Annotated in this window: 36 protein-coding genes, 3 tRNA genes and 2 pseudogenes (1 of these 41 running past the window's edge); 16 read left to right on the forward strand and 25 right to left on the reverse strand. The window is 36.8% G+C overall.

Translation table 11 applies throughout. The features are described 5' to 3' along the window. The 3 genes and pseudogenes from ACFILL_RS00005 to ACFILL_RS00015 all read right to left on the reverse strand — a co-directional run. Positions 1-2,138 (reverse strand): annotated as a pseudogene (locus ACFILL_RS00005) (hypothetical protein); the annotation flags it as partial. Between the two features lie 641 nt (positions 2,139-2,779). Next, complete coding sequence (locus ACFILL_RS00010; RefSeq protein ID WP_375642968.1) at positions 2,780-8,335, reverse strand: Vomp family autotransporter; 5,556 nt, start codon at positions 8,333-8,335, stop codon at positions 2,780-2,782. A 996-nt stretch (positions 8,336-9,331) separates the two neighbouring features. After that, positions 9,332-9,838 carry a helix-turn-helix domain-containing protein gene (locus tag ACFILL_RS00015; RefSeq protein ID WP_273790298.1) on the reverse strand — a complete coding sequence of 169 codons (507 nt, stop codon included), beginning with the start codon at positions 9,836-9,838 and terminating at the stop codon, positions 9,332-9,334. Positions 9,839-9,985: 147 nt separating this feature from the next. Here ACFILL_RS00015 and ACFILL_RS00020 point away from each other — a divergent pair, with 147 nt between their 5' ends. From ACFILL_RS00020 to ACFILL_RS00030, 3 genes are all read left to right on the forward strand, one after another. Continuing rightward, a complete protein-coding gene (locus ACFILL_RS00020) occupies positions 9,986-10,228 on the forward strand; it encodes a hypothetical protein (RefSeq protein ID WP_273790297.1) in 243 nt (80 codons plus the stop codon). Between the two features lie 104 nt (positions 10,229-10,332). Beyond that, positions 10,333-10,779 (forward strand): hypothetical protein, encoded by a 447-nt coding sequence (locus ACFILL_RS00025; protein WP_375642970.1) that lies wholly within the window; start codon positions 10,333-10,335, stop codon positions 10,777-10,779. 2 nt (positions 10,780-10,781) lie between these two features. After that, on the forward strand, positions 10,782-11,051 hold the full coding sequence (locus ACFILL_RS00030) for a hypothetical protein (protein ID WP_012754562.1): 270 nt from the start codon (positions 10,782-10,784) through the stop codon (positions 11,049-11,051). Between the two features lie 319 nt (positions 11,052-11,370). Here the strand turns inward: ACFILL_RS00030 and ACFILL_RS00035 are convergent, their stop codons facing one another. The 3 genes and pseudogenes from ACFILL_RS00035 to ACFILL_RS00045 all read right to left on the reverse strand — a co-directional run bounded on the left by ACFILL_RS00035 (position 11,371) and on the right by ACFILL_RS00045 (position 13,832). After that, complete coding sequence (locus ACFILL_RS00035) at positions 11,371-12,582, reverse strand: MFS transporter (RefSeq protein ID WP_273790295.1); 1,212 nt, start codon at positions 12,580-12,582, stop codon at positions 11,371-11,373. A 600-nt stretch (positions 12,583-13,182) separates the two neighbouring features. Next, positions 13,183-13,443: pseudogene (locus ACFILL_RS00040) on the reverse strand (hypothetical protein); the annotation flags it as partial. Further along, complete coding sequence (locus ACFILL_RS00045; RefSeq protein ID WP_375642971.1) at positions 13,443-13,832, reverse strand: dTMP kinase; 390 nt, start codon at positions 13,830-13,832, stop codon at positions 13,443-13,445. The pseudogene ACFILL_RS00040 and the gene ACFILL_RS00045, both read right to left, overlap by 1 nt. Positions 13,833-14,926: 1,094 nt before the next feature. Here ACFILL_RS00045 and ACFILL_RS00050 point away from each other — a divergent pair. The 5 genes from ACFILL_RS00050 to ACFILL_RS00070 all read left to right on the forward strand — a co-directional run bounded on the left by ACFILL_RS00050 (position 14,927) and on the right by ACFILL_RS00070 (position 20,471). Further along, on the forward strand, positions 14,927-16,117 hold the full coding sequence (locus tag ACFILL_RS00050) for a hypothetical protein (protein WP_375630723.1): 1,191 nt from the start codon (positions 14,927-14,929) through the stop codon (positions 16,115-16,117). Continuing rightward, positions 16,114-17,319 (forward strand): ATP-grasp domain-containing protein, encoded by a 1,206-nt coding sequence (locus tag ACFILL_RS00055; RefSeq protein ID WP_375642972.1) that lies wholly within the window; start codon positions 16,114-16,116, stop codon positions 17,317-17,319. Before ACFILL_RS00050 ends, ACFILL_RS00055 begins: the two co-directional genes overlap by 4 nt. Before the next feature lie 165 nt (positions 17,320-17,484). Continuing rightward, the gene (locus tag ACFILL_RS00060; protein WP_375630481.1) at positions 17,485-17,691 is read left to right on the forward strand and encodes a YqcI/YcgG family protein; all 207 of its coding nucleotides are present in this window, start codon (positions 17,485-17,487) and stop codon (positions 17,689-17,691) included. Positions 17,692-19,012: 1,321 nt separating this feature from the next. Further along, positions 19,013-19,258 carry a hypothetical protein gene (locus tag ACFILL_RS00065; protein WP_375671604.1) on the forward strand — a complete coding sequence of 82 codons (246 nt, stop codon included), beginning with the start codon at positions 19,013-19,015 and terminating at the stop codon, positions 19,256-19,258. Beyond that, positions 19,251-20,471: an MFS transporter gene (locus ACFILL_RS00070; RefSeq protein WP_375642973.1), complete on the forward strand. Its 1,221-nt coding sequence runs from the start codon at positions 19,251-19,253 to the stop codon at positions 20,469-20,471. Before ACFILL_RS00065 ends, ACFILL_RS00070 begins: the two co-directional genes overlap by 8 nt. Positions 20,472-20,944: 473 nt before the next feature. Here the strand turns inward: ACFILL_RS00070 and ACFILL_RS00075 are convergent. The 4 genes from ACFILL_RS00075 to rplU all read right to left on the reverse strand — a co-directional run bounded on the left by ACFILL_RS00075 (position 20,945) and on the right by rplU (position 27,270). Next, positions 20,945-21,034, reverse strand: a tRNA-Ser gene (locus tag ACFILL_RS00075). Positions 21,035-22,576: 1,542 nt separating this feature from the next. Then, the gene (gene ptsP / locus ACFILL_RS00080; RefSeq protein ID WP_375642975.1) at positions 22,577-25,108 is read right to left on the reverse strand and encodes a phosphoenolpyruvate--protein phosphotransferase; all 2,532 of its coding nucleotides are present in this window, start codon (positions 25,106-25,108) and stop codon (positions 22,577-22,579) included. Between the two features lie 1,406 nt (positions 25,109-26,514). Beyond that, positions 26,515-26,784, reverse strand: coding sequence for a 50S ribosomal protein L27 (rpmA, locus tag ACFILL_RS00085; RefSeq protein WP_100130483.1), 270 nt, complete (start codon positions 26,782-26,784; stop codon positions 26,515-26,517). A gap of 12 nt (positions 26,785-26,796) precedes the next feature. Continuing rightward, positions 26,797-27,270, reverse strand: a complete 474-nt coding sequence (gene rplU / locus ACFILL_RS00090) for a 50S ribosomal protein L21 (protein WP_375642976.1) — start codon at positions 27,268-27,270, stop codon at positions 26,797-26,799. Between the two features lie 285 nt (positions 27,271-27,555). Between rplU and ACFILL_RS00095 the strand changes: the two genes are divergently transcribed. Continuing rightward, positions 27,556-27,645, forward strand: a tRNA-Ser gene (locus ACFILL_RS00095). Between the two features lie 340 nt (positions 27,646-27,985). Here the strand turns inward: ACFILL_RS00095 and pgi are convergent. From pgi to ACFILL_RS00110, 3 genes are all read right to left on the reverse strand, one after another. Next, a complete protein-coding gene (gene pgi, locus ACFILL_RS00100; protein WP_273790288.1) occupies positions 27,986-29,650 on the reverse strand; it encodes a glucose-6-phosphate isomerase in 1,665 nt (554 codons plus the stop codon). A gap of 190 nt (positions 29,651-29,840) precedes the next feature. Continuing rightward, entirely contained in the window at positions 29,841-32,975 is a 3,135-nt protein-coding gene (locus ACFILL_RS00105) for an efflux RND transporter permease subunit (RefSeq protein ID WP_273790287.1), read from the reverse strand. Then, positions 32,972-34,111: an efflux RND transporter periplasmic adaptor subunit gene (locus ACFILL_RS00110; protein ID WP_375642977.1), complete on the reverse strand. Its 1,140-nt coding sequence runs from the start codon at positions 34,109-34,111 to the stop codon at positions 32,972-32,974. Before ACFILL_RS00110 ends, ACFILL_RS00105 begins: the two co-directional genes overlap by 4 nt. Before the next feature lie 355 nt (positions 34,112-34,466). Here ACFILL_RS00110 and ACFILL_RS00115 point away from each other — a divergent pair. The 4 genes from ACFILL_RS00115 (at position 34,467) to ACFILL_RS00130 (ending at position 39,576) form a co-directional block, all read left to right on the forward strand. Next, positions 34,467-34,543: transfer RNA gene (locus ACFILL_RS00115), tRNA-Arg, on the forward strand. Between the two features lie 757 nt (positions 34,544-35,300). Beyond that, on the forward strand, positions 35,301-36,974 hold the full coding sequence (locus ACFILL_RS00120; RefSeq protein WP_375642979.1) for a formate--tetrahydrofolate ligase: 1,674 nt from the start codon (positions 35,301-35,303) through the stop codon (positions 36,972-36,974). A gap of 187 nt (positions 36,975-37,161) precedes the next feature. Continuing rightward, complete coding sequence (rpsU, locus tag ACFILL_RS00125) at positions 37,162-37,395, forward strand: 30S ribosomal protein S21 (RefSeq protein WP_012754552.1); 234 nt, start codon at positions 37,162-37,164, stop codon at positions 37,393-37,395. Positions 37,396-39,015: 1,620 nt separating this feature from the next. After that, complete coding sequence (locus ACFILL_RS00130) at positions 39,016-39,576, forward strand: SH3 domain-containing protein (protein ID WP_026500127.1); 561 nt, start codon at positions 39,016-39,018, stop codon at positions 39,574-39,576. 45 nt (positions 39,577-39,621) lie between these two features. On the opposite strand, the gene irrA is transcribed toward ACFILL_RS00130, so the two are convergent. Beyond that, a complete protein-coding gene (gene irrA, locus ACFILL_RS00135) occupies positions 39,622-40,134 on the reverse strand; it encodes an iron response transcriptional regulator IrrA (RefSeq protein WP_273790284.1) in 513 nt (170 codons plus the stop codon). 232 nt (positions 40,135-40,366) lie between these two features. Between irrA and fabA the strand changes: the two genes are divergently transcribed. The 3 genes from fabA to fabI are packed head-to-tail and all read left to right on the forward strand — an operon-like array spanning position 40,367 to position 43,021. Next, on the forward strand, positions 40,367-40,876 hold the full coding sequence (gene fabA / locus ACFILL_RS00140; protein WP_273722474.1) for a 3-hydroxyacyl-[acyl-carrier-protein] dehydratase FabA: 510 nt from the start codon (positions 40,367-40,369) through the stop codon (positions 40,874-40,876). Positions 40,877-40,933: 57 nt separating this feature from the next. Then, the gene (gene fabB / locus ACFILL_RS00145) at positions 40,934-42,154 is read left to right on the forward strand and encodes a beta-ketoacyl-ACP synthase I (protein ID WP_375630494.1); all 1,221 of its coding nucleotides are present in this window, start codon (positions 40,934-40,936) and stop codon (positions 42,152-42,154) included. 48 nt (positions 42,155-42,202) lie between these two features. Beyond that, entirely contained in the window at positions 42,203-43,021 is an 819-nt protein-coding gene (gene fabI / locus ACFILL_RS00150; protein ID WP_273790282.1) for an enoyl-ACP reductase FabI, read from the forward strand. 1,938 nt (positions 43,022-44,959) lie between these two features. On the opposite strand, the gene gpsA is transcribed toward fabI, so the two are convergent. The 11 genes from gpsA to acnA all read right to left on the reverse strand — a co-directional run. Next, on the reverse strand, positions 44,960-45,967 hold the full coding sequence (gene gpsA, locus ACFILL_RS00155; RefSeq protein WP_375630496.1) for an NAD(P)H-dependent glycerol-3-phosphate dehydrogenase: 1,008 nt from the start codon (positions 45,965-45,967) through the stop codon (positions 44,960-44,962). Positions 45,968-46,365: 398 nt separating this feature from the next. After that, positions 46,366-47,274: a cytochrome o ubiquinol oxidase subunit IV gene (gene cyoD, locus ACFILL_RS00160; RefSeq protein ID WP_375642980.1), complete on the reverse strand. Its 909-nt coding sequence runs from the start codon at positions 47,272-47,274 to the stop codon at positions 46,366-46,368. Then, positions 47,274-47,942, reverse strand: coding sequence for a cytochrome (ubi)quinol oxidase subunit III (locus ACFILL_RS00165; RefSeq protein ID WP_375642981.1), 669 nt, complete (start codon positions 47,940-47,942; stop codon positions 47,274-47,276). Before ACFILL_RS00165 ends, cyoD begins: the two co-directional genes overlap by 1 nt. Continuing rightward, positions 47,939-49,957 (reverse strand): cytochrome o ubiquinol oxidase subunit I, encoded by a 2,019-nt coding sequence (gene cyoB, locus ACFILL_RS00170; RefSeq protein ID WP_273790278.1) that lies wholly within the window; start codon positions 49,955-49,957, stop codon positions 47,939-47,941. The genes ACFILL_RS00165 and cyoB overlap by 4 nt, the downstream gene beginning before the upstream one ends. A 76-nt stretch (positions 49,958-50,033) precedes the next feature. Further along, positions 50,034-51,005, reverse strand: coding sequence for a ubiquinol oxidase subunit II (cyoA, locus tag ACFILL_RS00175; protein WP_273790277.1), 972 nt, complete (start codon positions 51,003-51,005; stop codon positions 50,034-50,036). A gap of 130 nt (positions 51,006-51,135) precedes the next feature. Then, positions 51,136-51,588: a type II 3-dehydroquinate dehydratase gene (aroQ, locus tag ACFILL_RS00180; protein ID WP_273790276.1), complete on the reverse strand. Its 453-nt coding sequence runs from the start codon at positions 51,586-51,588 to the stop codon at positions 51,136-51,138. Between the two features lie 54 nt (positions 51,589-51,642). Continuing rightward, positions 51,643-52,773: a DNA replication/repair protein RecF gene (gene recF / locus ACFILL_RS00185; protein WP_273790275.1), complete on the reverse strand. Its 1,131-nt coding sequence runs from the start codon at positions 52,771-52,773 to the stop codon at positions 51,643-51,645. Positions 52,774-52,793: 20 nt separating this feature from the next. Then, complete coding sequence (gene dnaN / locus ACFILL_RS00190; protein WP_375642983.1) at positions 52,794-53,915, reverse strand: DNA polymerase III subunit beta; 1,122 nt, start codon at positions 53,913-53,915, stop codon at positions 52,794-52,796. 186 nt (positions 53,916-54,101) lie between these two features. After that, positions 54,102-55,673, reverse strand: a complete 1,572-nt coding sequence (dnaA, locus tag ACFILL_RS00195; protein WP_273790273.1) for a chromosomal replication initiator protein DnaA — start codon at positions 55,671-55,673, stop codon at positions 54,102-54,104. A gap of 700 nt (positions 55,674-56,373) precedes the next feature. After that, positions 56,374-56,640, reverse strand: coding sequence for a 30S ribosomal protein S20 (gene rpsT / locus ACFILL_RS00200; RefSeq protein WP_273790272.1), 267 nt, complete (start codon positions 56,638-56,640; stop codon positions 56,374-56,376). Positions 56,641-56,878: 238 nt separating this feature from the next. After that, a protein-coding gene (gene acnA / locus ACFILL_RS00205; RefSeq protein WP_375642984.1) for an aconitate hydratase AcnA crosses the window boundary here: on the reverse strand, positions 56,879-57,671 show its end. It continues 1,895 nt past the right edge of the window; only the last 793 of its 2,688 coding nucleotides appear in the window; its start codon lies off the right edge, out of view; the stop codon is at positions 56,879-56,881.

Raw genomic sequence — 57,671 nt, forward strand, 5'->3', positions numbered from 1 at the left:
ATATTGATTTCTGCGCCACCTACTTTTGCACCAATAGTGAGACGACTCGTTGTCTTATCTTGCTGAACAAAGCTCTCACTTTCTACTTTGGTAATCACATCGTTAACCTGTTCAGTCAATTTATTCTGAACATTCGTGATAGAACTTCCAACACCTGCAAGTGCATCCGCTACATTCGTATAGTTCTTGTCAAAAGAAGTACCATCCTCACCAAACTGCTTGATCTTGAAATCCGGTGCTTTCCATTTGCCCTCTTCATCATAACCAGCACCACCACCAAAATAGGATGCAAGCGTGTTACCCATTGTATAGAGCTGACCACCATTTACTGCATCTGTTGAGTTTTGGGTAATCTCACCACTTTCTAGAAACGTAATTCTACTGTTTTCTTGTGTTCTTACAGCTCTGCCTTTTTCTTCTTTTCTCTTTTCATGACGCGCTACAAAGGCATTGGCTTCATCATTCCATAACAAAGAATCCTGTGCTACTCCTTCAGAAACTTCTTTAATCCGTGCATTCACATTCTTGATATTTGTATCAAGACCAGTAAATGCACTCCCAACATCTTTAAAAGAGCCCTCTGTTATATTACCCTTTGTATCAATCTTGGATAAGTCATAAGTTGGTCCCGTCATGTCAGAACCAGCAACTCCTGCACCTCCACCAAAATATTTTGATGTATTCGCCATAGCCGTTTCCAGATTTTTCGCTGTGGACGAAAGACCCTCATTGGTTTTGCTTAACTGTGAAAAATTAACTGCATCGTTCGCTCCAGTGCCATCCGACACTCCTGTAATCTTTTTACCCCCAGCATCTATACCTCCGGTGGTTATTTTCGGACCATCAGTAATTACTAAGCCCGTAGCATCGAAGGTATTTTTACCTGCCTTTACGCTCTCCAGTGCAATGTCTTGAGCCAGATCAAACTTTACTTTATTGTCCTCTTTGCCCTTTGTAATATTTAGGTTGCTACTTCCAGCGGAAAAATCTACCGCGCTATCCATAAGAACAGTTGTAGCATTTTTATCTCCAACAGAGAATTTCCAACCGTTTTGTCTTACAACTTGTTCTAAGTCCTGCAACTGTTTAAGGTTCACTGCATCGGTAATATTAGAACCAGCAGCTACGCCTGTAATTTGTCTGGTTATACCCTTACTATAATCACCAACACTAACTGAGCCCCGCGTACTTTTCCATTGCGCCTCAACGTTTGTTGCAGGCCCCTGCAACAAAGAAGTGTAGCCAAGCTCACCAGCAGCCCTATCAGCTACAGAATCGCTTCCTAGAGCAACACCTGCCGCAACCGTCACATTAGAGCTAGCGCCTATAGCAATTCCCTGCAGCGCCTGCTCCTGTGCATATGCATTGTACCCCATAGCAATCGCTTCATTTGCATAACTATGTGCTTTACTACCGAAGGCTATTGAAAAATCACCTAATGAAACTGTTCTCTCTTTTTCATCATAACTATCGGTTAGAGAAGAACCGATTGCAATGCTATTTTTAGTATCTCTACTCCTACCGGCTAAAGCAGTTAAGCCGATTGCAATCCCTTGGTCAGCCTTCGTCTGCGCTACCTGCCCGTAAACAATAGCATCATGAGCTTCTCCCTGAGCTCGTTCACCATGGACAAGAGGATTACCCAAATTCCCACCCCTAGTCATTTGACCGCCCGTTACAACTCTTGGAGTTAAAGCTGCTCTTGTTATTTTTTTACTTCCAGCATTCATATCAATTGAACGTATTGAATCGCTGGCTTCTGCCAAAACATTCACTATAGGACTATAATCGCTCACACCAGTAAGAGTTTTGGTTAAAAAATTTGCATAGTCATCAGCAGCACTTACCTTGGATGTCAAAGAAACATTCAGCGCTGTTAAATAATTTTCCTGTGATGCACTAGAAGAATCCAAATCACTGTTATAGCTATCATAAACAGAGACAATACTTTGTGGATATATCTCAGCAGTGTTCCTTATGTTTGCAGAAATCTCTTCTCCTGAATCAAGATCATTCGAAAAAACAGGGGAAATACTGGCTAAAAGTGCAGCTATTGAAGTCAAGGATAGGACTTTAATAAAAGGAAAACGGGAAAATTTTAAATTGCTCCCTGTTAATTTTGTATATAATTTTTTCATAATGAACTCCCCAATGAAAGAAATAACTATAAACACAAAAAAGACACATTTAAACGCTATAAAGTTTCCTAAATTTGGTTTTTCTAAACGTATTCAAAAATTTAGTACCGGGCTGCAAAGATAGAGAAGTTGTGTTTTTAGCTTTTATGGTTAATGTGTTTTGCTCTTTTACATTTCCTAAGAAAGTAAATTTCTTTGTGGTGATTAGTTTTTTTAACTTTTAAACTTATTGTTTGTTTTTTGCAAGGGGTAGAGTTGATTTAGTGGATTGTTTTATAACTTCTTCCAGTAAAGTTGAAATACATTTGAATGTGTACTTTTATCTTAGTAGAAAGCTTTTTAATAGATTTGTAGAGAGCAAAAGAAAAGGTTTTTTTCTATCTGTAGAGTGCTACAGATTTTTCAGATTTAAAAATTAAAGAAAAAATAATGAACTTATAATTTATGGAAAAACTTATTATCTTATTTTGAAATAAGAAGTTCATTTTGTTGAAAGTGTATAGGTTTTTTCTGTTTTTTAAACCTGTATTTGTCGTTATAGCGCTTATCAATTTATATATAATTTTTACATACGTAACAACAATTCACCCCTGCCTCATGAGACAGGGGTGAAAAGGAATTTTTATGTATTTTGTTTATTATCAGTTCAATGTCATATTGAATCCCGCACCTACACCCCAGTGACCTCCAGAAGTTGTTGCGGATATGTTAGAGCGGTATTTTCCATTTTCTGAGGTGTAACCTGCACCAAAGGCAAATGCAGATTGACTACGCCATAAACCAGTACCAAATCCAACGCTTAATTTTCCAGGTGTATCATTGTAGCGTAAGTTAGACACCGCAAGACCAATAGCCGCTGCTTGTCTTGCCTCTTTTTTCACACTCTCAATACTGTAGTTTAAAACGTTAAACTTCATATCTGTATATTGTTTAGACTGATCAACAGCATCATCAATCGCATCAATCACAATATTATTAACCCGTTGATCTGTGTAGTGCTTGGATTCATCAAGAATAATCTTCATCTGTTCTTTAGTATAGTCATGGAGTTGACCACCATTTACAGCTTCTTTTGATCCCTTCTCAATTTTACCATCAGCTACATTATCAATCAAAACAGGTTCACTGGCATCACCACCCGCTAATGTGATTTTATTGGTCTTTTTGCCGTTTTCATCTCTGTCATAACGAACAGCGTCCTCTTCAATACCGTCAACTCTATTATTGATGTTATCAACTTTGGTATCAATATTGAGAACTACATCACCAATATCAGCAATCGTATTTGAAATATTATCAACTCTGTTGGTAAGATGCTTCACATCTTTTTCAACACCAGTGACACGTTCATTAGTTTCCCAAAGTTGTCCACCATTGACCGCATCTTTCGAACCTTTTACAATTTTACCATCAGCTACATTGATAATTTTATTCGGCTTACCATCACGATTAGCATCATAGGCTTTTTCTTTATCATTCCACTTTAAAGCATCTGTATCGACCTTGTTGATGACATCATCAATACGGTTGTTAATATTTGACATCCCATTATTAATATCACCAAAAGCATCAGCGACATTATGGTGCTCTTTCTCAACAGTCGTACCATCAGCATTGACTTGAACAATCTTAAAAGTAGGATTTGTCCATTTGCCATTCTCATATTTAGCACCGCCACCGAAATAATTAGCAAGCTGGTTATTCATGGAATAAAGTTGGTTGCCCGTAATGGCATCTGTTGAACCTTGAGCAATCTCACCATCCAAAAGATACTTCAATTTGCTCTTTGTTTTCTGCCCATCTTTTTCATGACGTGCCACAAATGCTTCTTCATCATCATCCCACAGTAAAGCATCTTTAGAGAAATCTTCAATTTTCTGATTAAACTCATTGGATACATTCGTTAAGCGTTGATTCACATCTTGAACATTTTTATCAAGACCTGTTAAAGCATCACCAACATTGTAAAAATTAGCCTTACCTACCACACCATCTACAATAGCGGATACAGTATATTTCAGCCCTTTAAAAGCACCGTCAATAAACTTTGCACCACCACCAAAAAACTTTGCAATATCTGCTGATATTTTATTAATCTGACTACCATTGATTGCATCATGAGAATCTTGAGAAAGGCTGCCATCTTTTACGTTATGAAGAGCAACTGGCCCATTACTCTTATTGCCACCCAAAGTTACACTACCGTAATTAACACTATCATCGCCATTCTTATCGTAGAGAACCGCAGCTGCAGTTGCTGTCTCAATATCTTTCGTAATATCCTTTATGCTTTTATCAAGTTGGTCTTTGTTAACAGCTTCATCGCCCTTTTCTGCTGCCTTCACACCAGAAATGGAACGTGCTACCTTAGCATATCCTGCAATATTGATTTCAGTACCAGCTGTTTTCGCACCAATGGTGATAATATTTGTCTCCTTGTCTTGTTGCACAAGACTATTTTCTTTCATTTCAATAATCTTATTATCAATATTTGTGATCGAAGTATTGACACCAGTAAATGCATCAAAAACATTATTATATTTTGTATCCTGAATAAGGAAAGATGGCTCTACACCGTTCAGTACATCTGTACTGCCACCAAAATATTTCGATGTATTTTGAGCAACTGTTTTGAGATCATTGGTAACAGTAGTAACATTTGCATTTGTTTTAAAGAGCTGAGACCCATTTACTGCTTGCGTTGATGTTTGAGAAAGTTCTCCATCTTGCACACCGGAAAGTGTACGATCTATACCATCTTTATTTACAAGGCTAATTTCAGTACCACCGGTTTCCTTACCAACGGTAATAAGACCTGCAGAATCTCCTTCTTGCTTCACAAGATTATTTTTTGTCACATTATTAATCTGATTATAAATATCTGTGATAGAATTATCGACACCCTCAAAAGCATCAGCGACATTATGGTGTTTTTTCTGAGTAATGGTACCATTCGCTTCACGCTGAGAAATTTTGAAAGTAGGCTCTGTCCACTCTCCATTCTCATAACTAGCGTCACCGCCAAAATAATTTGCAATCGTATCGCCCATCACATAAAGTTGGGAACCATTTATTGCATCTGTTGACTCTTCTGAAATATCGCCATCTAAAAGGTTGGTAATCTTACTATCTGTTTTACGTCCGTCTTTTCCATGACGTGCAGAAAATGCTTGTTTACCATCATCCCAAAGTAAAGCATCTTGAGAGAACTTATCAAATTTATTGTCTACATATTGTATATGTTTATTGACATTTTTGATATTGACATCAAGTCCTTCAAGAGCCTTACCAACATTGTCAAAAGTCTTCTGAACAACATTACCATCTGCAGAAACTGTAGATAAATTATACTTTGGACCTACAAAGACGCCATTTTCAAATGCTGCATTCCCACCAAAGAAATTCGCAATATCTCCAGATATCTGATTAATCTGGCTACCATTTATTGCTTCTGTTGAATTTTCTGAAATCTTTCCATTTCTCACACCCGCAATGGTTCGCTCTCCCTCATTACCTGCGATATCAATTTTCGTACCACTTTTTTCCTTACCAATGGTGATAAGTTTCTGCACTTCATCCCATTTAACAAGACTATTTCCTGCTATTTCATTTTTTATTTTGTTCAATTGTGCAACATTCACTGCATCGGTCTCTAAAGTTCCCTCTTCCACCCCTTTAATTTGTTTATTACCAGCATAAATACCCCCAGTAGTCATATTAGGACCACCAGTAATCACGAAGCCATCATCGCTTACATTCGCCTTACCTGCTATTACACGTTTAACTCTGACAATATCATTCAAATCAAACTTTACAGTATTGTCACCGTTTTTGGTAATTTTGATATTCTTACTTTCTTCATTACCATCCTCTGCATTAACACCTACAAACTTTACTGTACTCTCTGCCCCAATATCTGTAGGCTCTTCATCTTCAACAGCAAGTTTCCAACCCGTTTTAATTCCCGCTGTAAAGTCTTTTAACTGCTTATAATTTACAGCATCGGTATCGTCTTCCCCTGCCGCTACTCCCGTAATCTTTTTATTACCAGCATAAATACCTCCAGTAGCCATATGAGGACCACCAGTAATCATGAAACCATCATTATTCATAAAGCTGTTACCGGCAGCAACACTTGTCACTGTAATATCATCAGCTAAATCAAATGTGACATTACGGTTACCATCTCCTACAATCTTGATATTTTGACTATCTTCATTGCCAGCTGCCTCAAAATTTACCGTATCGTTTTGTCCAATAGACATAGGACTTTCACCGTTAACGGTAAGTTGCCAGTGCGTTTTAGAAGCTTCTTGCACAGCTTTCAGCTGTTTATAATTTACAGCATCGGTATCTTTAGTCCCTTCTGCTACTCCTATAATCTGTTTATTGCCAGCATCAATACCATTCTGAGACATGCTAGGGCCATTACCATCAATAAACTTAAAGCCATCACTATTCATAATGCTGTTGCCTGTCGTAACACTCGTGAGTTTAAGAGCATCATTCAAAGAAAATGTAACTTTATTATTATTATCTTTTTCAATTTTGATATTTTTGCTTCCGTCCCCACTCGCAGCCGCAACAAAATCTACTGTACTCCCAGCTTTAACATCTGTCGCATTGTTCCCCTCAACAGAAAGTTTCCAGCCGCCCTCTTTAATTCCTGCTGTAAATTCTTTCAGCTGTTTATAATTTACAGCATCATTATCTTCTTCTCCATCTGCTACATTTGTAATCTTTTCATTGCCAGCATCGATACCATCAATAGTCATCATTGGACCATTCTGAATAATAAAGCCATCATCACTCATAGAGCTTTGACCTGTAGTGACGCTTGTAAGTTTCAGAGTATCACTCAAAGTAAATTCAATTTTATGCTTATTCTCTGTAGTGTTTTTTGCAACCGTTAAATTGTCTTTTCCTTCATCGTTTTTACTTTTCACTGAAAAATCTACGGTATTGCCTGTATGCACATCTGTCGGATCTTTATCGTTAGCAGAAAGTTTCCAGCCTCCCCCCCCTGATATGACATCTCTCATAGCTCTCAGCTGCGCCACGTTTACCGCATCGGTATCTCTACTTCCAGCAGCTACCCCAGTAATTTGTCGTGTTAGGTTACCATTACCAGTACCATCAACTTCACCAACACTAAAAGCCCCTGTTGTACTTACCCATGCCATACCGGTTTCTGTCGTATCACCATTAAGGTAAGGGTCATACCCCTTAACACCTTTGTCTCTATCAGAGACAGAGCCACCACCGATAGCAACACCATCATTAACATGTACCTGTGCATTTGCTCCAATCGCAACGGAATCTTCTGTTTTAGCATATGTATGCGAACCTATAGCAATCGCATTTTCACCCTCCGCTGTTACTTTTCTGTTAGGATCATTTTCTTCAGTTCTGTCAGAGCGCCTGCCCCCTATTGCAATAGAACCTGAAGCTTTAGCTTCAGCATCTGTACCTATAGCAATCGCAAAATTCTTTTCTGCTCTTGCCTTCGTCCCCACAGCAATGCTATTTTCCCCTAATGCAGTTGCAAGCCCTCCAATAGCAACTGTAGATTCTCCCGAAGCCTCTGTTCCAACACCCATAGCAACAGCTGCTTTACCACTTGCAAGTGCAGAAACACCAAAGGCTTGCGCACCCCCTGCCTTTGCTGTCGCACCTGCACCAAAAACGGTTGAATAATTACCCGTTGCAGCAGAACCACAGCCAGTAGCAAAAGAATAAACACCATAAGCCTCAGGCATAGCATTTAGAGTCCCTCTAGAGCCGACTGGTCCCATATAAGTAGCATTGTTGGTCAGAGTCCCATCACCCTGCCAAATAACCTGTTGAGTGGTCGTACCATAAGCATTACGCCCGTTTGTCCCAGTGTAACCATTGATAAATCTGTTATATTGGACTTCTGCAGTTATTCGTTGATTATCAGCAATTCCCTGCTGTTGTTTGCCGCCACGCCCAATAACATTGTCTGCACCACAGAAATCATCATCACCAGCCAACACAACACTACCATGACTACCGTGTGGATATACAACACCACCACCACTTGTACTTAAATTAGCCCCTCCTGTGAATGCAAAGTTGGCAGCAAAAACAGGAGAAACACTCGATAAGAGTGTCGCCATTACCGTACTAAGAGAGACAACTTTAATTAAATTTGGTGTGGAATATTTTTTTTTCATAAGAACCTCCTCCAACAGAGTTCAACATCATTACAACGTGCGAAAACACACACGGCAAAACCCTTGTTTGCGCACTTCAAAAACCAATAAATCAAGACAAAACTCTCCCCCTACGATACCGCCATCTTTACGGCATCGCCCTAAATCTCTGCAACAACATCGAATCTAGAAAAGTCCCCAACCCTTTTAGCTAGAGGGATTCAAGCTAAAAAATCAATAAAAACACAAGACTTTGAAAATATACCGTAATCTCCATTTAAAAATACTGCGGTTTATCTCTTAACAAAATAGTTTCACTAAAGAGCAATTCTACTTTTCAAATAAAGCGCATCAGCAAAATGGCAAGAGTGTAAAAAATAATTTTTTATAAATTTGTAAAAATACTTCTCAATAAAATAGCTGTTCTTATAAACACAAATTTATGATTTTTTTAACTTATAGCACAATGTAATAGATAACGATTATCATGATAATCTCACGCTTTGTTGCGAGATAATCTGTTTCAATATATAATGCATATCTTTATATAATGCATATCTTTGAAAGAAATCTTTCTTAATATAATGATGCACGCTCTGTAAAAAGTTCCAACGTGCTCATCTTGTCCTCTTCATAAAAAGACAAAAGTGCTATAAATGATCTTTCGTTCTTCTCGCGTATATGTCTGTTACCCTTCTATAGGAACAAAACATCGTCATTGTATTTTCACTGTTGTCAGTATCTTTTCCCTCAACCAACAAATATTTCAGGAATGACACTATATTAGCTTCTTTTTGAATCAATTTTGTTTGTATTGCTACCCGTCGTTCTTTTTATGAACTGCTTTATTTTTAATCAGAACAATATATTGATTTATAATGATAGCTTCTCGTTTTTCAGGTTGAATAAAAGACTCGAAGATCGTGAGATTTTCACATTCCAAACTTGGTTATACAGCAGAAAATCAAAAAAGTTTTATTTTTTTAAAAGGCTGTTCATTCGTATCTTATGAAATTTCTAGATATGCTTTTCAGTTTCGATTTTACGCTTTAAATGTAATTTTAAAAGTGGCAAAGTGGCTTCGACTTCTTCCATATCATTGAGGTTTTGAATAAGCTCTTGCAATCTTCCATAAAGCTCTGCTGCTAATTCCGCAACATCTTCAGGAGAAAGATCTATTTTTGCATCATGATAGGTCGTATAAACTAAATGTCCCAGCTTTTTCATCAGCCCAGCAGGTATCGCTTGCGGTTTAAAACCAGCTGCTTTTGCCTTTGCCATATCTGAAAACATCTCGCCATTGCCCGTCACAAGCCAATCTAAGGAAATACCACAAATTTCTTGATATTTGGAGAGCGCAGAGGCTGTAGGCTCACTTATACCAGTTTCATAAGTTCCTACAGAGCCAGCAGTGATACCAAGATGTGCAGCAAACTGCTTACGCTCTGTAAAACCAAGAGCGTGACGCACTTCACGAAAACGTTTTGCCAACTCAGTTTTAGGTTTTGCTTCCGGACGAGCCAAAAAACACTCCAAAATCAATATAATTGTTGACTAAATAATTATATTGATTTATATCTATTATTACTGCTCCTTAAAAAGAGCAGTTATCACATACATAACCCCACAAAAACAGATGTTGCAGCATCCGTTTAAGCAGGAGCGAAAATTATGACAATTACACAAAAAATGCAATCGCCGTGGTATTTTACTGAACTGCGCCCCTGTAATATAACCTTGGAAAAACTCAAGCCTATCAGAGGCTATTTTCCAGAGTCAAAAACATTTGGACACAGCCCAATGAAAAAGCTAAATGCGCCACTGCCAACTCTATCAGTTTGCATGCCAAGCCAATTCTTGCCAACTGCTTTCTCACAAGTCGCAGTCATATTCTTTCAAAAGCAAAAAGCCTAATACGATTCTCTTCATTCCATGCTGTGCAATATACCACTGAAATCTTATTACAAAAATATGCAAATGCATTTCCCATAGGTTTTTATAAGGTAAAAAGTTTATCAATGTCTAAAAATCAATATAAAATAGGCAAAATAATTGGTATTCTACAAAAAATGAGATTATCACTCGTTATTAAAAAGTTAGACGTTTACAAACCCTGTTTGCTTATTTTATATATTAATGACACTGAGTTAGCTGTAATTGGCAATAGAGATTTCAGGGTGTTTGGTTTATCGTCAGAATACTCTTCCTCTACGCACATTAAAAGCCTTTTGGCAATGTATTTTAAATGCTATAAGTTCTATAGTAAACACATTGCCATCCATATTTACAATTGGGCGCTTCAAAAACTTGGAGTAATAAAATCTTTAATAGGCATTGATTTAAAAGCGCGTATTTTGCAGAAAATTGACAAAACCATGAGGTTCGTATACATGGCAATTTTAAGTGATGATAGTGGAGTGATACTTAAAAAAGCTGCATGGAAACCCGCAACGTTGAGGAATTAAGCATGACCTCTTTATGCGATAAAGAATTATCTGATACACTGGTTGGTCTTTATGACGACTATCAACGCGGTTTCGACATTGGAGAAGAGCTTAAATTGTGCGTGGATTTGGCGTTATCTCTTGAATTGGAACTCAGTATTCATCGTTTAAGTGAAACAGATGCTGTTTTAAAAAAAGAGATTGTGCAAACCTTGCATCGTCGTAGAAATACCCATTCCAATGAAGATGAAATTGATACAATTTTTCATATGGATTTTGAAAAACAAAAATAATACAATACTCTCCCCATATGATACGATATTACCTCATTGCTTTACTTTCTACTACGCTTAAACAAAAAACTCTCAAGAAGATTTAAAGTGTTACGTTTTCGTCTTCTTAACAACAGTGAGATGAATTAAAGAAACGCATCAATTCTTTTAGATCATTATCAAAAAATAGAGAGTATTCTCTAGTATACATCAATTTATGCTTTGTTCATTAAGCACCAACTTTTACATTTTCTCAACTCTCCTTTAAAAGCAAAATATGAAATGTGCTGCAGCGTAAATGTTTATAAAATAGCGTATATTGACCACTCTTAAACGTAATTTATTGTTTTTCATGTCTATAAAACAGCACTATGAGTATTCCAACAAACGCAACAATGCTTTGAAAAAAATATATCGATTGAGGTGATATGCTACTGTTATCGCTTGCCATAATGAGGTAGACTCCGAGGATCAAGCATCCAGAGATACCATTAAAACTTGCCTGCAATCTTCCTTGGTATTCAGGATCACAAGAGAGTTGTGATAAAGAAATCGAAAGAGCCCAACTCGAAAGTCCAAATCCAATCATAAAGTAAACAGGAAAAACAACAAAATTGTGTGTATTAACAGATAGAATAGCGAGGCCAATAGCCATAAAAGCTAATAAAATGGCTAATGTTTTCCTGATAGATAAAACTTTACAAAGAAGTGGTGAAAAAAACGCACCTGTCAATACGCCCATAGAATAAAGCACCTCAAATATTGCAAAGATACTGCTATCTGCATGTAAAACCTCTTGTATATAAGGAACGAGAATAACAGGAATGGTCATCAAAAGAGTCATAATAATCATCTGGCTTATATAAGGTACAAAAAGAGCCGGATTCTGTTTAAAATAATGAAGGGATGCTGTATAATTTTCCCACCAATTTTGCTGGTTTTGATTTTTAGATCTTCGGTTTTTAGGTACCTTCATTGCAAAATTAAATAAACCAGCAATGATAAAGAATATACCACCTATTAGAAGAGTTCCTTTTGTTCCTGCATAGGACAGTATAAATCCACTTAAGCCCATACCTACGATAGTGCCAAGTTCATAAACCATATCGATGGTCGCATTTGCATTGATGAGCTGTTCCTTCAGCACAATACTTTGAATTAAAGAAATAGCTGATGGCATATAAAAAGGGATAAAAATACCCAAAAGAGCAGATAAGACCATCAATTCAATTTCTATACCAAAATGCCAAAGCATTACCCAGCTTACAATTACCAAACCTCTCACAAGATTTGAAATAATAATCTGCGTTTTACGATTATATTTATCTGCCAATATGCCAAAAATAGGCGCAAAAATAATGCCAGGCGTCCAAAGAAAAAGCATCATCAACGCTACACCACGGATTGAGCCCGTCTGATTGTAAGCGAGCCATGACAATGTAATATAATTTAGTCCACTTCCAAATGTAGCAAATAAGCCGCTCAAAGTAAAATAGAGAAAAGTTCTATTTTCAAATAAAGCAATGCGTTCCTTCAAATTTGAAGTGAACATAAATTATCCTCTAAAATGAATACCAGTCGATATGCATGATACATCCTGTTTAAAAACAGGCATTCTTACAATTTTCATTTTAGATCATTAAATTTAAGAAAGCAAAATTTCTTTTTTGAGGCTTTTATAATCTTTGTGCTGTTTTATGATTAATTCCTCTATGAAAACGGAACATTTATGGACAAAAACAAAATTAATATTTTATGTGCGTTTTATTCAGAAGCTACACCTTTATACATATGTGAAACAATTTTACGGTATAGAAGCTTCACTCACATTATTGTCCTTATTATTCCGTGCACTAAAATATGCTCGAGTATATTCCTCCATGTCGTTCTTCTATCACCACACTTCGTCTCTAAAAGAATAAACATACTATTATCCTCACAATAAATATTGCTAACTTTTCTACTCCCCTTCTCTAAATCTTTTAAAACAAGCTCATTACAGTTAGTTTTCTAATTAAAATATATAACGTGATATTTTTCCTGAGCAGTTAAATTATTGCAATCATATCTCTAAAGTTTCAGATTTAGAGTACGAATACATAAAGGAGGATCTATCGTGGATAAATTGATTAATAAATGATTTTATTCATAATCAAAAACAAACTTCATCTATATGATGTCGTATTTGATGATGAATTAAAGAAACAGAAGCAGTTCCATCAATTGTTATAAACCGCTCATCTATTTCTGATAAAACTTTGTATACTTTGTAAACTTTTTCAATAAAAGAGAGTTTTTCTTCGTATTTTAAGTTTAAACCATCCCTTTTCTGCAACCGCTCTAGTATAGTAGTGGGCGGTAAATGAAGATAAAATGTAATATGAGGTCTTGGAATAGATTGATTTAATTTAACTACACTTTCAACAGAAAGCTCTCGAGCATAAAAATAAGCAAGACTAGAATAAACATATCGATGCTAATTAATAAATTTTGCGATGACGTGAAGTAAGGTTCAATAATTTCAAGCGTATGTTTGCGTCTATCTGTCGCTGATAAGAGTGCTAAAAGCAACGGATCAATTGCTTTTCCATTATCTAAGTAATCTCTAATTTCTGGATTATTTCTATTCCAATAACTGGGTTGAAAAGTTTGTATTATATGTTTTTCTATTGAGTAATGGCGAGCGATTTCTTTTGTTTGTGTTGTCTTACCACTCCCATCAAATCCACATAAGACAATAAAAGAACCAAAAAATTTCTTTGGAGACCCCATGGAATTATAAACTTTTTTATCAAGATACATTTTGTCTATATACTTTCCATAAGTTAAATTGTTTTATGTCTGAAATCTCTTAATGTTTAATAAGGTGTTTTTTAACTCGTCTCTAAACAGAAAAACACAATACTCCCGCATTTTGTATAACTTTATGATAAATGGTAGTATATAGACTTAGTTTTAAGATAAGGTTATATTTTAGACAACTTAAAATGAGATTAAGTATTTGTAAAAAATATATTTTTTTGTTCACACTCCATAACCTGCCATTTTTTGACGAATTCTAGTAGAGTTTCTGAGGATTACTCCTATAGCGTCGTGTAAGTGTATAGAAATGAGTTCGATCTCAGTATATTATTGTCCCTTAAGAGCTGCTACTAGATTGCGCTCCATAGGAAGCTAATGAAATCAACTCTATCTTTTCTCAAACCACTGCCCTCGCTATAAGCATTTGATATCCGATCCCGTCAAAAAGCAGCAGAGCAATTCTTGGAAAACATCGCTGAGATATTGAAATATGTCTTGCAAAAGCGTTTAAATCAAATGTTTCACTATATTTTTCGGTATATTCATAAACTGAAATTAAGAATATTATAATAAGACCTCAAACAACGACGACGCCCAAATCAGCCGTAATAAAGCCTCCTAAAACTGAACCAATAATACCTCTCTATCAGACAGACTACTATGTAAAGGCTTTAATACAATACCTTAGCGCTAATGCCATAAATGTTTCTGATAGATAACGAAGTTTATTGTCACAACAACATCTAACAACGGTCAATAGAAAAACCTCAACCTTGAGTATAAATAAAATCAACTTGAAAGCGCAAAATATATCTCTAGGACATAGTTATATTCGTTATCTGGCTTTCCCCTTATTGGCAAGCCTCCCGCAACAGACGCAGTAAAAATACCAGCCTCTATCGCTATTCATTCTCCTGAATAATAAGCTATCACTACCATAAACATCAGCGTTCAAATGTTCCCTACCAAAAAACTTGACATGCCCAGTAATATGTGTGTGTGTATTTATTATTTGTAAACATGTGTGCTGATTTATAATACTGTGTGTTTTTAAGAGATTCTGAAATGGGGGGGATAATGTGCACAAACAACTGATGTTTCGGTTTTATGGGCTTGTTGTCCTGCTGTATCTTTCTGATATGGTCTTATTTTTAAGTAATCTTTGGAATGCTTATCGCATAACATCCTCATCGGTTTTCCTAGGCGTAACCATGGCTTTGGGCACCCTTATGCCCTATCTTTTGAAAAAAAGCGGTCTTGTGCACATTAAAGCCTCACTGCGGTTGGTCGATTTATACAAAAGGCGAATCATTATCTATAGCCTTCTTTTATTGATTGCACTTTTCCATTACGCTGATTCCCCCTTTGGTTTTATCGCTGTCTCTATCTCTATCGGCTATCTCTCTTTGATTACCTTAAGCACTCTCGAGACTTATAATACTAAACTAGCACTTAGTGGTTATATTAGCGCCCAAAAGGCTTCCCGCATTATGCAAACAGTGGTGCAAATTGGCGCATTTTTGGGAGCAGCACTGAGTGGTTATCTCTTAGAAGCGACCAGCCCTCGAGGGGCAGCAGCTGAAATCGGTTATAATGGTTTGATTGTGACACTTTGTGTGTTTGACATCATTATAAGCCTTATAGCCGGATATATTATCTTTTGCGATGAATATAACGCCACAGATACCACAACACTTGAAACTGGTAAGAAGCCAGCGCCTACACCGCAAGCGGATGAGCTCTCCCGTGAACTTAAACTTTTATGCGTCTGCATAGGACTTATTGGCTTTCATATTTGCGCTTATAATACGCTGGCAACTATTCTTTTTCAGAGTGTGAAAAATTTTGGTTCTGAATATTATGGGCTTTGCAGTGCGGTTGCGGGCGTGGGCGCTTTTTTGGCTGCTTTTATCAAAATCCCTCGTTTTGAATTTATTCTCCCAGCCCTTATGTTGAGCATGGCTGATCTTATTTTTAGCACAACACAATCGCCCTATTTGGCTGTGGTCTTTTGCTTTTTTATTGGCTTTTCAATGAATACCATGCGAATTAATGCCCGCAAACATACGATTGAAGCAACCAAAACAGAGGCTCAAGCAGAGCTGGTGGGAAGCTATAGCGGTATGCTTTATACCCTCTCCCAATCGGCAGGTTATGTCATTCTTGGTCTTCTTACAAGCTCTGCCCTTATGGGTCCTCAAGCAGCTGTTTATCTTCTGCCCCTTATAGGGCTAATAATCTTTATTTATGTTCTTTTCCTTTTATCACAGCGGAACAAAGTATGAGAAAACCTATTCTTATTGTCGACCCTTTCTCCACGGGTGCCCTCTATGGCCCTGCTTTGCAAAAATTAGGCTATGCTTGTTATGGTGTTGTCTCTCAAGCAGCTCCTTTTTCACACTTTATGCTTTCTTATCAGGGAAAGGGCATGGCAGAAGCGAAGCTTCATAGTGTAGATGAGATAAAGAAATGCTTTCCTATTGGCACGATAGAGGCTGTAATAGCGGGTGCCGAAAGAGGTATCTATTGTGCAGAGCAATTGGCGGCTTATTATGGTTGTCTTGGGAATAACCCCTTGACTACCGATTGGCGACGGAAAAAAGCAGCGATGCAAAAACGCCTTTGTGAAAATGGTTTATCTTACATCCGATCAAAGATTCTTACAAAAAACGATTGTACTCTCGATGGTTTTGAAAGCCACAGCGGCTATGTGGTAAAGCCAAATGATTCTGCAGGGAGTGATGGTGTTTTGTTTTTCTCTAATCTTGAGGAAGTAGTAACGTGGACCTCTGAAATCGACTGGAAGAAAAAAAATATTTTTGGCGCACCTAACGAGGCCTATTTGCTCCAAGAAAGATTGGAGGGAGAGGAATACATCGTCGACGCCGTTGTAAATGGAGAGGCTATAAAGATATGTGCTTTATCGCGGTATAAAAAAGGTATTCATAATGGAAGTGCTTTTGTTTATGAATCACTTGATGTGCTTGATGCTCAAGATCCCTCTTATGCCCCTCTTATCTCTTATGCAAAACAATGCATTCGCGCACTGGGGATTGAATATGGACCTGCGCATATGGAAATCATGCAAACAGCTCGTGGTCCAGTGATGATCGAAGTAGGAGCCCGCCTCCACGGAGGAATTGCACCCACCTTGTTCGCGCATTGCTATGAAGATGGTTTACTTGAAAGCTCCGTTAACCTTATTGCAGGCGTGTTTTCGCAAACCCCAAGTCGCTTTAAGAAAAAAGGGCGTATTATCTTCCTTATCAACGAGATCGACGGTCATATTATAAAAGATGTTAACGTATGGCGGCAAAAGCTTCATTCTTGGGAAAATGTGGTTCATTTTACGCTCTTTTTTAAAGAAAACGAGCCCCTCCCCCTAACCATCGATTTAAATACCTGCCCAGCTATTATAGCAATTTGTGGACACAGTGATGATGAATTATCAGCTTTGGAGAGGATCATTCGTAGCAATTTCTTATAAAATATAGCAATTGGGAAGAAAAAATGGATTCAGAAGCGCAAATAATTGAAAATATAGACAAATATTAAAAATGGGAGCAAGTCATTTTTAAAGAATTCAATGCAACCATGAATAACACAATTAGGCCTTTTCTGCCTATTCAGTGTAAATGGATACTCAAAAAATATGCTTAGATTTGGGTTCTACAACAAGCTGACTTCAAAAAATATAATGGAAGACCTGATAACTTATTGCGATAATTATAAAAGTTTTGGAAAGAACACATCTTTTGTTGCATTCGAGGAGCCTGCCCCCATAAAAAGTATCGAATTTTATAGAGAAAAATTCTGGTCTACACTTAAAAATTTGCGAGCTTTTGACAACCGAGAGTGACCTAAGCATATACAAAAAAAATATGTACAATCATCTATGAGAGTTCTGCTTTCATGGCGAACCTACGTTTATAGCTTGCAATACCCCATCCCATATAAACAGAATTAAGTAAGTTCTATATTTATGTTAACTTTCCAGCCTAGGTGGGTTTTTTCTGATCTGCTCGATACAGAACAAAATGTATTCTCGTTGTAGGAAAAAGGCCTGAACCTTTTGATATTATCACAAAATCTCCTTTTTTAAGAAAATATAGCAAACTCCAAAATAGAGAATGGACGCAATATTTTCTGCAAGACAACACTATTGAATCCCTACCTTGCTCATATCATCTAATGAAACACGATAATGACTAAGTTTTCTAAAATTAAATTAAATAAAAATATTTATGATATATTAAAAATGATACTGCCAAAACAAGGCTCGATAGAGATTCAAAGGGATTTTCCAAAAAATACATAGAATGCAGTGTGTATGTATAAAACTTCTCAGGATGATCGTGTTAATAGCAATGTTGAAGGAGTGCCTTTTGGGGAAAGATTGTACAGCAATTACGAGTATCTCTAGGAGAAAAAACGCTGATTTTTAGAACAGAGAGAAACATTGATTATAACAGTTTATTAGGCTAAACGCAGAATATTCTCCTAATAATGGATGGTTAAATTATAACGGGATAGTTTTTTGATAATCATAAAGAAAAAGGTAGAGAGCGTGTTTCTTTTAGTTAAGAAAGAGTGTTGCTCATTTTTTTCTAAAAGTAAGCAAATTCAAAGATAATTTTTTGTTCTTGTAGTGGTGAGAAAATAATTGTCGAAGTCAGTGAAGGGGAGATTCCAATAGATTGTTACAAAGTTTAATAAAAGTTGGAATACTTAAAAATTCTTAGTTCCTATGATGATTTAAGAATACCAGATTAGGATACGGAGAATTCAAGAGCTCAAAACTTTGTGATAATATTGGTTTAGAATTACATCTTGTTCATTCAGACGAGATGAGCCAATTATTATATGTCACAGAGACATATGGGTGGAAAATTTTAAAAAAGCTTATCCAGAATCTGACTTAAAGGTTATTGGAACTTTAGTAGTAAGATTGGCTTGGTCTCATGTCTCTCAAAAATTAGCAACCAATCTTGTTGTGACTAGACTAAATTTGGAAGATCTTCTCACTGAGCGTTTTTGTAATATTATGAAATGATAAAAATATTAATATTTCTTCTTGTCCCGGACACGAAGCCGGTGCTATTTGTATTTATTATCCGTTGCACCATTGTCCGAAATATATTTTAAGTGGTTGTCACTTGAAATATGCCTTGGAAAATTATTTGGCAAGAGAGCGTACCTATATGTATTGGAAAGTAATTTCCTATTATTTATCTCAATCTATGGGTACAACGTTGCCAAGTATAGAATTCATGCTGACAGATGACTTTCAAAAAATAAGTGCCTATAACGCATTTGAACTAAACTTTTATGAAAAACTGGAATTTAGTACCGAACCATATTCGACAATGGAGAAAATCATAAAATGGCTTGAGTCTCTGTTTAAAAGGAAAGAGGCTATTGCGTAATTCTGTTTTTCTTATGATTGTGATTGGTTGTTTGACGAGTTTTTGTGCTAGTGGTGTATTATCTATTGGCCTTTCTTTGTTACAATTCCAAGATACAACAGGAGAAGCGTCTGCTACTTTAAATGTCGTTAATTTAATCGCAATTGGAATTGCTGGCTTATGTTTGGGAAACGTGTTGGCGCACTATCAAGGCTTTATAATTGGGTTTTATAGTCAAATTATTTGCACTTGTTTATTGTCTTTCTTATTATTTATGAACAATCCAGTACTTATTTTATTTGTATTTTTTTTACTTGCTCTCTTGATGGGGGCTGATAACCCAAATAACAATAGTGCCTTGAATCAGCTGGTTCCAGCTCCCAAACAAAAAGCTGGAATTTTTGCATTTTACACTAGTTGCTGTCAGTTTTTTGTTATTATATCCCCATTGCTTATATATTTTATAATTGCGCATTTGGGGCACAAAATAGCCATAGCCTTTATTGTATTTATCTATCTTTTGAATGCCTGCTTATGGTTTCGTATAAAGTCTATACAACAACTAAACAGAGCAAAAGAGCTATTAAAAAAGCCATCTCAAAAAGCTTATGGAGTTGGGTTCAGGTGCCTTTGGCGGATTTCTGCGTTGCGTTTTTTAACGATTAATCGTATTTTGAATAATTCTCTCTATACGGGGCCTATTGTTTTATTGCCACTTGTGCTTGCTTCTATAACATCAGATAATATAAAATTTACAGCTATTCAAAATTCTATTTTTGCTTTGTCAGCACTGGGTTTTGTGATCAATGGTCTTATCTCATCTTATTATTTACAGAAATTTCCATCTTTAATTCGTTTTTTTGTATGGGGGGCACCGGCTTTTGCCGTGATCGCAATCTCTTTTGTTTTATATTTAAATTTTACTCAATATTCCCTTTATATTATGGGGTTTTTATTAGGTATTGGGCAATTTTATTTTAGGATATCGGGAATAACAATTGGACAAGCTATCACACCTAGTGAAAATTTAGCCGAGGTGATTTTGGCAGGCGATGCCAGTGTACGCATCATAACAGCTTTATTCTCTATTGTGCTTTTATATGCAGGAAAATTTTTTTCATTTTCTATATTATACGTCCTATGTGTATTTATAGGCTTTTGCGCCCCTTTATTTATTTTGCACGGACTATCTATTTACATACAAAGCTTAAAGATAAAAGAAAGCGCCGCATGAATGATATTCAATTATTATATTATGTTAGCCTTTTTTTGATTATCGTATAGATAAAAATGTTGTACAAATATTCATGACATTAATTTTAAATAAGCACATTGCGTGAGAAAAGCTGAGGTGTTCGTTACCTCTCATGTGGATAAAACGCATTTAGCCCGTTAAGCAACGAAATTGCAAATAGCACTATGATCACCATTAATGCTAAAAGCTCTACCAGAAGTTAGTGATAATGGCAAAAATCCTTTAATGATATTTGAAGAGATCGTTTATGCTAGATCAGGTTATCTCAAGATCGAGAGGAGAGGAGCTTAAAAAGTGTAAAATTCATGGAAATTCAACAGCAATTTCCAGGTGTACATAATGACAGGCATAGATTGGCGCGAACTGGTCAATTGCAACAGCAAAAAATCCTGCAAATGCTGAGCTTTTTAAACTATGTCATATCAAGCATATGAAAGTTCGTTTTAAATTAATGGCGGAGAGAGAGGGATTCGAACCCTCGATATGGTTTCCCATATACACGCGTTCCAGGCGTGCGCCTTCAACCACTCGGCCACCTCTCCAGAAGTTTGCACTATACCCAGAAAGAAATAACGTGCAAGTCTAAACTATACATTCAAAACCCAAAAAATAAATTCATTTATTAAAGTAAGAGCTTATATCTGTTGAATAACAAGCACATCCCTTCTTTTTAGGAAAAAACTTTTTTCGTGGATAGGTTTGTAGAATACAATAATGGGAATAAAAAGATTGTCACCAGTTATAAATTTTCATACTCATTTACGCACTTTCTGCTTCACAAAAAAATACTTCTCTTAAAATTGGCATACAGTCCATGGTTTTGCATAACCAAATAATTAAATATCTCTCACTTAACACCATTGATTACCCTAATAATAAATAGAATAATAACGATATGAACTTCTTATATATATAATATTAAAATTGTTTATTCAGATAATAAATTTCATTTCAATAAAAATCGTTTTCAACCTTCTTCTTGCCTCCAAGGATGAAAATACTTAATCACTGTAACTTTGATTACAAACAACTCTCTCTTGAAATGAGATCTACCTGCTAATCACTTTTATGTTTCAGATAATATATAAATATTGATTTATAATAATAAATTATCGTTTATACGTCATAAGCGGGGATGGTATGTGGAGGAAGAACATTTTAAGAGAGGATAAGTGCCTCTTATGTATTTTTTCAAATAGCACGAATTCTTGCAACATTGAGGGCTGTAAAATAGTGTGATGGTGTCAGTTTCCTCTTTCATAGGATTACAGAATAAGCCCTACTCTAAATCCTCTATTCAATTTCACACTTCTATATTTAGTTGATACTAAAGAAAATAAAATTCAGACAAAAAAAACCTTTGCATTTTTAATTTAATATGTATGAATATATCTTATTTTCTGAAATGAAAAAATAGTCATTTTGGTCAAATACAAAATCATAAAAATGCAAACCTGTTTTCATTTTTACCATATGCTTTTAAATTCAGCTTTACAGTTTTCAAAATATCTAAAGTAATCTCTATTATTTAAAAGAGATTACGTATTACTTCATACTTTTGATTATCGCATTCTTTAAGTGGGATATGGTCTCATAACAAAACAGAATACTCTAAAAATACTATTTTCTTTCTCATCCACACGTTTGTTAAAAAACATCTCTTAAAGCTTGTCACATCTACCTCATACGGTGTCTATGAATGGTATAAAATCTATTGGATAGCATCATCTTTCCTTAAATAAAAAGTAAAAGCCAAGTACCATCACGCTATTTATCACCTAATATTACAACATCCATTGCGATTTGAGAGAATGCATAAAAGGCATTTATTCTTTCTTAGAGTGTTTTTATCCATACATTACTCCTCTTTGTAATGTATAAAAGAATAATTTTTATTAATTGAATATAGAGAAATTTAAAACGAGAAAACCCTACAATATTTAAGGCTCTCATTATGTAACACGATAAATTACCATTACAAATTAATATGCTGCTTATAATTGTCCTAAAGGATAATATTTTACAACACTAAAGATCTGATTAGTCTGAAAAATGAGCTCGTTTTTTCCCCTTAATGTTCTCTATCACCTTATATCCTTGCTTAGAGCACGTACAGCTCGTGCAGTTTCACATTGTAATGCTTTTTGTGCTAAAATTTTCATATCTTCAAAACTATGAGTCTGTAAACACGCCTTTACTGGAGAAATATCGCAAGATATCATAGAAAGCTCATTAATTCCCAATCCAGTCAAAATCATTGCACCAAAAGGATCTCCAGCCATACCACCACATACACTAACCCAACACTTATTTTGTGCAGCTCCCTGAATAGTCTGATAAATCATACGCAAAACTGCTGGATCAAGGCTATCAGCTTCAGACACAAGGTACGGATTTTGCCGATCAACAGCCATTGTATACTGTGTTAGGTCATTGGTTCCAATTGAAAAAAAATCAACATGGGCGCTCAATACATCTGCCATAATGGCCGCTGCTGGAACTTCGATCATAATACCAAGTTTTAATTTTGGTGCATCAATATCGTTGCGGATTTCCTCTGCAATCTTTTTTATAGCGACAATCTCTGAAACAGACATGACCATCGGAAACACAATCCATAGATCTCCGCCCTCTTTTGCTGCTCGATATAAAGCACGTAATTGAGGCACCAAAAGATCACGTCGACGTAACAAAAGCCGCGTTCCTCGAACACCTAAAAAAGGATTGTCCTCTTTAGATAAATGTAAATGCGTAACCTGTTTATCCCCACCAATATCAAGTGCACGAATAATTAATGGCTTATCTCCTACAGCTGTAATCATCGTCCGATATATATTAAATTGTAGCTCTTCATCCGGAATATGTGGATTCTCTAAAAACAAAAATTCCGTGCGCATGAGTCCAACACCTTCAGCCCCCAAATCAAGCGCAACAGGAACCTGATTTGCGTAGTTGACATTGGCCATGATACGAATTCTTTGACCATCTATCGTTTGCGCTGGTAATCTACACGCACTTATTTCACCGACACGTTTTTGCGCAACAGTATCAATATGCCTTTGAGCATCTTCAACGTCTTCAAGCGTAGGATCAAGGTAAATAAACCCGTTATCGCCATCAATAATAGCCTGAATATCAGACTGAATCGCTAAAATATCATCACCTGTAGCAACAACCATTGGAATACCAAGAGTACGCGCCAAAATAGCTGTATGAGATAATGGACCTCCCCATGCTGTTGCTAATCCTTTTACCCTTGTACAATCAAGTTGTGCTACATCAGAAGGAGAAAGGTCATTTGTAACCAGAATTACACCATGTGGAATATCATTTAAAAAGAACGATCTATAGGATGGATTGATTTCACCTAAAACACGTCGACCAACATCAACTAAATTAACAGCACGTGCTGCTAACAAAGGATTATCTACCTTAAAAAACATATCTGAAAATTGACGAACCGCTCTATCCCAAGACCAAGCGACACCATGACCTTCCGCTATAAAACGACAAGCTTGAGCTATTAAATTTTCATCGTCAAGCAAAACCATTTGCGCAGAAAAAATTGCAGCAGAATCTGCTCCCATACGCACTGTAATATCAGAAATTACAGATGCCATTTTATGTTTTGTTTTTGTAAGAGCATTTTCAAGACATGCTGCACCAGCTGCAAAATCAATTGGCTGGTCTATTATGGAAATATCATTTTGCCTTAAAACAAAAATCTTACCAAATGCTAATCCTGAACTCGCTCCAACACCAGAAATGCCTTTTTGCATAGAGCGTGGATACCAACCATGAAAAGCCTTTGTTTGAGATTCCATTGCTCTCATCAGGCATTTTTCACTAATACTCACTTTTTTTGCAATAGCAATGGCATCATTGAGAAGTTGTGCTCCTTCTGAAGCATCTGTAGAAAAAATCAGAACATCACCGTTTTTTGCTCCTAATTGCAATAAACCAACCAAATTTTTCATTTCAACGGTATATTGACCATGGCGAACTCTGATGGAACTTTGAGCCTTTTTCGCAAAATCAACCCAAAGAGAAGCTGGTCGTGCATGAAGACCACTTGGATAATCTAAAGTCCATTCCTGACACACAGAAAGGTCACCAATAAAAGTTTTTTCTATCTTCATATTTTGGTCAAACAAAGTTGTAACAATTTGTTGTTTGTCCATAGTGGTTGCAAGTACTTCAAGCTGTTTTTTATCAAATAAAAGAGACGTCAATTTTTTACAAATTTCTCTATAGCGATCTGGACACGCTGCAATGGCAATAACCAAATATGCTTTCTTGCCATCCTGCCACTCAACACCAGCAGGAACCTGTATAACAGCAACAGCATCCTTGATAATTAAATCACGATTTTCAGCCATACCATGAGGAATGGCTATACCATTTCCAAGCCAAGTATTGGTTGTTTCTTCACGTGCAAGCATGCTTGCCAGATAACACTTATCAACTGCACCAACCTGCACAAGCAATTCAGCAGCAGCATAAATTGCATCATTTTTATGATCAAAAGCAGCTGCAAGTTGTACAGATCTTATAGACAAGATTTCACCATCAGCAAAATCTACATTCATTGCTTCTGCTTTCTCATATCTCATCATGAATTCAAATTGCCTCACATTTGAACACCAATATCTCTGACACATTCCTTTTCAAAGCTGCATTTCCCAAAATACAAGCTATAAATACCACCACAGCTTTATTTATATTTTACGGAATATAGCTAAGTGAGGTGCTTAAATACCTCAATATAACCGATAAAACAATTGGATATTATTATCTAGCGAAGTGCTTAAAACCATTATAAGCAAATCTGCCTCTTACTCTTTTACTTTACAAAGACAAAACCCCATTTTCTACAGAACCAATCACCTGAAAAACTATGTTTTCGAAACGCTCTCATTATCCTAAGTTATTCAACATAACTTTTCATTATTTTTCCTACAAGAAAGCATCCTTCCCAATCATCCGTAACTTCAGCTAATATTTTGATTGATTCCTCAAAGTTTATTTAACCTATTATCCCTCTTTATAAATTCATTACATAATTACAAATTGCTCCATGCAACTTATCATCTTTAAAATTCCGTGCTGCCCATCTTATGATATCAAACCCTCGATATATAATATTTATATATTTTAAGCTACACCTTTACTTCAATCAATATCGCAAATACACAATACTCTCTGTCGCACATTTGCAAAGTACGAACATCCCCCCAAGCACCATCATCAATTACTAAAATAAAGAAAAACTCTACAAATAAGATAAATAAAGTAAAAAATGAAAAGCAATTATTGCCTTAGCTCTAGCTCTTATGCTTATTTATTTTCAACAATACACAATAATAGTGAAATCAGAAAAAATATTCTTGAAGGGCGCTGATTGCACGTTGGTTATTTTTATATCTTTAAACACCGTCCTCCTTAAAAATATAATTCCACTCTTGATTTACCGAAAATTCCTTAATGCATGTCACTTTCAAAGTAGTTTTGGCTGCCTTCTTATGGATTTTTTATCCCTATGTCTTTTTAAATGAATAGCCACACCTATCCACACTACCACCTAAAAACAGTATGACAACTCATCAATACCACAATGCCGATAAAAAGACCCATCTTTATTAAAATGATTACATAAAGAATGCTCTCATTAAATTTCTCATAATTTTCTGAAAACAAACTGCTTCTCTTATAAGAAATCACTAGACACTTCTTCATGCATAAAAAGAAAGTCTCTCTCACTATTATTATACAGAAATTTATCAACAAATTCTATCATAATATCAATATGTTCAGTACTAAATACTAACATAACATCGCACAAACTTTTTCCCTCATTGAGAAAAGCCATTTCCTCAATTCTACCTTTTTCGTATATCTTCTACATTTATTATAGTACCAACGCAAAAAGGGAAAGATAAGACTCTATCTTTCCCTTTTAATACTTATAAAACCACAACTATAATTCAATGAAATCCTGTTGATTTCTAGAGAGTGTTACAGATTACTCTGCTGCCTCCAGCATAGGAATGACTGAAACATAGGAACGATTACCCGCTTTGCGTTGAAAAGAAACCTTTCCATTTGATAATGCAAAAAGCGTATGATCTTTTCCAATACCAACATTGTTACCAGGATGCCAACGTGTACCACGCTGGCGAATAATAATATTTCCGGCAATAACGGTTTCACCACCAAATTTTTTAACGCCTAGACGTTTCGATTCTGAATCACGACCATTACGCGAGGAACCACCAGCTTTTTTATGTGCCATAGACGCTCTCCTTTAATCTTTCTTACTCTTTGTTGCTACAGACGCTTTCTTCTGCGGCGCAGTCTTTTTTTCAACCGTTTTTTTAGCCGTCTTCTCAACAGAAGCAGCAGCTTTTGTTTCTTGTGGTGTAGTTGCTTCTATCGGTTTTGCAGCAACTTTTTTAGGTTTTGAACCACCCATTAAAATTTCTAAAACACGAAGCCTCGTAAATTCTTGACGATGGCCACGCGTGCGTTTAGAATTTTGACGACGGCGCTTCTTAAATGCGATAACCTTGCGCCCACGTGCCTGTTCTAAAATCTCAGCTGTCACCAATGCATCAGCAACGACAGGGGTACCAATAACCGCATTACCTTCTTGCCCAACCATTAATATGTCATTGAATTCAACAACATCACCCGCATTTCCACTAACTTTTTCAACTTTTACCACTTGATTAGCAACAATGCGGTATTGCTTACCACCAGTTTTAATGACTGCGAACATTTTTTATCCTTCCGTTCACTCCAGCTCTTATTTAATTTCTGCCTTGAAATAAGGGAAAATAGGCTGCTTTTTATCAGTCGTAATAAATCTCAAAGAAGGATAAAACCTTCTTCAACACAAATATGCGCAGATTTCCCCACGCTTATATTTTGTATATATGAAGGAATTTCTATTCTCTGTCAATAAAGTCCCATAAAAAAGAAAAAAAGGTTGTACCAAAAACAATTGAAGGTTATCTACCCCTTATACACTCAAATAGTGCCGATTTTTGTTTCACTTTATTATGGAGAGATGGCTGAGTGGTTGAAAGCACCGCACTCGAAATGCGGCATAGGGGCAACTCTATCGGGGGTTCAAATCCCTCTCTCTCCGCCATTAATTTATAAAACGATATTATTAAAATGTCTTCAATCGTAGCTTGCCGGTTGTAGCTTGTCAGCAGATTTTGTATAATTTGACACTAGATTTTGTACCAATTTATTTTTTTCGAAGGATTTTAAGGGGGGCTCAAAGAGTCTTCAAAGACCTCTCAAAGGTCTTTATCGTTTTTGCGAATAAATTCTCCTTTTTACAATTTTTGCACTTTTTTGATTTTCTGTTACATAAATCTAGTTCAGATAATAAGAGAACGCATAGTAAAATTAAAGAATTATCTCATATTTCTCTCTCATTCTACTTTTGCTTAGTTAGTGCAAAACCTACTGTCAAATTATATTTATTTTGCACGTCTTGCTTGAATATGTGCTAGCAACCCTAATGTTGAACTATCGCGATTATCCGCTTTACTTTCTCCACGAAGAATTGGTAGTAACTCATTTGCTAATTCTTTACCAAGTTCAACCCCCCATTGATCAAATGAATTAATATTCATTAAAATCCCTTCAACAAAAGTACGATGTTCATAAAGTGCAATAAGACGACCGAGTGCAAAAGGTGTTAATAAATCTTGAACCAACGTAATGCTGGGACGGTTTCCTTTAAAACTTCTATGAAGTGCTAAATGATCTGCCTCACCCTCACCAACTCCATTTTTTATCAAGATATGCCGAGCATCTTCAATACTACGCCCCTTCATCAATGCTTTTGATTGTGCTAAACCGTTTGCTAGCAACATCTCATACATAGAATGTAAATTTTTCTCATGCCCTTTTATAAATAAAATAAATTCTACAGGAATAATATCTGTTCCTTGATGCAGAAGCTGAAAAAAAGCATGTTGACTATTTGTTCCTGAATCCCCCCAAACAATTGGACCACTTGAAAAACTTAATGGTTTTCCATCCAGCGAAACTTGCTTACCATTTGATTCCATATCAAGCTGTTGTAAATAAGCTGGAAAATGTATTAAACGCTGTGCATAAGGAATGATCGAACGTGATGAATAACCACAAATAACACGATGCCAAAATCCTAAAAGAGCAAAACGAATAGGAATATTTTTATGCAAAGGCATAGTTTTAAAATGTTGGTCCATTTGCAAAGCACCGTTGAGAAATTTGCGAAAATTTCCACCACCTATTGCAAACATAACAACAAGTCCAATGGCTGACCAAATTGAATAACGTCCTCCAACCCAATTCCAAAATTTAAAAACGCTTGTGGAATCTATGCCAAATTCTGCCACTTTATCAAGCGCACTTGAAACAGCAACAAAATGCGTACAAACGGCTTTTTCTCCTAAATGTGAACAAATCCACTGACGTGCAACTTGAGCATTTACCATTGTTTCAGCCGTTGTAAAAGTTTTAGAAGCAATGACAAACAGCGTTGTTGCTGGATTCAAAATAGAGAGAGTATCAGAAATATGGGCACTGTCAGCATTCGAAACAAAATGACACTGTGGACCATCATGATAAGGTTTTAAAGCGTATGTGACCATTGCAGGACCAAGATCAGAACCACCAATACCAATATTGACAATATCACTTATTCTCTCGCCACTGCTTCCCTTATAGCTTCCATCACGCACCTTTTCAGAAAATCTTTCCATATCTTCAAGGACGTCTTGAATATCGCGAATAAGATTATGACCGTCCAACATGAAAATTTCATCAGCAGGTAAACGTAATGCAATATGAAGAACTGAGCGTTTTTCAGTTGTATTAATCGCCTTACCAGAAAACATTGCATCACGCCGGCCTAACACATCTGCTGCGACCGCTAAATCATCTAGAAGTTGCAATGTTTTAAATGTCACACCACATTTTGAAAAATCGAAAAGAAGATCATCAAGTCTGAGGGAAAAATGGGAAAAACGCTGTTCATCTTCTACAAAATGCCGACGAATATCATAGACCCCATCCTTTGCGGCATGGTTTCTTAAAGCTTTTAATGTGGCTTCAAAAGCCATTTCATTTCGAATCGAAAAGCTATCTCCCATAAGCTTATCCTATACGGTTATTGATAATGAAATCTATGCCCAAACAATAACAAAGCAGAAAGCATCTCCTTTATTGCTCGCTATTTTCACTGCTCACATAAAAATGAAGGAATATACAAAATATAAAGGATAAGATCCGAAAATGATATTTTTACAAGAATAAACTTTCAAATCTTTTCTATCATATACATCATTTAACTTGATTGAGTTCTTTTGTTAAACGTAAATCTTCTTCTGCTTTTGGTCTTATAAAACGCCCTAAAAAAAGATAAACAACCGGTGTAACATAAAGCGTAAAAATAGTTGCTAAACCTAAGCCACCAACGATAACCCAACCTAAAGCTATACGAGCTTCTGCGCCAGCACCTTTGGCTAAAACCAAAGGAATACCTCCTAAAATGGCACAAATCATTGTCATACAAACTGGACGAAGGCGAATGTTTGCTGCTTCTTCTACGGCTTCACGCACGCTTCTTCCCTGATCACGTAATTGATCTGCAAATTCAACAATGAGAATACCATTTTTTGCCATAACACCAATTAACAAAATTAATCCAATTTGGCTGTAAATATTAAGACTCACACCACTTAATAGCATAGCAATTACAGCACAACCAATCCCTAATGGGACAGTGGCCATGATAATGAATCCTGAAATAAAACTTTCAAACTGAGCAGCCAAAATCAATAAAATAATCAAAAAGGCAATGCCAAAAACAATCATAAAATTGGAAGATGTTTCATTAAGCGTTTCGGCTTCCCCTAAGGGAACCAAGTAGGTTCCTTTTGATAACAAAGGAGAAGCAATTTTCTGTACAGTTTGGTAAGCTTCCCCTAAAGCGATATCTGGAGCAAGATTTGCGCTTAAAACAACAGCATTCATGCGTTTTTCCCGTTTTAATTGAGGAGCAATAGCTTTTTCATGTAAACGCGCAATAACCGATAAAGGAACATATCGATTGTCTTTGGTTTTTAAAAAAATATTTTCTAAATCGCTAGGACTCTTCATAGAATTTGTACGCGATATCAATTTAACATCGTAAGAATGATCATCCACGTTAATGGAACCAATCTTTTTACCATCCAACATTGTTTGTAATGTATCGCCCAAATTGGCGATATCAATCCCTAAATCGGAGGCTTTTTTTCGATTGATTTCAATAAAAAATTGCGGTTGTGTTGCATCAACAGTAAGGCGTGGGCGAATAAAACGCGGATCATCTTGTAAAGCACTCACCAGCTTATCAGCAATGGGTTGTAATGTTGCATAATCATTGCCAAGAATTGCAAATTGCAACCCTTGCCCAGTTCCTCTCACACCCAAAGAATTTCCCTGCGCAGCAAATACAAAAACTGCGGGAAACTGTTTAACCTTTGCATTAATATCTTTCACGATTTCTTGCTGACTACGTAAACGTTTATCCCAAGATGAAAGCAATAAAATCAAAAAAGCAGTATTGGGTGAACCGCCAGCACCCGCGATAGAGTAACTGTTAGCAATCTCCCCTGCATCACGTAATGGCTGTAGACTTGCTTCAATTTGCTCTATTTGCTCGTTCAAATATTGTGTTGAAATACCTTGTGGTCCATTAATAACCAAAAAGATCACAGCTCTGTCTTCTGCTGGCGTTAATTCCTGTTGTAGCTTCGTATAGCCTCCAACACAAAGACCCCCAAAAATAAGTGAAGCAAAAACAACAGCCCAAGGCTTTTCTAAACACTTATGCAAACTGTAAGTATATGCCTTATGAAAAAAAGTACCTAATTTATATAAAAAAGCAAAATGATGGGACTCTTCCTCTTTATCCTCAATATGTTCTTTGAGAAAACGTGAAGCCAACATGGGACAAAGCGTTAAGGCAACAACTGAAGAAAGCAAAATAGAAATTGCCAAAACAAAACCGAATTCTCTAAAAAGCCCTCCAACTTGCCCAGGAAGAAAGGAAATAGGAACAAACACAGCCACTAATGTCAGTGTTGTTGCTAAAACAGCAAAAAATACTTCACGTGTTCCTATCACCGCTGCTGCTCTGGAACCTAATCCCATGTTGCGCCACCGAACAATATTCTCAAGAACAACAATGGCATCATCCACAACAAGCCCTGTTGCTAAAACAAGTCCTAAAAATGTGAGAATATTCAATGAAAACCCTACAAGATAAATAGCCGCAATGGTACCAATCAAAGCGACAGGAAGAGATACAGCAGGTATCAGCGTTACACGAATGTCTCTGAGAAAAAGAAAAATGACCAAGATAACGCTCAAAATAGCAATGACCAACGCAACTTCAACCTCATGAAGAGCGCTTTTAATAAAAATTGCATCGTCATTAATAACGTCTATATGTACAGAAGAAGGAACAATACTTTTGAGATTATCAACAACGGCTCTCACACCTTCAGAAATATTAAGAGTGTTGGATTGTGCTTTACGCACGATACCTAATCCAATACCTGTCTTTCCATTGATACGAAGAATAACTGTTTCTATATCCGGCGATAAAGTAACATGCGCAACATCACCAAGATGCACATGAGGCTTTAAAACAACTTGTTCAAAAGATTCTGGTGTTGTTAAACGTGCAGTAGCACGTACAACTAAAGTTTGCTTAGAATTGCGTAATGACCCTACTGGCACATCTGTTGTCATATCAGCAAGAACACGTGAAATATCTGCTACAGTTAATCCATAACTTGCAAGTTTTGCTTGATCTATATCAATCTGAAAAATCTTTGTGCGAGCACTATCGACCTGTACATCACCAACACCATCAACAGCAGAAATTGCATCAACAATCTGATCGTTTACAATCGTGGTTAAATCATCAACACTCATTGTTGGTGACGTCACAACCAAATACATCATGGCAGCAGCATTCGAATCTGCTTTAATAATCAAAGGCGAATCCGCATCTTTCGGTAAAGAATAGGTAATACGGGAGAGAGCATCACGAATATCAGATGCCGCAACATTCAAATCAACACCAACATTAAAATTAATCTGTACACGGGAGCGCCCAAAAGAAGACGTTGAAGAAATCGTCTTAACACCTGAAACACGAGAAACGGCATCTTCTATAACTTTTGTAACTTCACGATCAATTGTTTCTGCCGACGCACCAGAAAACACCGTCACAACCGTCGTTACCGGAGTATCAACATCGGGTAATTCTCTTACATCAACATTTAACCATGCTGCAAATCCTGCAATGATGATCATAGCATTTAAAACAAAAGTAAAAACCGGTCTGCGAATAAATAAGGTAATGAGACCACCTTGCTCCACCTTTGACGTAGGCTGTTTTGTGCTCAATTCTTGGCTCATTGTATATCCGTTCCGTAAACTGCTGGTAATTGCTGTTGATGAGACTTTGGATCATCAATCGTTACTTTACTTCCTGGATAAAGCATTTGCACCCCTTGAATGACAACTTGATCACCATTTTCTAGGGGTGCTTTTACGAAAACTTGATCTGCTTTATGCTGAATAATTGATACGGGTATAGCCTCTACTTTCCCTTCTCTCACACGCCAAACGAATGACCCTTTACTATTCCATTGAACTGCAAGAGGATTAACGACAGGAAAAGAACCACCATGAAATTGCAAGGCAACAGAAAAGGACATACCAGACATGAGCGTATCTTTTTCATTATTGATTTCAACCTGAACATGAAGTGTGCGACTTTCTGGATCAACGATATTATCAATCGCATAAATATGACCAACAAAAGATCTATCTGGCTGCGCGACTAACGTTGCCGTTACCTCATCTCCTTTATGGATGCGCGACACATATCGTTCAGGGGCCCATATATCGACCAAAATACGTTCTCTATTCTCAATACGGCCTATTACAGTATTAAGGGTCACGTTATTCCCCGCATCAACGGGCAAAATACCAACAACTCCAGGAATCGGTGCTCGAATTGTTCGCCGATCGAGATCTAATTCAGCATTACGCAAAACTAAATTTGCGTTATCCAACTCTAAGCGTGCCATAATTTCTTGAACTTCCGTTGCTGTATTGCTGGCGCGTAATTTAAGAATGCGCGAAAGCGTTAACGCATTGTTATCACGTTGCACTTTTGCTTTTGCAGCCGCTATTTCTTCTTTTTTAGAATCAAGCTTTGCAATCACATCATCGGCTTGTACTTTTGTACCTGCTGACACAAAAAGCTTATCAATAACACCTGAGGATAAAGGGGTAAGCTCAACTTCTGCAAGAGCTTTTCCACTCCCTAAAACGTTAAGTTGTTCATAAAAATCTTGAATTTTTACAAGATCAACGACAACATTTACCGGTGGCCTTCCCATTTTTCCATTTGAAGTTTTATCTGATACTTTTGTTTTATCCACCATAGAAATGGGTTGTTCTGCACTCTTTTTTCCAGCCCAATAAGTAACCGTTAAAACAACGATTAAAAACACTAATGGAAAGCTCTTTTTTAATAACGCCATACATCCGCCCTTGCTGTGTCATGTTTATCTGAAATAGTTTTCAACAGTAATATCGGCGTTTTACACAAAAACCCAACAGCGGGTGTGTGTGTCTTACCCCCACCGCAAAAAACAGATCTCATCTCTGCTTGATTATCTTTCATCTATAAAAACGTCAAGTTAACTATCGTTCATATTGCTTTGTATGGTCACAACAAAAAAATGTTCATATCAAAACCAACTGAAGCCATAATATTTTTAAAATATCTCATAAAAAAGAGAGATTTTTTTATTACTATCCAAGTTTCACTTGCATTTCTTTAATGAAACGATTAGGAACCCTTTGTCTTAGACAATGTAAAAAATTGAAATATATGCACCCGTAGCTCAGCTGGATAGAGCACCAGACTACGAATCTGGGGGTCAGGAGTTCGAATCTCTTCGGGTGCGCCATCATCAATAATATCTTCTTATAAAGCAGGCTTTTTAAATTCTTTATTTTGTGATTTATTTTTACCTATCTTTGTTTTTTTGTTATTTCATTCTGTTGTGAGTCGTTTTTTTAGCCATTTTGCTAGAATAAGATGTTATGAGTCCTTCAATTCAGCCCTAAGGGCTTTTTATTAGCTAATAATCGTAGCGATTGCATGAGTAGCGTGTATTGTTATTTTCTTTTTTCAATCTATGCGCTTGTTTTTGGTCTCTTCCGGATTATACTCTCTAATCAGTTAGGTAATTTTTTACGTTCTTATTTCTAACTGTTCCATAACTGGATGTTGCTGGATATTTTATTCCTAGCAGTCCCATCTTAAGAGTGACTTCAAATGTGCCGCCATAAATTCCGGGTTACCACCATGTGAAACTTTTTCAGTGTGTTATTGGAAAGAATAAATAAACTACTTCTCAAACGTACCACTATAAAACACTTATGGTATCCATTAATATCATCAGCATTTTGTTGCAAACCACAGCTTCTTTCTGCAATATTTTTAATTGAATTAAACGTATTTTTACTGCTTAAAAGCAAAGTGATTCTTTTTCCTAAAAAACAATAAAACTCTTCTTGTGCTTCTTTAGCATTATCTCTTGCATGGCATATCATCGACTTCTATGATATCTTAATATTTTCTGTTCTCTATGAATTTTTCTAATTAACCCATGGGGTACAGATCTCGAATATTAATAAAAGATAAATTTAAAGAATTTTTCCATGCCTAAAACTGATATTGAAATTGCTCGCACTGCTAAAAAGCAACATATTGTTGAAATTGCACAAAAAATTGGTATCTCACATGAAAATCTCATTCCCTATGGCCATGATAAAGCTAAAATTTCTTCTGAATACATAAAATCGCTTAATAAAAATCCAGACGGTAAACTTATCCTTGTCACAGCTATCAATCCCACACCTGCCGGAGAAGGCAAAACAACAACAACAGTTGGACTAAGTGATGCTCTTAATCTTATTGGTAAAAAAACAATAGCTACCTTGAGAGAACCGTCTTTAGGTCCCTGTTTTGGTGTAAAAGGTGGTGCTGCTGGTGGTGGTTATGCGCAAGTCATTCCAATGGATGACCTTAATTTACATTTTACCGGTGATTTTCATGCTATTACAGCTGCTCATAATCTTCTTGCCGCAATGATAGATAATCATCTTTATTGGGGAAATACTCTAAACATTGATCCACGTCGCATTGTTTGGAAACGCGTTCTTGATATGAATGACCGTGCATTGCGCGATATTGTCATTTCATTGGGGGGCATAACAAATGGTTTTCCACGTCAAGCAGGTTTTGATATTACTGTTGCATCAGAAATTATGGCGCTTCTTTGTCTCTCTGAAAATTTAGAAAACCTTACACAAAGACTCAAAAAAATTATTGTTGCTTATCGTTATGATAAAACGCCCATCACCGTTGCTGATCTCAATGCGGAAGGTGCAATGGCAGTTCTTCTCAAAGATGCTATACAACCCAATCTCGTACAGACAATTGAAAATAATCCTGTTCTCGTTCATGGAGGACCTTTTGCCAACATTGCTCATGGTTGCAATTCAGTTATAGCAACAAAAACTGCTTTAAAACTTGCGGATTATGTTGTCACAGAAGCAGGGTTTGGAGCAGATCTTGGAGCAGAAAAGTTCTTCAATATCAAATGTAGGCAAGCAGGTATTGTACCAAATGCTACAGTGATCGTCGCAACTATTCGTGCATTAAAAATGAACGGTGGTCTGGATAAAAATAACCTGACAGAAGAAAATATTACCGCTTTAGAAAAAGGAGCTGCCAATCTTTTACGACACATAAAAAATATGAAGCACTACGGTATTCCTTGTGTTGTGGCTATCAATCATTTTGACAGCGATAGCGATGCTGAAATAAAAACATTACAAAAAATAGTTGCAACAACTGGACACAAAGCTATTATCTGTAAGCATTGGGAACAAGGTGGAAAAGGCGCTATAGAACTTGCACAAGAACTCGTTACCTTGATTGAAAAGCACGATTCTGATTTTAAAGTTCTCTATCAAGATGATATTCCACTCGTTCAAAAAATTAATTGTATTATAACAAAGCTATACGGTGGACGTGGCGCCATCATCTCAGCCCCTATTCTCAAACAACTTGAATCTTGGGAAAAAGAGGGGTTTGGCGTCTACCCTATTTGTATGGCAAAAACACCTTATTCTTTTTCTTCTGATCCCAAGCAATACGGCGCTCCTGTTGATTTTGAAATTCCCATACGAGAAGTTCGTCTCTGTGCGGGAGCCGGTTTTATTGTTGTCATTTGTGGAGATGTTATGACCATGCCGGGACTACCCCATTATCCCGCGGCTGAAAAAATTCATCTTGACGAAAATGATCAAATACAAGGACTTTCATAAATTTATAACCGTAAATTCTATCATTCATTATAAAAAGCGTTTTATTGTAAAAAAAATAGAATTTTAAAAAGCGATATAGACAAATGTCTTATTTATATGATATAAGTGCTTGTCCTTTTGGATATGCCTTTAAAAGGACGTAGGTTTTTTCCTATCATTTATGACACTGAAAAAAGCAGGATAGATAGTGCAAGTACTCGTTCGTGATAATAATGTTGACCAAGCGCTCCGTGCGTTGAAAAAAAAGATGCAGCGTGAAGGTATCTTCCGTGAAATGAAAATGCGTAGTTATTATGAGAAGCCATCTGAGAAGCGTGCTCGTGAAAAAGCTGAAGCTATTCGTCGTACACGTAAGCTTGCTCGTAAGCGTGCACAAAGAGAAGGTTTTGTTAGTAACGGACGAACTGTTGCGGTAAAGTAATATACTTTATGATATTATATAACTGCATAACCAATAGGTAATAAGCTACTAGAAAATTTTTCTTCATAGGCGATTGCAATAAATTGCTTGTGTGTAGGTTTTTGTGTACAATGTTATCTAATATGTTAGTTATTTGAAAATAATAAGATTTCTATCATAAAGGTGGTTTTTATTTCACTCTTATATTTTAAAAATAGATAACAAACTACACTTTAGATATTTAAGCGACTTTTTCCTATGTGAATTGAGTGTGAGGTGTTTTATTATCACTTTTCACTATAATTTTCTCCTTCTGGATATCTCTTACATCACTGCTTCTTATGTACAAATTTCATGATGAACTTCTTTTTTGTCATTAAATATTCTACATCTTTCGATCATCCTAGATCTGATTACAAAACAAAAATAACTATCGCAATATGCGATTGTGTGTAAAATATAATATCAAATTCATAATCCTCTTTCCCTTCAGTTATGTAACGAAACGATATAATTCCATAACTTTTTATATCTCTTGATTCTGTCTCTCTAAAGGATGACGAATTTCAACCACTGAACTATAAATTCTTTTTTCTTGATAAATTTCTTCTATTCATCACTTATGTAATTACCCTCATAATTGTATCGAATAAGCCCTTCTATTTCTTTCAACTTTCGTCTATACTGAGTTAGAGAAAAAGAAATTTGACAATAAACAGAGAAAACACTGTATTTTAAGATGGATGAATGTGCCTTTTATTACCATTGTTGATGGAAATATTTTTACAATTTAAATAACGAGTTAAAGTTTTTAACGCAGTGGTTTGTTATTATAAGTAATTGTTTTTCATATTAATTAATAATTCTGAATAACGTACAGTTTCTCAATGCCTTCTCATATTGAATCAATCAAGATTATCTTCTTGTACATCATAAGCGGGATTCGTATGCAAATAGAATAAAAGCTATTTAAGAAAAAACAAAAATGCTTCTTATGAACACCATAAATAATAGGAACTGCATAACATTGAAAGCTGGTGAATAGAACGATGGAGCCAGCTTATCTACCATACGGATAAGCATTATCATGGCATAAGATTAGAGTGTAGCAAATTTTATAAATGAATTATCACGAAAAAGTGTCCTGTTTAAATTAGCCCTTCATATATCAATCTACTCTATAATGTCGCTCATATTTTTACGCTTAAATGTTTTATTTATCGTATTATTTTGTTCATTCAAAACTTCTTTTCAAGCCACACAATAAATCCCTTTCTGAACAGCTCTTTGTTCATAGTATGCATACATGCACTTTTACTTCGAGAAACAAACTCAGAAAAGAGATGCAATACTTTAGCCCTAATTTCCTGTACAAAAACTGCTAAGGCTCCAGTAATACTTTACTGTTTTATCACGCGTACAGCTACATAAAAATCCAATGTTTATTTATATCTATCCCCTCATAAACAAGATACGCACTAAGAAATACAAGCTTTTGTTTTCCTTATTTTGATATTTTTGTAGCAATTTTCTCATCGTTTAGATCTCTTTAACGAGCAGTGTGTCATACTTTTTATCAGTTTCCAGTCTTATCTTTCAGATTTTAAATTTCCAATATATGATGAAATAAAGGAGTTCGGTGTGCAAAATTCTCGTTGGTTTCGCGTTTCAATACTCGCATCATGTATCTTAATAGCAACAGTCATTGTATTAGGTTCACCTCATTTGTTGCATGCACAAACATTTAATCAAAATTTAGGGCCCAGTGGTTTACCACTTCCGCGATTTGCTTCGATTAAACCCACCAGCGTTAATGTACGCGTCGGACCAGGAAGCAACTATTCTATCATTTTTACCTACAAAAAGAAGGGATTACCTATTGAAATCATTCAAGAATATGATCAATGGCGCAAAATTCGTGATGCAGAAGGCGATGAGGGATGGGTGTATCAATCACTTTTATCGGGAAAGCGAACTGCTATAACTATTCCATGGCAAAAAGATAAAACTAAAAGACTGATGCTACGAAAAAACCCCACCGACAACGCAGAACTTGTGGCAGAAGTAGAACCTAATGTCATTGGTAATATCCGCCAATGTGATGGACAATGGTGCGAACTAAATATTAATAATACGCGCGGATGGCTTCAACAACCACAGTTATGGGGAATCTATCCTGATGAAAAAGTAAAAGGCTGGTGAATACTCAAACTCAATAAGTTTAATTTTATTCCTTATTGAATATCCTCACTGCCTATCACAAGATCGATTTTTTGGTTTCAATCGCACGATTAAATCAACATGTGAAATTTCCATACCTTCTGGTGGCTTAGGCAAATTTCTAATAATGGGAGATTCTTCCAAATTGTAAGGAATATCAAGAATACGATTTTCACCTTCTATATAAAAATGGTAGTGATCAGAGGTATTGGTATCAAACCAAGTTTTTGAGCCCTCTACGGCAATAATCCGTAATAATCCCGCTTCCGTAAATTGATGAAGCGTATTATAAACCGTTGCTAAAGATACAGGTACACCTGCCCTCACCGCTTCCTCATAGAGCTCTTCAGCAGTAATATGACGATTTCCTTGAGAAAAAATCATATGTGCAAGTTCCAACCGCTGACGTGTTGGACGCAGACCATTTTGACGCAAACGTTTTTCTAACATAGAAATGGAATAATATTGCACCATTTTTCCACACTCTTTTGTGCACTGTTGCTCTTCATTCATATCTAAATTGTCTGCACTCACTGACATATTACAAACCCAAATACATTCCTGCTAAATAAGATCAAAATACAAAAAAATGGGAATAGTATGGTGTAATCTTGTATTCCATTTTTAAATAATTACCTATGTAGAATACATAAAAAAAGGCTTTTGTCATTAAAAATGATATAAAATCATTTCCCTCTCTTTAAAATTTGCTCTAAAAGTAGGTTGGGAAAAGCGCAGAAATTAAAGATATATGCAAATAAATGGAGTAACAATGGCTGAACAAAAGTCTCGCTACACATATGAAGAGCTTCTAAGCTGCGCTCGCGGCGAAATGTTTGGTAGAGGTAATGCGCAATTGCCAGCACCGCCAATGTTGATGATTCATCGAATCACTCAAATTAGTGAAACTGATGGTAAATACGATAAAGGAATGGTTCGCGCCGAATTTGACATTACACCAGACATGTGGTTCTTTAATTGTCACTTTATAGGCGATCCCGTCATGCCAGGATGTCTCGGACTGGATGGTATGTGGCAATTAACAGGTTTTTTTCTTGGTTGGCTAGGCGAACCAGGAAAAGGAAGAGCAATATCAACAGGTGAAGTAAAGTTATCAGGGATGGTAACTCCACAAACCAAAATTCTTGAATATGAAATAGATTTTAAGCGTATTCGACGTGGAAATTTAGTCTTAGGAATAGCTGATGGGTGGCTAAAAGCAGATGGAGAGACTATTTATAAGGCGAATGATTTACGCGTTGCTTTATTCAAAGAAGATTGAACGTTATTTCCGTCAGAAAGAACTTTTCACTATTCTGTATGGAACGAGGAGGTATGAATGCGTCGAGTTGTTGTAACCGGAATGGGAATTGTCTCCGCGATTGGAAATAACCCTAGAGATGTTTTAACCAGTTTACGTGAAGCAAAATCCGGAATTTCTTACGCACCTCAATATGCCGAATTAGGCTTTCGTAGCAGAGTTTATGGCAAACCCGATATTAATATAGAAGAACTCGTAGATCGACGTGCTCTACGTTTTCATGGGCGTGGAACAGCATGGAATCACATCGCCATGGATCAGGCGATTGCTGATGCGGGTCTAGAACCGCATGAAGTATCGAACGAACACACGGGTATTATTATGGGTTCTGGAGGTGCTTCAACACATTCAATCGTAGAAGCTGCTGACATTACACGCCAAAAAGGCCCAAAACGTGTTGGACCTTTTGTTGTCCCTAAAGCGATGAGTTCTACAGCATCTGCAACATTAGCAACTTTCTTTAAAATAAAGGGAATCAATTATTCAATCTCTTCAGCTTGTGCTACCTCCAATCATTGTATTGGTAATGCTTACGAAATGATTCAATATGGTAAACAAAAGCGCATCTTTGCCGGTGGCTGCGAAGATTTGGATTGGACACTATCTGTTTTATTCGATGCCATGGGCGCTATGTCCAGCAGATATAATGACATTCCTCACAAAGCTTCACGTGCTTATGATGTTAATCGTGATGGTTTTGTCATTGCTGGAGGGGCTGGCGTTTTAGTCCTTGAAGATTTAGAACTTGCTAAAGCACGTGGTGCAAAAATCTACGGAGAAATCGTTGGATACGGTGCGACATCCGATGGACATGATATGGTTGCCCCATCAGGAGAGGGAGCGGAGCGGTGCATGCGCATGGCTCTTGCAACAGTCAATAATAAAATTGATTATATCAATCCCCATGCGACAGCAACTCCTGTTGGTGATCCTCCTGAGATAGAAGCTATCCGTCGTGTCTTTGGAGCAGGTGATCAATGCCCCCCCATTTCTGCTACCAAGTCTCTAACAGGACATTCCTTGGGAGCAGCAGGTGTTCACGAAGCAATCTATACATTGTTAATGATGAATCATAATTTTATTTGTGAAAGTGCCCATATTGAAGAACTTGATCCAGCTTTTGCTGATATGCCAATCGTTCGTGAACGACGTGATCATCAACAACTGAATACCGTATTGTCGAATACTTTTGGCTTTGGCGGTACCAATGCAACGCTTGTTTTCCAACGTTATGTATAAACAAAAGCTCTTAGTAATTGAAAAAAGTACGGTCTTACGGAGAATAATATGAAAGGTTTGATGGAGGGCAAACGCGGCCTTATTATGGGAATTGCGAATGACCATTCAATTGCTTGGGGCATTGCCTGTCAGCTCGCACAAGCAGGAGCGGAATTAGCGTTGACTTATCAAGGAAATGCTTTTGGAAAACGTGTTCATCCCCTAGCAGATAAACTTGGGTGCAAATTAGTGCTAGAGTGTGACGTTGAAAAAAGTGAAAATATTGATTACGTCTTTGAGCAACTTGAAAAAGAATGGAAAACAATTGATTTTATTGTCCATGCCATTGGTTTTTCAGATAAAACTCAGCTAAAAGGGCGTTACGTTGATGTTACAACACGTGAAAACTTTCAACGCACGATGGTTATTTCAGCTTATTCCTTTACTGAAATTGCCCAGCGCGCGGGTAAGCTTATGCCCAATGGAGGAACACTTTTAACTCTTACCTACGGTGCTTCACAGCAAGTTGTGCCTAATTATAACATCATGGGTGTTGCTAAAGCAGCTTTAGAAGCTATGGTACGTTATTTAGCAGCGGACTTTGGTCCTCAAAATATCCGTGTCAATGCGATTTCCGCTGGTCCTGTTAGAACTTTAGCAGGTAATGGTATTGCAGCTGCGCGGGCAATATTTTCACATCAACGCCGTAATGCCCCATTACGGCGTACCGTAAATATTCATGAAATTGGAAAATCTGCTCTTTATCTACTCTCTGACTTATCATCAGGTGTTACAGGTGAAATCCATTATGTTGATTCAGGCTATAACATCATGTCTATGCCAATACTTGAAGAACTGAAAAAAAGTGACGATTCCCAAGAAGAATAAAATTTATTTCATTGCACTAAAAAAGAAAATAAATCATGTCCATAGTGCTTTAATCGGGTATTGAGTACTTTCTCAGCTATATAATAGTGTATTGACTTATAATAATATGACGTAAGGCATATGTGCAAATGTTTGTAAGAATAAGTCAATACAAAACCAGATGTACGATGCCTTGTTTCGCAAAATATTTTATAAAAAGCCGGAGTATTTCTTCAATCCATGGTTGATAAAGTGTGTATTTTATGACGTTATTTACCTTACTAAAGCATACGCTTTTGTCGTTGCTTATAAATCAATATCCAGCCCTCATGCTACCGTAGTTTGAAACAGAGATTAGAGAATTATTAAAATCCTTAGTTTCAGCTTTTGTGTAGCAAATTGAAAAAAATATTCCTACCGTTTGATTTATTCTTGAAACGCAAATACAATCTAATTTAGGACGAATATGAAGGCGTAAAGAAATCAATCATTAATCTTACTATTATTCTTTAATGAGGCTTTACGATTTTAAAAGCATGTACATCAATGTTTTTTTAATAATGGAGGTTACGCTTTACCTCACACCTTTATTTTTCTTGTTCTTTAATGAAAGCATTTCTCTGATGTGTCAAGTAAAATAGAACACCCAAAAACACTATAGCTGTTTCTCCTTCATGCATTTTTTAAAGATATCTCTCAATGCACGCCATTCCATTTCACAATGGTACCTGTAGAACGTATAAAAAATCCCTGTGAAGTACATAAAATCCTTTTTTTACCACCATTTTAATGTTTATACAGATGACAAACCGACACCGTCATTTTACTTGCCATGTTCTAATATTGAAACAACCCTTGACACTTGAGATGATTCATTAGAAGTATCTTTAATAATTTTTATCCACATACTAACCCGCTTGTGACAAGCAAACACATATTTTTAATTAACTCAATACAAAAATAAAATGAATTATTTATATAAATCAATTTTTTATCTTTATAATCACATTATTTTTCAGTGTAAATGACAGCCACAAACAAGTACAATAATATTTTTTTCAACCTTAGACTTTCAAAGTTATAATTCCAAAAATCATTTCTTGCATATAAAAAACAGAATTGACATGTGAGAAAATAAAAGACTTAAATATTTCTACTGAACAGCTTCAAGTGCTTAGAGCTGTCTCAACATTGGGGGGTGTAATGATGCTCGGCTTCCTCCTTCATAAACGTAAAGATGGGGATGTGCACAATGGCTTTATCGTTACACTATTCACGGTTACCGTCGCGAAGTGGACTTGGAAGTTTTAAGAGAGGTCTCTTTAAAACAAGCGCGTGAATATACAACAGCTATCGTGTTTTTTTGGGCGTTCTATTTTACCTGACACATCAGAGAAATGCTTTCATTAAAAAATGAGAAAATAAAGGTGTGAGATAATCTCCATTATTTAAAAGATATTGCTTTAGATAGCGTAAAACTGAATTTAAAAATGATTGTAGAAATGGGAACTGGTTTTCATCTTTAAAATTTCATCTTCTTCCCAAAACAGATTGTCTTCTTGTTTTAAAGAATTACAAAAACAGAGATACATAATATCCCTGCCCCGATATTCTTAACTTATACGTTACATAAATAAGATGCTTCTACCTAATGAGTCTTGTATTATTCTGTTTGCAAACATCATTGTGAGATGAATTTAAGAGACAATAAAAATATCTTGTTCATTACATTACATAAACATGTGTAAGTGGAAACGATAATTTATCTTCAAAGAGATAGCTCTTAGATAAAAGCAAAAACTTTTATATTTCAGCCATGTTTCATAAAGAATCGAATGATATGAATCTATAATTTGCTGGAATATGACTACCTTATACAACCATCAATAAAATCTATTTTATATGTCTATCATAGCATGTTTCTATTTTTTACGATTTGAATTATTAAAAAACAGGATATCATTGTATTTCGTCCTTGAGGGCGCGGCTTAGTAATGTATTTGCCGCTTCAGTTATGTTTTTACCACAATAGAGAATTTGATAAATTTGTTCTACAATGGGCATTTCTACCCCAATACGCTGCGCCAACGTATGTACTTCCTTGGTATTTAAGTATCCTTCCACAACCTGACCAATTTGTTTTTCCGCTTCTTTTATATCTATTCCTTTACCAAGAAGTATTCCAAAACGACGATTACGTGACTGATTATCAGTACATGTCAAAACCAGATCACCTAAGCCTGTCATTCCCATAAATGTGGAAAGCTCAGCACCCATAGCCCCCCCTAAACGACTGATTTCAGCTAGTCCTCGTGTGATAAGAGCTATTCGTGCATTTGCCCCAAAACCTATGCCATCTGATATTCCTGCACCAATAGCAATAACATTTTTGACTGCTCCCCCTAATTGAACACCAATCATATCTGAACTTTTATAAACTCTAAAACTTTTGTCACAATAAAAAAGTTGCTGCAATTCTTTACCAAACTCAACATCAGAAGCTGCTATCGTCATTGCAGTAGGCCAACCAATAGCTAGTTCTTGAGCAAAAGTTGGTCCAGAAAAAACAGCTAAAGGAATTTTTTCACCTAAAATCTCACGAGCAACCTCTTGTAAAAAACGTCCAGTACCATGTTCTAAACCTTTTGTAGCCCAAATAACACGTGAATGCTGATCTAAATAAGGCTGAATATTACACAAAACTTGATGAAATACATGGCTTGGAACTGCGATTAATATATTGTGACTCGCCGTTATTGCAGTTTCAAGCGAAGCTTCAAGTAATAAATTGTCAGGAAATCGAATATCGGGTAAATATACTTGATTACAACGTTGTTCCTGTAATTCTTTGATATGTTGAGGACTATATCCCCAAAGTAAAACATTATGACCATTACGGGCAAGAGCTATCGCTAATGCAGTACCAAAAGAACCAGCACCAATAACTGTCATTGCAACGGTTTTCATTAAGTTTTCTGATTATTCTCTAAATTTTTGATTTCAATTGCATATTATTATTACAAATAACTTTAATGCTATCTTTAATATAAATTCTGTAAATCTAAAAACATTACTGCTTCGTGTTTTTTTATCTCACACAACATAAAAACTTGTTTCTCACATTCTCTTTCTTTGTAGTAAATTTTACAAACATCACTTTTTGTATATTCTACAAATAGCTATTTGTCTCAAAAATTAAAGCTTGACTAAATACCCCACGGACTTTCTCTTTTAAATTAAAAGTATATTCAAAATAATGATACTCATATCCACTGATATCTTGTATTTCTTCCCTTCTTTATATCCTACGAATTTCTTCTACGAGCTGATACATGCCGCATCAGCTCCATAGATATTTCTAACAACTACTCCACAGGAAACTGTGTATTTGGATCTTGATCCATGGGTATTTCTGAACCAGGCGCTTGATCTACAGGAGTTTGCGTACTTAGACCTTGCCCCATGGGTATTTCTGAACCAGGCGCTTGATCTACAGGAGTTTGTGTACTTAGACCTTGCCCCATGGGTACTTCTGAACCAGGTGCTTGATCTACAGGAGTTTGCGTACTTAGACCCTGCCCCATGGGTATTTCTGAACCAGGTGCTTGATCTACAGGAGTTTGCGTACTTAGACCCTGCCCCATGGGTATTTCTGAACCAGGTGCTTGATCTACAGGAGTTTGTGTACTTAGATCCTGCCCCATGGGTACTTCTGAACCAGGTGCTTGATCTACAGGAGTTTGCGTACTTAGACCCTGCCCCATGGGCATTTCTGAACTAGCTTCTTGATCTACAGGAGTTTGCGTACTTAGATCCTGCCCAATGGGCATTTCTGAACCCTGTATCTTTTCTGGCTGTTTTCTTACGGATATATCTTTGCTTGATAACTGCTCAGACACTGAAGAATCATCTCTACTTGATATTTCCGGTTCAATAACACGTCCTGAACCACCCATCATATTATAATTTAAATGAGAAATAGCCCACCAAGTTCCCCCAATAATAACAAAAACGCAAATAACAGCAAACCATAACGCGCTTAAATTCCACTTGGCGTCTGGACCAGAATTCAAGTGCAAAAAGAAAACAATTTGTACTATAATCTGAATAATCGCCATCCCAATAAGATACGCAACCTTTGTACTAACTGCCCAACTTTCCATCATTCCATACATCACAGGAACAAAAGAACCCAAAGTGAAAAATACAGCCAGAATAAAACCAACCAAATAGGAACCAGTACTGGGACCATGTGTTTCATTTTGCACGCTCATCACAACGCTCCTAATAGATAAACCATGGTGAAAACACCAATCCATACAATATCAAGTAAATGCCAAAAAATGGAAAGGCATGCTAAACGTGTTTTATTGTTCTGATCCAAACCATTACGACGAAGATGAAAAAACATCACAACCATCCAAAGAAGACCAACACTTACATGAAGTCCATGGGTGCCAACCAAAGCAAAAAATGCTGACCAATAAGCAGAGAGAATTTCCCGTCCAAAAAGCTGTAAACCTGTTGCAGGATCAATACCCGCATAAGCATTTGGATCGTAATAAAAAACCTCACTCAAAAGTTCATGAAATTCGTAAAGTTCCATACCAATGAAGCAACACCCCAATACAAAGGTAATAGCCATCCATAAACGCACACCACTGATGTTATTTTTATGTGCTTGTACCATTACAAAGCCATAAGTGACGGATGAAAACAACAAGAAAGCAGTCTCAACCAAAACAAACTTTAAATCTATAAACTCATTACCCGCTTTACCACCGCCATAAGAAGCAGAAAATACAGCAAAACTTGAAAACAATGTCGAAAACAGGATTAAGTCTGAAAGAATATAGACCCAAAAACCAAACGTCATTACCGAGCTACTATCGTGGTGAAGTTCATCTATAGTACTCGCGTTATTCATTGTTACAGCACTCATACTGTCACTCCTTGTTCTTTAAGAACAGCCGTAAAGGCATCTTCAGTTTTTTGCACTTCTTCAGCTGGAATATAGTAACCATGATGATCACCTGTTAATGAATGACACACAAGCGTTGCAATAAAACCAACCAGTCCAACCGCAACAAGCCACCAAATATGCCAAACAAGTGCAAAACCAACAACTAATGAGAAGAATCCCGCAATAATTCCAGCAGATGTATTTGATGGCATATGAATTTTTGTAAATCCACTTGTCGGCCGTTGATAACCACTTTTCTTCATATTCCAATAAGCGTCATCAGACTGTATCTTTGGAAGGAGGGCAAAATTATAGGAAGGAGGCGGTGAAGAGGTAAACCATTCAAGTGTACGTGCATCACCCCAAGAATCATTTAATGTTACCGGTAAGTGACCTTTATGCTTAATACCGTACCAAATCGCCAAAACAACCTGTAACACAAAACAAAGAATACCAAGTAAGATAATACAAGCACCTAATGCAGCAATAATAAACATCGGCTGCCAACTAGGTTCCATGTAATGCTGAAGACGACGCGTCGCCCCCATTAAACCAAGCGCATAAACGGGGAAAAAGGCAAGGTAAAAACCAATAAACCAACACCAAAAAGATGCAATACCTAGTATGCGATTTGGTTTATAACCAAAAACTTTTGGAAACCAAAATGCAATCCCCGCTAAGTACGCAAAAACCACACCTCCAATAATTGTATGATGGAAATGTGCTATCAAAAAGAGCGAATTATGAAACTGCCAATCAGCAGGGACAATAGATAATAAAACACCGGTTAATCCACCACCAACAAATGTAAAGATCATGCCCATGCACCAAAGCATTGGAGGCTCAAAGCGAATTCGACCTTTATACATCGTAAGCAGCCAATTAAAGACTTTTACACCTGTTGGAACTGCGATGATCATTGTCGCAATACCAAAGAAAGTATTTACAGCTTCACCGCCACCCATTGTGAAAAAATGATGTCCCCAAACAAGAAGCGAAAGAATCAAAATAACCAACATGGCCCATACCATCGAAGTATAACCAAAGAGGCGCTTTGAAGAAAAAGTTGACACAACTTCAGAAACAATTCCAAAAGCAGGAACAACCAAAACATAAACCTCAGGATGACCAAAAACCCAAACATAGTTAATCCATACCATCGGATTTCCGCCACCAACATTAGAAAAGAAATTCATGCCCAAATAACGATCGCATGCCAAGAGTGCAAATGCTACAGCCAAGACAGGGTAAATAACTAAAATAAGAACATTGCTGACAAAAGCACTCCAACAGAAAATAGGCATTCTCATCATTGTCATTCCAGGAGCACGCATTTTAATCATCGTTGCAATAAAATTTACTGATCCCATTGTTGTTGCAATACCAGAAAGCTGAAGTGACCATAAATAATAATCTACCCCTGTATCTGGACTCGTTTGCAATTCTGTAAAAGGTGGGTACATCAGCCAACCACCACGACCAAAATTACCAACACCTAGGGATATGTTAATTAATATTGCCCCCGCAGCCGTAATCCAAAAACCTAGATTATTTGCAAAGGGAAAAGCAACATCACGCGCACCAATTTGAAGCGGTATAAGATAATTAAAAAGACCAAATAAAATAGGCGTGGCCATGAAAAAAATCATGATCGTACCATGCGCCGAAAAAATTTGATCAAAATGCTCAGGGGGCAAATAACCAGCTGTTTCACTCCCAAGAGCTAAAGCTTGATGCGTTCGCATCATAAGTGCGTCCGCAAAACCGCGAACAAGCATAATAATTCCAAGAACGATGTACATAATACCTATGCGTTTATGGTCAACCGTTGTAATCCAATTTCGCCATAGAATCCCCCACCACCCAAGTGCTGTTAAAGCAATAACAGCAATTAAACCAACCAAAACAATCGCAATACATGTATACAAAACGATCGGTTCATGTGCAAGCGCATGAAAAGCACCTGCCGTAGGATCTGTAAGTCTTCCAAACATTTCTCAACCCATTTCAAATGAAATTCAAGTTTAAAAGAAACCTTTGTTAAAAGGGCTCTTTACTTTATTGACTCTGTTAAATAACATCAGGATCAAATACTGAACATAGTGCACCCCACAGCGTCTGAGCAGCAGCACGTTTCATTAAATCTTCATTACATACCGTCTTTTCATCGACACATCGATTAACAACACGATAATAAAGCCGCTTCTCAACAGGTGCAAAATAACGAACTTCAGCATCTTTTTCCTTCGCAGCAATATCACCCATACGAGGCGCAATAGAAAGTTGACGATAAGATGCACGATCAAGTACTCGACCATTAGCCCGAGCTTTTACAATCCAATCCTCAAAATCCTGCAAAGACACAGAATGCCACTTAAACCGCATACTCGAAAAACCATCACCACTGTAATTTGCTGAGGCTCCTTTGAATACTCCTTGCTCTTCAGCGACCAAATGCAACTTAGCATTCATCTGCGGCATAGCGTAAAGAACTGTACCCAATTTGGGAACCCAAAAAGCATTGACAGAATTCTCTGACGTTAATTGCAATAAAACTTGACGTCCTTCAGGCGCATAAATCTCATTAATCGATGCAACACCATATTCAGGATAAATAAAAAGCCATTTCCAATCAAGAGCAACAGCATCAATCTGTAATGGCTTTCCTTCACCCACAACTTCCACTGGAAGAGGATTTGTAGGTTCAAGCTTATAGGTATAATAAGCTGTTAATGAACCTAAAACCATTACAATTACAACTGGAATACCCCACATCAATGCTTCAATTTTATTTGAATGCGCCCAATCAGGAGAATAGTCCGCTTTCATATTCGATGCACGATATTTTATAGCTAAAAATACCACACTCACCATAACTGGGATGACAATACAAAGCATCACCACCACACAAACAACGATCAAAATGAGCTGTTGACGTGCAACATAACCTGATGGCTGTATAACATCAATTTTACAACCAGACAAAAGCAGTGCTCCCCCTAAAATCACAAGCATTTCTAATTGTCTAACAAAGCTTTTCACCTTTATTTACCCCCGTCATACGCACTAAAAATTGTCATAAATATATACCTCACATTGTACAGATTTGAAAATAATTATCAAGAGAATTCAATGCCTATATTACTCTTATTAAACGCCTACTCTTTATCTATCACAATTTAATTGTTTTGCTTAATTGTTTTGCAATATACTCAAGTGCAAACCAATATCCATCACCTCCACACCCAGTTATGACAGCGTCTACACCTGCAGATGTATAAGAATGGTGACGAAAAGCTTCACGCTGATAAATATGAGATAAATGAACTTCTACTTTCGGCCCTGAAAACATTTTTAGGGCATCAAGAAGTGCAACAGATGTATGACTGTAAGCCGCTGGATTAATGATCAATCCAGAACTTGCCTCTATTGCTTCTTGTATCCATGCTACTAATTGCCCTTCACAGTTACTTTGATAAAAATTTATTATAATATCATTTTTTTTTGCCCATTCTCTGCATCTTTTTTCAATATCTTCTAGAGTTTCAATTCCATAAATTTCTGGCTCACGTTGACCTAGAAAATTTAAATTAGGACCATTTAAAATTGTTATTATCTCTGACATAGCAAGCCTTTTCTTTCAGACCTATCACTTATTAAAAAAATATTTAGCATGTTTTTATGGCAATAAAGCTCCATCCTTAATCTCAAAGAATTCTGCGCGTCCTTTTAAGTCATCGAATAAAAGACGATCTGTTCCTGTCATAAATGTTTGTACAGCTAAATCATCAAGAATATCAAATAGAGCAGCACGTCGATGCGAATCAAGATGGGCAGCCATTTCATCAAGAAGAAGAATGGGAGATCTTTCCGATATCATACCTGTTAGACGTGCATGACACAAAACTAAACCTGTCAGCAGCGCTTTTTGTTCACCTGTTGAACAAGATGTTGCTGCTCTATTTTTATCAGCATAAAAAACCTGCAAATCTGCACGATGTGGTCCTTCTAACGTCCGACCAGCAGCACGATCCATTGCGCGATTATGCCGTAATCGATCACAAAATTGTTCTTCAACTTCAGTTGCTGATATTTCACTAAGAGCTGTTTCCAAAAAACCATCAATTTGCAAAAAAGCTCGTGGAAAAGGTATCTGTGATGGCATTTGTGTAAACATGTCATTTAAAAGACGAATAACATCAACACGCGCCGCAGAAATAGCTGTCGCCAGTTCTGCCATCTGCTTTTCTAAAGCATCAAACCAAGCACAATCTTCATTTCCATCTAAAAACAAACGATTACGTGCGCGCATAGCTCTATCATAATCGGCTATGCGGCGCCTATGCAAGGGATCAATCGCCAAAACCATACGATCCAAAAAACTACGGCGCTCAAGTGAAGGACCTGTAAAAAGACCATCCATAGACGGTGTTAGGACACTAATATGACAATAATCTGTTAGGCAATCACTCGACTCATTCACACCATTAATATGGACCTTTCGACTGTTATCGCTAACCTCGAAAGCTGTACCAATCTTTACTTCACCATAAAGAGCGCATTCAAGACGCGCAAATACAACAAATCCTCCACCACCATCTACAAAGCTAACGTCAGAATAAACAGCGCGCCGCAAACCACGGCCAGGAGAAAGAAAAGATAACGCCTCTAAAAGATTCGTCTTACCAGCACCATTATGGCCAGTAAAAACCACATGCTGACCAGAAAAATGAATATTGAAAAAAGAATAATTGCGATAACGTAAAAGCTTCAGCTGCCTCACTGCCACTTTGTGCACATGACTGGCCATACATTGCAAAACAACCGCCCCTAAACGCGAATAGGCATCAGTACATAGAGCACATCCACATCATCATTATCACGAATCAGAGCGGGTGCTCCAGCCTCAGCCAACATAAAAACCATCTCATCGCTTGAAAGCTGCCCAGCAATATCCAAAAGATAACGTGAATTAAACCCTATCTCAAGCGGTTCAGATGCATAAGTTACTGATAATTGATCTTCTGCACTGCCCGAATCTGGGCTATTAACAACAAGCCTTAACTGTCCATGCTCAATCGTTAATTTAACTGCACGCCCCCGATCACTTGAAATCGTTGAAACACGATCAACGGCAGAAGAAAAGTCCTGCCTATTAACAATTAATTCTTTATCATTTCCAAGAGGGATAACACGTTGATAATCCGGAAATGTTCCATCAATTAATTTTGATGTAAAAATCACAGAGCCTATAGAAAAACGAATTTTTGTCTCTGAAAGCTCTATACACACATCACTATCATTTTCTTCTGAAAGAAGTTTTTGCAATTCTCCTACAGCTTTACGGGGAACAATAACACTAGGCATTCCCTCAACTCCCGAAGGAGCTTCCATCTCAACTTGTGCCAAACGATGACCATCAGTTGCAACCAAACGCAATTTCAAAACATCATCATTAATAATATGGAAATAAATACCATTAAGATAATAACGGGTTTCTTCAGTAGAAATAGCAAATTGTGTACAATCAAGTAAATGTTTTAAGCCTGATGCCGATAAAGAAAAACGATAACCAAACTGCCCAGGAAGCGACTCTGGAAAGTCTGACTTCGGAAGACATTGAAGCTGAAAATGTGCACAACCCGAAACCACAGACATTGTACCTGCTTGATTCTCATCGACGGATAATACAACTTCATTGCTATCAGGAAGTTTTCGAATGATATCATAAAGCAAATGTGCTGGAACAGTTGTTGCTCCAGCTTGTTTAACATTAACTGCAAAAGATTCCATAACCTCTAAATCAAGGTCTGTTGCTTTTAACTGTACACGGCCATTTTCTGCATCAATCAACACATTCGATAAAATAGGAACAGTATTACGGCGCTCTACCACACGGTGAACCCGACCAAGAGACTTGAGAAATTGACTGCGATCAACTGTAATACGCATAAAAGCCCCGTATGATTTACTAAAAACTATAAGAATTCTTTAGACTTAAAGAATAGACCCTCTTTAAGAATCGCCTGCTAGAGTTTATTAAACCTCTCTTAAAATGGCAAGTCACTCCTGCATAAGAAAAAATAAATCTTTTCATTAAATTCTTTAAAGTCTCTCCAAGGAAAGAAACGATAAACACTATACAGCCTGTTCTCCAATCAACCGCTTAAGCAATTCAAGTTCCTTAGCCAAGGTCTGATCACCACAAACCAAATCTTCAATTTTACGCACAGCGTGTAAAACTGTTGTATGATCACGCCCACCAAAACGGCGCCCAATTTCTGGCAACGAGCGAGGAGTTAATACTTTTGCTAAATACATTGCAACTTGCCGTGGCTTCACAACCGTACGTGTTCGACGATTAGATAACAAGTCCTGTTTAGAAACATTATAATGGCGTGCTACCGTACGCTGAATTTCTTCAATCCGAATACGCTTAGGTTCACCAGGACGTGTCAAGTGACCTAATAACTCATCAATCCGCTCTAAAGATAAATCAGACTCAAAAGATTGACGAAACAAGAGCTGATTAAATGCACCTTCAATATCACGCCCCGACCCTAAAACCGTTTTCGCAATATATTCCAAGATATCATCAGAAATTGATACCATGCCATCATCTTGTTGTGCCACCTTCAACCGCTGGCGCAACATTTGCAAACGCATTTCATAATCTGGTGCTTCAATTTCAAGGGCCACCCCTCCCTGAAGACGAGAGCGAACGCGAAGATCAAGCGATTCTAATTCTGCTGGTGGACGATCTGCAGCGACAACAACCTGTTTTGCACTATCAAGCAACATATTAAGCAAATGGCAAAACTCGTGTTGTATCGACTTACCCTGTAAAAACTGCATATCATCAATAATTAAAAGGTCGATATCACGAAGCTGTTCTTTAAAAGAAAGAGCATCATTATCACGAATAGCTGTTGCAAAACGCCACATAAAATATTCAGCAGTTAAATAAATAACGCGCGCAGACGTTAAACGCTTCAATGCAGAAGCAGCAATCGCTTGAAGCAAATGTGTTTTTCCTAAGCCAACAGATGCGTGAATAAAAAGAGGATTAAAACGTAAAGCACTTTTATGCCCCTCCGCAATAGAACGCGCAGCGGCTAAAGCAACACGATTAGAAGCCCCCTCAACAAAACTTTCAAAAGTATAACGAGAATCAAGTGGAGATCCAAAAACTCCCGTTTGAGAACTCTTAACTGAATGCTCTGCGCAACTTTCAACAAAAGATGAAGTCGCCTGCTCCTCTAGTACAACAGAAGGAACACTTCTTTTACAAACGACATCTCTTGAAACGCGTTCCATACCACGAACAATAACTTCAACACGAAGAATTGCTGAATTCTCTTGTTTCCATAAATGAGTCAAAAGAGAACCATAGTGATTATTAATCCATGAACGTAAAAAAGCAGTAGGAACAGAAAGCTTTACAAGAGTATGACTATATTCAGCAAGCTTCACGCGCCCAAACCAACTGGTATAAGCCTCAACACCAACCTGTACCTTTAATTGCGCCATAACACGTATAAAAGCCGCTGCACTTTCCTCCTCTGAAACAATAGAATGCCCTATAGGAGCACTTCTACAAACATTCTCATCACTCTCCGTCATCCTATTCTTTATTATGTTCTCTGCCGACAGGATATTTACCGAAACCCTTTTAAAGGAACTAGCTTTAGAGTTCAATTTATCCACCATCTTCCATCCTGATAAAAATAAAATTTTGTCCTGCCAAACAGCTAAAATAAATCTAGCGAAGGCAAAACGCCCTACCCCAAATAAGATTACTCACCCTCCCCTAGGATAGCCTCATCACAACCCCACTAACAAAGATGACCAATAAGATTTACTTGCACTCATGATATGACCCACCCTTCTAAAATGGTAAACATATCCATTAAGAAAACTAAAAAACCGTCAGAAAACCTCTCCAACACAAAAGTTTAGAAAAGCCTAAATCAAAACATCTTGTATTCAACAAAGTACAGAATAATACGCTGATGTGACCCCTTCATGCTTTTTAGTCTTCATAAGAACCATACAAAACAGCAGAGGTAAAATGCAAGAGGTCAAAATAAAATCAAAAAACCCAAAAAAAATGCTTATATTAATGAGGACTGAAAAAAATATTGATTCAATTCATTTTTTTTCTCTAAATTTACCAATAATTAAAGAATCTCTTCAGATTTAAAAAAAAAAATAAAATGCTTGACAAAAAAGACTCTGTAAAAATCCACAAAGCTTGTGGATAACCATACCCCCCTCTATAAACTTTCTCTCCTTTTTCAAGTGGAGAATCATTATCGATTCTTATTTTCAATAGAAACTTTTTGAAAATAAACAAAAAGCCAGCATCCTCATGGATACTGGCTTTTTTCTCAATTAAAGGAGAAAAAGTTTAAACGCTGAGAGCCTTCAACCGTTTAGCTAAACGCGATACTTTCCTCGCAGCAGCATTTTTATGAAAAACCCCTTTAGAAACTGCACGCATAATTTCAGGCTCAAAATTCTTAAATGCAATCTCCGCAGATGCCTTATCGCCACCCGCCAAAGCATCATCAAACTTACGTATAAAAGTACGAACGCGTGAACGGCGGGCCTTATTAACCTGTGTGCGCGCCGCAACCTTGCGCACCGCTTTTCGAGCAGAAGGTGTATTCGCCATAAATATAATCTCTCTTTCAACACCTTGGTAAAATGAGTCTCAATAACAACTCTACCAATATAAATAAATCCAACCCAAGCAAAACTATAAAGCTGCCTATAACTCGTGTGGTTTATAACGCAATCCCAAAGCTAACGTCAATTAGATTTTCAAAGATAGTCATAAAAAAACGAAGCCAAACTCTTTGATCCGCAACTTTATAGCCTAATAATAGATATTCCTTAACAAACAAAAGAATTTAAACGGCTAACTTACGCAAGACATATTGCAAAATTCCACCATGATGCAAATAATCTAGCTCATCTTCAGTATCAACACGGCATAATAATGGAACGGTTTTTACCGTACCATCAGAAAAAGTAATTTTCGCTACAGTCTTTTGACGAGGTTTCAAGTTATGAATCCCTTCAATTGTCACCTTTTCATCTCCCTTTAAGCCTAAAGATTTCCAACTTAGCCCCTCCTCAAAGACAAAAGGGACAATGCCCATACCAACAAGATTAGAACGATGTATCCTTTCAAAAGATTGCACAATCACCGCTTTGACACCAAGAAGATTGGTCCCCTTGGCAGCCCAATCGCGTGATGATCCATTACCATATTCAACACCTGCAAAAACAACGAGCGGAATACCTTCTTGTTTATACGCCATTGCTGCATCGTAAATGGTTTGTTCTACCGCTGACGGATAATGAACCGTATAACCTCCTTCTCGACCATTTTCCCCTAACATAAAATTACGAATGCGAATATTGGCAAAGGTCCCACGCACCATAACTTCATGATTCCCACGACGCGTTCCATACTGGTTAAAATCAGCTACTTTAACACCATGATCCATTAAATATTTTCCGGCAGGAGAAGCTGCTTTAATAGAACCAGCAGGAGAAATATGATCCGTCGTGATTTTATCACCAAATAAACCTAAAATCCGTGCATCTCTAATATCTGGTAAGATATCAGGTGTTTTCTGCATATCATCGAAATAAGGTGGATTGCGTACATAGGTGGATCGCTCATCCCAAGAATAG

It is taken from the genome of Bartonella sp. AP20NXHL, assembly GCF_042196165.1.
Classification (GTDB): domain Bacteria; phylum Pseudomonadota; class Alphaproteobacteria; order Rhizobiales; family Rhizobiaceae; genus Bartonella.

Excerpts from the sequence above, each read along its gene's own strand:
- ACFILL_RS00010 (WP_375642968.1), bottom strand. The coding sequence starts at position 8,335 with ATGAAAAAAAAATATTCCACACCAAATTTAATTAAAGTTGTCTCTCTT.
- ACFILL_RS00020 (WP_273790297.1), top strand. The coding sequence starts at position 9,986 with ATGACAATTACACAAAAAATGCAATCGCCGTGGTATTTTACTGAACTG.
- ACFILL_RS00025 (WP_375642970.1), top strand. The coding sequence starts at position 10,333 with ATGTCTAAAAATCAATATAAAATAGGCAAAATAATTGGTATTCTACAA.
- ACFILL_RS00030 (WP_012754562.1), top strand. The coding sequence starts at position 10,782 with ATGACCTCTTTATGCGATAAAGAATTATCTGATACACTGGTTGGTCTT.
- ACFILL_RS00035 (WP_273790295.1), bottom strand. The coding sequence starts at position 12,582 with ATGTTCACTTCAAATTTGAAGGAACGCATTGCTTTATTTGAAAATAGA.
- ACFILL_RS00045 (WP_375642971.1), bottom strand. The coding sequence starts at position 13,832 with ATGTATCTTGATAAAAAAGTTTATAATTCCATGGGGTCTCCAAAGAAA.
- ACFILL_RS00050 (WP_375630723.1), top strand. The coding sequence starts at position 14,927 with ATGTTTCGGTTTTATGGGCTTGTTGTCCTGCTGTATCTTTCTGATATG.
- ACFILL_RS00055 (WP_375642972.1), top strand. The coding sequence starts at position 16,114 with ATGAGAAAACCTATTCTTATTGTCGACCCTTTCTCCACGGGTGCCCTC.
- ACFILL_RS00060 (WP_375630481.1), top strand. The coding sequence starts at position 17,485 with ATGCTTAGATTTGGGTTCTACAACAAGCTGACTTCAAAAAATATAATG.
- ptsP (WP_375642975.1), bottom strand. The coding sequence starts at position 25,108 with ATGATGAGATATGAGAAAGCAGAAGCAATGAATGTAGATTTTGCTGAT.
- rpmA (WP_100130483.1), bottom strand. The coding sequence starts at position 26,784 with ATGGCACATAAAAAAGCTGGTGGTTCCTCGCGTAATGGTCGTGATTCA.
- rplU (WP_375642976.1), bottom strand. The coding sequence starts at position 27,270 with ATGTTCGCAGTCATTAAAACTGGTGGTAAGCAATACCGCATTGTTGCT.
- pgi (WP_273790288.1), bottom strand. The coding sequence starts at position 29,650 with ATGGGAGATAGCTTTTCGATTCGAAATGAAATGGCTTTTGAAGCCACA.
- ACFILL_RS00105 (WP_273790287.1), bottom strand. The coding sequence starts at position 32,975 with ATGAGCCAAGAATTGAGCACAAAACAGCCTACGTCAAAGGTGGAGCAA.
- ACFILL_RS00110 (WP_375642977.1), bottom strand. The coding sequence starts at position 34,111 with ATGGCGTTATTAAAAAAGAGCTTTCCATTAGTGTTTTTAATCGTTGTT.
- ACFILL_RS00120 (WP_375642979.1), top strand. The coding sequence starts at position 35,301 with ATGCCTAAAACTGATATTGAAATTGCTCGCACTGCTAAAAAGCAACAT.
- irrA (WP_273790284.1), bottom strand. The coding sequence starts at position 40,134 with ATGTCAGTGAGTGCAGACAATTTAGATATGAATGAAGAGCAACAGTGC.
- fabA (WP_273722474.1), top strand. The coding sequence starts at position 40,367 with ATGGCTGAACAAAAGTCTCGCTACACATATGAAGAGCTTCTAAGCTGC.
- fabB (WP_375630494.1), top strand. The coding sequence starts at position 40,934 with ATGCGTCGAGTTGTTGTAACCGGAATGGGAATTGTCTCCGCGATTGGA.
- fabI (WP_273790282.1), top strand. The coding sequence starts at position 42,203 with ATGAAAGGTTTGATGGAGGGCAAACGCGGCCTTATTATGGGAATTGCG.
- gpsA (WP_375630496.1), bottom strand. The coding sequence starts at position 45,967 with ATGAAAACCGTTGCAATGACAGTTATTGGTGCTGGTTCTTTTGGTACT.
- cyoD (WP_375642980.1), bottom strand. The coding sequence starts at position 47,274 with ATGAGCGTGCAAAATGAAACACATGGTCCCAGTACTGGTTCCTATTTG.
- ACFILL_RS00165 (WP_375642981.1), bottom strand. The coding sequence starts at position 47,942 with ATGAGTGCTGTAACAATGAATAACGCGAGTACTATAGATGAACTTCAC.
- cyoB (WP_273790278.1), bottom strand. The coding sequence starts at position 49,957 with ATGTTTGGAAGACTTACAGATCCTACGGCAGGTGCTTTTCATGCGCTT.
- aroQ (WP_273790276.1), bottom strand. The coding sequence starts at position 51,588 with ATGTCAGAGATAATAACAATTTTAAATGGTCCTAATTTAAATTTTCTA.
- recF (WP_273790275.1), bottom strand. The coding sequence starts at position 52,773 with ATGGCCAGTCATGTGCACAAAGTGGCAGTGAGGCAGCTGAAGCTTTTA.
- dnaN (WP_375642983.1), bottom strand. The coding sequence starts at position 53,915 with ATGCGTATTACAGTTGATCGCAGTCAATTTCTCAAGTCTCTTGGTCGG.
- dnaA (WP_273790273.1), bottom strand. The coding sequence starts at position 55,673 with ATGGTGGATAAATTGAACTCTAAAGCTAGTTCCTTTAAAAGGGTTTCG.
- rpsT (WP_273790272.1), bottom strand. The coding sequence starts at position 56,640 with ATGGCGAATACACCTTCTGCTCGAAAAGCGGTGCGCAAGGTTGCGGCG.